Source organism: Streptomyces sp. NPDC048383, from assembly GCF_040651775.1.
Classification (GTDB): domain Bacteria; phylum Actinomycetota; class Actinomycetes; order Streptomycetales; family Streptomycetaceae; genus Streptomyces.
Genome location: NZ_JBEZKS010000019.1, coordinates 56,409 through 111,153 on the forward strand (window position 1 = coordinate 56,409; position 54,745 = coordinate 111,153).

The 54,745-nt window shown below is 68.6% G+C and carries 58 protein-coding genes and 8 pseudogenes (2 of these 66 only partly in view); 27 read left to right on the plus strand and 39 right to left on the minus strand.

The features are described from left to right. A protein-coding gene (locus AB0D46_RS15850) for a serine/threonine-protein kinase (RefSeq protein WP_362877896.1) crosses the window boundary here: on the plus strand, positions 1-646 show its end. 1,058 nt of this gene lie to the left of the window's left edge; only the last 646 of its 1,704 coding nucleotides appear in the window; its start codon lies beyond the left edge, outside the window; the stop codon is at positions 644-646. Next, positions 643-2,223: a serine/threonine-protein kinase gene (locus AB0D46_RS15855; RefSeq protein ID WP_362877897.1), complete on the plus strand. Its 1,581-nt coding sequence runs from the start codon at positions 643-645 to the stop codon at positions 2,221-2,223. Before AB0D46_RS15850 ends, AB0D46_RS15855 begins: the two co-directional genes overlap by 4 nt. Positions 2,224-2,365: 142 nt before the next feature. Here AB0D46_RS15855 and AB0D46_RS15860 read toward each other — a convergent pair. The 3 genes and pseudogenes from AB0D46_RS15860 to AB0D46_RS15870 all read right to left on the minus strand — a co-directional run. Further along, a pseudogene (locus AB0D46_RS15860) lies at positions 2,366-2,910 on the minus strand (IS5 family transposase); the annotation flags it as partial. Next, positions 2,889-3,380: a hypothetical protein gene (locus AB0D46_RS15865; RefSeq protein WP_362877898.1), complete on the minus strand. Its 492-nt coding sequence runs from the start codon at positions 3,378-3,380 to the stop codon at positions 2,889-2,891. The pseudogene AB0D46_RS15860 and the gene AB0D46_RS15865, both read right to left, overlap by 22 nt. A 195-nt stretch (positions 3,381-3,575) precedes the next feature. After that, positions 3,576-4,114, minus strand: a pseudogene (locus AB0D46_RS15870) (hypothetical protein). Positions 4,115-4,350: 236 nt separating this feature from the next. On the opposite strand from AB0D46_RS15870, the gene AB0D46_RS15875 reads away from it, so the two are divergent. The 5 genes from AB0D46_RS15875 (at position 4,351) to AB0D46_RS15895 (ending at position 8,293) form a co-directional block, all read left to right on the plus strand. After that, on the plus strand, positions 4,351-4,629 hold the full coding sequence (locus tag AB0D46_RS15875; protein WP_362877899.1) for a hypothetical protein: 279 nt from the start codon (positions 4,351-4,353) through the stop codon (positions 4,627-4,629). Beyond that, positions 4,620-5,687 carry a hypothetical protein gene (locus AB0D46_RS15880; protein WP_362877900.1) on the plus strand — a complete coding sequence of 356 codons (1,068 nt, stop codon included), beginning with the start codon at positions 4,620-4,622 and terminating at the stop codon, positions 5,685-5,687. The genes AB0D46_RS15875 and AB0D46_RS15880 overlap by 10 nt, the downstream gene beginning before the upstream one ends. Positions 5,688-5,798: 111 nt before the next feature. Beyond that, positions 5,799-6,182 (plus strand): hypothetical protein, encoded by a 384-nt coding sequence (locus AB0D46_RS15885; RefSeq protein WP_362877901.1) that lies wholly within the window; start codon positions 5,799-5,801, stop codon positions 6,180-6,182. A gap of 260 nt (positions 6,183-6,442) precedes the next feature. Beyond that, a complete protein-coding gene (locus AB0D46_RS15890; protein ID WP_362877902.1) occupies positions 6,443-7,369 on the plus strand; it encodes an aminoglycoside phosphotransferase family protein in 927 nt (308 codons plus the stop codon). 558 nt (positions 7,370-7,927) lie between these two features. After that, entirely contained in the window at positions 7,928-8,293 is a 366-nt protein-coding gene (locus AB0D46_RS15895; protein ID WP_362877903.1) for a hypothetical protein, read from the plus strand. A gap of 41 nt (positions 8,294-8,334) precedes the next feature. On the opposite strand, the pseudogene AB0D46_RS15900 reads toward AB0D46_RS15895, so the two are convergent. Together AB0D46_RS15900 and AB0D46_RS15905 are read right to left on the minus strand one after the other, a co-directional pair. Next, positions 8,335-8,562: pseudogene (locus AB0D46_RS15900) on the minus strand (transposase); the annotation flags it as partial. Positions 8,563-10,007: 1,445 nt separating this feature from the next. After that, positions 10,008-10,331 carry a hypothetical protein gene (locus AB0D46_RS15905; RefSeq protein ID WP_362877904.1) on the minus strand — a complete coding sequence of 108 codons (324 nt, stop codon included), beginning with the start codon at positions 10,329-10,331 and terminating at the stop codon, positions 10,008-10,010. Between the two features lie 485 nt (positions 10,332-10,816). On the opposite strand from AB0D46_RS15905, the gene AB0D46_RS15910 reads away from it, so the two are divergent. From AB0D46_RS15910 to AB0D46_RS15920, 3 genes are read left to right on the plus strand one after another with little or no spacing between them, the layout of a single operon-like run. Continuing rightward, positions 10,817-11,278: a hypothetical protein gene (locus tag AB0D46_RS15910; protein WP_362877905.1), complete on the plus strand. Its 462-nt coding sequence runs from the start codon at positions 10,817-10,819 to the stop codon at positions 11,276-11,278. Continuing rightward, positions 11,275-11,460 (plus strand): hypothetical protein, encoded by a 186-nt coding sequence (locus tag AB0D46_RS15915; RefSeq protein WP_362877906.1) that lies wholly within the window; start codon positions 11,275-11,277, stop codon positions 11,458-11,460. The genes AB0D46_RS15910 and AB0D46_RS15915 overlap by 4 nt, the downstream gene beginning before the upstream one ends. Before the next feature lie 23 nt (positions 11,461-11,483). Continuing rightward, entirely contained in the window at positions 11,484-11,762 is a 279-nt protein-coding gene (locus tag AB0D46_RS15920) for a hypothetical protein (protein WP_362877907.1), read from the plus strand. A gap of 23 nt (positions 11,763-11,785) precedes the next feature. Here AB0D46_RS15920 and AB0D46_RS15925 read toward each other — a convergent pair whose 3' ends face one another. Then, positions 11,786-12,376, minus strand: coding sequence for a transposase (locus AB0D46_RS15925; RefSeq protein ID WP_362877908.1), 591 nt, complete (start codon positions 12,374-12,376; stop codon positions 11,786-11,788). A 710-nt stretch (positions 12,377-13,086) separates the two neighbouring features. Here AB0D46_RS15925 and AB0D46_RS15930 point away from each other — a divergent pair. Then, entirely contained in the window at positions 13,087-13,521 is a 435-nt protein-coding gene (locus AB0D46_RS15930) for a hypothetical protein (RefSeq protein WP_362877909.1), read from the plus strand. A 54-nt stretch (positions 13,522-13,575) separates the two neighbouring features. On the opposite strand, the pseudogene AB0D46_RS15935 reads toward AB0D46_RS15930, so the two are convergent. Continuing rightward, a pseudogene (locus tag AB0D46_RS15935) lies at positions 13,576-13,788 on the minus strand (transposase); the annotation flags it as partial. Positions 13,789-14,078: 290 nt separating this feature from the next. On the opposite strand from AB0D46_RS15935, the gene AB0D46_RS15940 reads away from it, so the two are divergent. Beyond that, positions 14,079-14,471 carry a cold shock domain-containing protein gene (locus AB0D46_RS15940; protein ID WP_362877960.1) on the plus strand — a complete coding sequence of 131 codons (393 nt, stop codon included), beginning with the start codon at positions 14,079-14,081 and terminating at the stop codon, positions 14,469-14,471. 461 nt (positions 14,472-14,932) lie between these two features. On the opposite strand, the gene AB0D46_RS15945 is transcribed toward AB0D46_RS15940, so the two are convergent. Together AB0D46_RS15945 and AB0D46_RS15950 are read right to left on the minus strand one after the other, a co-directional pair. Continuing rightward, the gene (locus tag AB0D46_RS15945) at positions 14,933-15,262 is read right to left on the minus strand and encodes an STAS domain-containing protein (protein ID WP_362877910.1); all 330 of its coding nucleotides are present in this window, start codon (positions 15,260-15,262) and stop codon (positions 14,933-14,935) included. A 585-nt stretch (positions 15,263-15,847) separates the two neighbouring features. After that, positions 15,848-16,282 carry a hypothetical protein gene (locus AB0D46_RS15950; protein ID WP_362877911.1) on the minus strand — a complete coding sequence of 145 codons (435 nt, stop codon included), beginning with the start codon at positions 16,280-16,282 and terminating at the stop codon, positions 15,848-15,850. A 214-nt stretch (positions 16,283-16,496) separates the two neighbouring features. On the opposite strand from AB0D46_RS15950, the gene AB0D46_RS15955 reads away from it, so the two are divergent. The 3 genes from AB0D46_RS15955 (at position 16,497) to AB0D46_RS15965 (ending at position 17,770) form a co-directional block, all read left to right on the plus strand. Continuing rightward, positions 16,497-16,718, plus strand: a complete 222-nt coding sequence (locus tag AB0D46_RS15955; protein ID WP_362877912.1) for a hypothetical protein — start codon at positions 16,497-16,499, stop codon at positions 16,716-16,718. A gap of 388 nt (positions 16,719-17,106) precedes the next feature. Next, positions 17,107-17,391 carry a hypothetical protein gene (locus AB0D46_RS15960; RefSeq protein WP_362877913.1) on the plus strand — a complete coding sequence of 95 codons (285 nt, stop codon included), beginning with the start codon at positions 17,107-17,109 and terminating at the stop codon, positions 17,389-17,391. Between the two features lie 43 nt (positions 17,392-17,434). Continuing rightward, a complete protein-coding gene (locus AB0D46_RS15965; protein WP_362877914.1) occupies positions 17,435-17,770 on the plus strand; it encodes a TfoX/Sxy family protein in 336 nt (111 codons plus the stop codon). 324 nt (positions 17,771-18,094) lie between these two features. Here the strand turns inward: AB0D46_RS15965 and AB0D46_RS15970 are convergent, their stop codons facing one another. The 4 genes from AB0D46_RS15970 to AB0D46_RS15985 all read right to left on the minus strand — a co-directional run bounded on the left by AB0D46_RS15970 (position 18,095) and on the right by AB0D46_RS15985 (position 20,155). Then, entirely contained in the window at positions 18,095-18,403 is a 309-nt protein-coding gene (locus tag AB0D46_RS15970; RefSeq protein ID WP_362877915.1) for a hypothetical protein, read from the minus strand. Positions 18,404-18,412: 9 nt separating this feature from the next. Continuing rightward, positions 18,413-18,562 (minus strand): hypothetical protein, encoded by a 150-nt coding sequence (locus tag AB0D46_RS15975; protein ID WP_362877916.1) that lies wholly within the window; start codon positions 18,560-18,562, stop codon positions 18,413-18,415. A 493-nt stretch (positions 18,563-19,055) separates the two neighbouring features. Continuing rightward, positions 19,056-19,190 carry a hypothetical protein gene (locus tag AB0D46_RS15980; protein ID WP_362877917.1) on the minus strand — a complete coding sequence of 45 codons (135 nt, stop codon included), beginning with the start codon at positions 19,188-19,190 and terminating at the stop codon, positions 19,056-19,058. 473 nt (positions 19,191-19,663) lie between these two features. Continuing rightward, the gene (locus tag AB0D46_RS15985; protein WP_362877918.1) at positions 19,664-20,155 is read right to left on the minus strand and encodes a lamin tail domain-containing protein; all 492 of its coding nucleotides are present in this window, start codon (positions 20,153-20,155) and stop codon (positions 19,664-19,666) included. 589 nt (positions 20,156-20,744) lie between these two features. Between AB0D46_RS15985 and AB0D46_RS15990 the strand changes: the two genes are divergently transcribed. The 3 genes and pseudogenes from AB0D46_RS15990 to AB0D46_RS16000 all read left to right on the plus strand — a co-directional run bounded on the left by AB0D46_RS15990 (position 20,745) and on the right by AB0D46_RS16000 (position 21,939). Further along, entirely contained in the window at positions 20,745-21,275 is a 531-nt protein-coding gene (locus AB0D46_RS15990) for a GNAT family protein (protein WP_362877919.1), read from the plus strand. A 187-nt stretch (positions 21,276-21,462) separates the two neighbouring features. After that, positions 21,463-21,519 (plus strand): annotated as a pseudogene (locus tag AB0D46_RS15995) (hypothetical protein); the annotation flags it as partial. An 84-nt stretch (positions 21,520-21,603) separates the two neighbouring features. Next, on the plus strand, positions 21,604-21,939 hold the full coding sequence (locus AB0D46_RS16000) for a transposase family protein (RefSeq protein WP_362877920.1): 336 nt from the start codon (positions 21,604-21,606) through the stop codon (positions 21,937-21,939). A 171-nt stretch (positions 21,940-22,110) separates the two neighbouring features. Here AB0D46_RS16000 and AB0D46_RS16005 read toward each other — a convergent pair. Both AB0D46_RS16005 and AB0D46_RS16010 read right to left on the minus strand, forming a co-directional pair. Next, positions 22,111-22,748, minus strand: a pseudogene (locus AB0D46_RS16005) (helix-turn-helix transcriptional regulator); the annotation flags it as partial. Between the two features lie 504 nt (positions 22,749-23,252). Continuing rightward, positions 23,253-24,320 carry an ABC transporter permease gene (locus AB0D46_RS16010; RefSeq protein WP_362877921.1) on the minus strand — a complete coding sequence of 356 codons (1,068 nt, stop codon included), beginning with the start codon at positions 24,318-24,320 and terminating at the stop codon, positions 23,253-23,255. 79 nt (positions 24,321-24,399) lie between these two features. Here AB0D46_RS16010 and AB0D46_RS16015 point away from each other — a divergent pair, with 79 nt between their 5' ends. Both AB0D46_RS16015 and AB0D46_RS16020 read left to right on the plus strand, forming a co-directional pair. Beyond that, a complete protein-coding gene (locus AB0D46_RS16015; protein WP_362877922.1) occupies positions 24,400-24,870 on the plus strand; it encodes a MarR family transcriptional regulator in 471 nt (156 codons plus the stop codon). A 1,195-nt stretch (positions 24,871-26,065) separates the two neighbouring features. Then, entirely contained in the window at positions 26,066-26,803 is a 738-nt protein-coding gene (locus tag AB0D46_RS16020; RefSeq protein WP_362877961.1) for an ATP-grasp domain-containing protein, read from the plus strand. Positions 26,804-26,921: 118 nt separating this feature from the next. On the opposite strand, the gene AB0D46_RS16025 is transcribed toward AB0D46_RS16020, so the two are convergent. The 3 genes from AB0D46_RS16025 to AB0D46_RS16035 are packed head-to-tail and all read right to left on the minus strand — an operon-like array spanning position 26,922 to position 28,581. Next, positions 26,922-27,647: a restriction endonuclease gene (locus AB0D46_RS16025; RefSeq protein ID WP_362877923.1), complete on the minus strand. Its 726-nt coding sequence runs from the start codon at positions 27,645-27,647 to the stop codon at positions 26,922-26,924. A 38-nt stretch (positions 27,648-27,685) separates the two neighbouring features. After that, the gene (locus tag AB0D46_RS16030; protein ID WP_362877924.1) at positions 27,686-28,366 is read right to left on the minus strand and encodes a restriction endonuclease; all 681 of its coding nucleotides are present in this window, start codon (positions 28,364-28,366) and stop codon (positions 27,686-27,688) included. Beyond that, the gene (locus tag AB0D46_RS16035; protein WP_362877925.1) at positions 28,366-28,581 is read right to left on the minus strand and encodes a hypothetical protein; all 216 of its coding nucleotides are present in this window, start codon (positions 28,579-28,581) and stop codon (positions 28,366-28,368) included. Before AB0D46_RS16035 ends, AB0D46_RS16030 begins: the two co-directional genes overlap by 1 nt. A gap of 527 nt (positions 28,582-29,108) precedes the next feature. Here AB0D46_RS16035 and AB0D46_RS16040 point away from each other — a divergent pair. Both AB0D46_RS16040 and AB0D46_RS16045 read left to right on the plus strand, forming a co-directional pair. After that, positions 29,109-29,675: a hypothetical protein gene (locus AB0D46_RS16040; protein ID WP_362877926.1), complete on the plus strand. Its 567-nt coding sequence runs from the start codon at positions 29,109-29,111 to the stop codon at positions 29,673-29,675. Between the two features lie 17 nt (positions 29,676-29,692). Further along, positions 29,693-30,229 (plus strand): hypothetical protein, encoded by a 537-nt coding sequence (locus AB0D46_RS16045; protein WP_362877927.1) that lies wholly within the window; start codon positions 29,693-29,695, stop codon positions 30,227-30,229. A gap of 162 nt (positions 30,230-30,391) precedes the next feature. On the opposite strand, the gene AB0D46_RS16050 is transcribed toward AB0D46_RS16045, so the two are convergent. After that, positions 30,392-30,766, minus strand: a complete 375-nt coding sequence (locus tag AB0D46_RS16050; protein WP_362877928.1) for a hypothetical protein — start codon at positions 30,764-30,766, stop codon at positions 30,392-30,394. A gap of 93 nt (positions 30,767-30,859) precedes the next feature. On the opposite strand from AB0D46_RS16050, the gene AB0D46_RS16055 reads away from it, so the two are divergent. Both AB0D46_RS16055 and AB0D46_RS16060 read left to right on the plus strand, forming a co-directional pair. Further along, positions 30,860-31,387, plus strand: coding sequence for an RICIN domain-containing protein (locus AB0D46_RS16055; protein WP_362877929.1), 528 nt, complete (start codon positions 30,860-30,862; stop codon positions 31,385-31,387). Positions 31,388-31,603: 216 nt separating this feature from the next. Next, on the plus strand, positions 31,604-32,677 hold the full coding sequence (locus AB0D46_RS16060) for a DUF4034 domain-containing protein (RefSeq protein WP_362877930.1): 1,074 nt from the start codon (positions 31,604-31,606) through the stop codon (positions 32,675-32,677). Between the two features lie 345 nt (positions 32,678-33,022). Here the strand turns inward: AB0D46_RS16060 and AB0D46_RS16065 are convergent, their stop codons facing one another. The 4 genes from AB0D46_RS16065 to AB0D46_RS16080 form a co-directional block, all read right to left on the minus strand. Then, positions 33,023-33,418 carry a hypothetical protein gene (locus AB0D46_RS16065; protein ID WP_362877931.1) on the minus strand — a complete coding sequence of 132 codons (396 nt, stop codon included), beginning with the start codon at positions 33,416-33,418 and terminating at the stop codon, positions 33,023-33,025. A 555-nt stretch (positions 33,419-33,973) separates the two neighbouring features. Next, positions 33,974-34,204, minus strand: a complete 231-nt coding sequence (locus AB0D46_RS16070) for a DUF5133 domain-containing protein (protein WP_281207236.1) — start codon at positions 34,202-34,204, stop codon at positions 33,974-33,976. Between the two features lie 561 nt (positions 34,205-34,765). Continuing rightward, positions 34,766-35,206 (minus strand): hypothetical protein, encoded by a 441-nt coding sequence (locus AB0D46_RS16075; protein ID WP_319196796.1) that lies wholly within the window; start codon positions 35,204-35,206, stop codon positions 34,766-34,768. A gap of 113 nt (positions 35,207-35,319) precedes the next feature. Beyond that, complete coding sequence (locus AB0D46_RS16080; protein WP_362877932.1) at positions 35,320-35,481, minus strand: hypothetical protein; 162 nt, start codon at positions 35,479-35,481, stop codon at positions 35,320-35,322. Positions 35,482-35,812: 331 nt separating this feature from the next. Here AB0D46_RS16080 and AB0D46_RS16085 point away from each other — a divergent pair. Then, positions 35,813-36,384, plus strand: a pseudogene (locus AB0D46_RS16085) (transposase); the annotation flags it as partial. Between the two features lie 226 nt (positions 36,385-36,610). Here AB0D46_RS16085 and AB0D46_RS16090 read toward each other — a convergent pair. The 4 genes from AB0D46_RS16090 to AB0D46_RS16105 form a co-directional block, all read right to left on the minus strand. Then, a complete protein-coding gene (locus AB0D46_RS16090; protein WP_362877933.1) occupies positions 36,611-37,327 on the minus strand; it encodes a DUF6585 family protein in 717 nt (238 codons plus the stop codon). Between the two features lie 42 nt (positions 37,328-37,369). Further along, positions 37,370-38,320, minus strand: a complete 951-nt coding sequence (locus AB0D46_RS16095) for a hypothetical protein (protein WP_362877934.1) — start codon at positions 38,318-38,320, stop codon at positions 37,370-37,372. A 165-nt stretch (positions 38,321-38,485) separates the two neighbouring features. Continuing rightward, positions 38,486-39,604: an alpha/beta hydrolase-fold protein gene (locus AB0D46_RS16100; protein ID WP_362877935.1), complete on the minus strand. Its 1,119-nt coding sequence runs from the start codon at positions 39,602-39,604 to the stop codon at positions 38,486-38,488. A 177-nt stretch (positions 39,605-39,781) separates the two neighbouring features. Continuing rightward, positions 39,782-42,232 carry a helix-turn-helix domain-containing protein gene (locus tag AB0D46_RS16105; RefSeq protein ID WP_362877936.1) on the minus strand — a complete coding sequence of 817 codons (2,451 nt, stop codon included), beginning with the start codon at positions 42,230-42,232 and terminating at the stop codon, positions 39,782-39,784. A gap of 155 nt (positions 42,233-42,387) precedes the next feature. On the opposite strand from AB0D46_RS16105, the gene AB0D46_RS16110 reads away from it, so the two are divergent. Then, a complete protein-coding gene (locus tag AB0D46_RS16110) occupies positions 42,388-42,615 on the plus strand; it encodes a hypothetical protein (RefSeq protein WP_362877937.1) in 228 nt (75 codons plus the stop codon). Positions 42,616-43,055: 440 nt separating this feature from the next. Next, positions 43,056-43,337, plus strand: a complete 282-nt coding sequence (locus AB0D46_RS16115) for a hypothetical protein (protein WP_362877938.1) — start codon at positions 43,056-43,058, stop codon at positions 43,335-43,337. Between the two features lie 15 nt (positions 43,338-43,352). Here the strand turns inward: AB0D46_RS16115 and AB0D46_RS16120 are convergent. From AB0D46_RS16120 to AB0D46_RS16175, 12 genes and pseudogenes are all read right to left on the minus strand, one after another. Then, positions 43,353-43,460: pseudogene (locus AB0D46_RS16120) on the minus strand (IS5/IS1182 family transposase); the annotation flags it as partial. Between the two features lie 53 nt (positions 43,461-43,513). Continuing rightward, on the minus strand, positions 43,514-44,485 hold the full coding sequence (locus tag AB0D46_RS16125; protein WP_362877939.1) for a GlxA family transcriptional regulator: 972 nt from the start codon (positions 44,483-44,485) through the stop codon (positions 43,514-43,516). Positions 44,486-44,499: 14 nt separating this feature from the next. Then, positions 44,500-45,147: an HD domain-containing protein gene (locus AB0D46_RS16130; protein WP_362877962.1), complete on the minus strand. Its 648-nt coding sequence runs from the start codon at positions 45,145-45,147 to the stop codon at positions 44,500-44,502. Positions 45,148-45,381: 234 nt separating this feature from the next. Next, a complete protein-coding gene (locus AB0D46_RS16135; RefSeq protein ID WP_362877940.1) occupies positions 45,382-45,579 on the minus strand; it encodes a hypothetical protein in 198 nt (65 codons plus the stop codon). Positions 45,580-45,674: 95 nt separating this feature from the next. Continuing rightward, positions 45,675-46,490 (minus strand): ABC transporter ATP-binding protein, encoded by an 816-nt coding sequence (locus tag AB0D46_RS16140; RefSeq protein WP_362877941.1) that lies wholly within the window; start codon positions 46,488-46,490, stop codon positions 45,675-45,677. Next, positions 46,490-47,587, minus strand: coding sequence for an iron chelate uptake ABC transporter family permease subunit (locus tag AB0D46_RS16145; RefSeq protein ID WP_362877942.1), 1,098 nt, complete (start codon positions 47,585-47,587; stop codon positions 46,490-46,492). The genes AB0D46_RS16140 and AB0D46_RS16145 overlap by 1 nt, the downstream gene beginning before the upstream one ends. A 13-nt stretch (positions 47,588-47,600) precedes the next feature. Beyond that, positions 47,601-48,605, minus strand: a complete 1,005-nt coding sequence (locus AB0D46_RS16150) for an ABC transporter substrate-binding protein (protein ID WP_362877943.1) — start codon at positions 48,603-48,605, stop codon at positions 47,601-47,603. A gap of 219 nt (positions 48,606-48,824) precedes the next feature. Beyond that, positions 48,825-49,808, minus strand: coding sequence for a cysteine synthase family protein (locus tag AB0D46_RS16155; protein ID WP_362877945.1), 984 nt, complete (start codon positions 49,806-49,808; stop codon positions 48,825-48,827). Beyond that, positions 49,805-50,947 (minus strand): histidinol-phosphate transaminase, encoded by a 1,143-nt coding sequence (gene hisC / locus AB0D46_RS16160; RefSeq protein WP_362877946.1) that lies wholly within the window; start codon positions 50,945-50,947, stop codon positions 49,805-49,807. Before hisC ends, AB0D46_RS16155 begins: the two co-directional genes overlap by 4 nt. After that, positions 50,944-52,386: an MATE family efflux transporter gene (locus AB0D46_RS16165; RefSeq protein ID WP_362877947.1), complete on the minus strand. Its 1,443-nt coding sequence runs from the start codon at positions 52,384-52,386 to the stop codon at positions 50,944-50,946. Before AB0D46_RS16165 ends, hisC begins: the two co-directional genes overlap by 4 nt. Continuing rightward, the gene (locus AB0D46_RS16170; RefSeq protein ID WP_362877948.1) at positions 52,383-53,333 is read right to left on the minus strand and encodes an ornithine cyclodeaminase; all 951 of its coding nucleotides are present in this window, start codon (positions 53,331-53,333) and stop codon (positions 52,383-52,385) included. Before AB0D46_RS16170 ends, AB0D46_RS16165 begins: the two co-directional genes overlap by 4 nt. Positions 53,334-53,410: 77 nt before the next feature. Beyond that, positions 53,411-54,745, minus strand: the 3' portion of a protein-coding gene (locus AB0D46_RS16175; protein WP_362877949.1) for an alanine racemase. The gene runs 63 nt beyond the window's last position; only the last 1,335 of its 1,398 coding nucleotides appear in the window; the start codon falls outside the window, past its right edge — the gene reads right to left on this strand; its stop codon occupies positions 53,411-53,413.

Here is a 54,745-nt window from a genome sequence, read left to right on the forward strand (position 1 = left end):
CTGGTGGCTGGCCGGGGCGGCCGCGGTAGTGGTGGTGGCCATGGTGACGGCCTTGAACTTCCTGCCCCCGGACGGCAACGGTGGAGGAAGGGACGGCGGCCGGACGAGCGCGTCCCCGGGCAAGTCGGACGCCGAGGCGCCGAGCGGGAGTGAAACCGTCCCGACCCCCGGGACGACACCTCTGTCGAAGGCCCCCGACAAGTACACGCAGCGGGTGCCGTCGTGCAAGGAGGCCAAGGGCAAGGTCGAGGTACCGGCGGGCTACGGAGATCCGACCGGCAACCTCGAGGCCGCGGGTGAAATGCCACAGGAATCGAACCAGTGCTTCTGGAGCAATCGGTACGGAGACAGGGTCATCGTCTCTTGGAACCGTCACCTCTCGGACGGCGGCAAGACCGGAGCGGAGCTGGCGAAGGAAAAGTACGAGAGCGGCTACGCCTCCGCCCACGGGTCGTACGAGCGTGTTGACGTCGGCGTCGGTGAGGAGGCGCACTGGCAGCGGAGCATGGCTAATCTGTACGCCCGGGACATCAACATGAGGCTCAACGTCATCGTGGAGAGCACGCGCTACTCCAGTGACGAGGCCAGGGACATCGCCCAGGCTGCAGGGAAGTCGGCCCTGAAGCTGGCGGAGTCCGCACGATGAGGCCGCTGGGGACGGCCGGTCCGGCCACCGCTGGGCCCTACCGTCTCCTCGCCGAGCTGGGCAGGGGTGGGATGGGACGGGTGCTGCTCGGCTCCGCACCGGACGGACGGCTCGTCGCCGTCAAGCAGGTACACACACGGTTCGCCGCGGACGCCGGGTTCAGGGCCCGCTTCCGGCGCGAGGTCACCGCCTCGCGCCGGGTGTCCGGCGCGTACACGGCAGCCGTGATGGATGCCGACGCGGATGCCCCAACACCGTGGCTCGCCTCGGTCTTCATCAACGGGCCCTCGCTGGGCGCGGCCGTGGAGAAGGCGGGCCTGCTTCCCGAAGAGTCCGTACGCCGCCTCGCCGCCGGACTGGCCACCGCATTGACCGAGATCCACCGGACGGGACTGATCCACCGCGACCTCAAGCCCGAGAACGTCCTGCTCGCCGAGGACGGCGTACGTGTCATCGACTTCGGCATCGCGCGCGTCGCCGAGGGCATGGAGGCGACCGAGCTGACGCAGACCGGCTGGGTGATCGGCTCGCCCGCGTTCATGTCACCGGAACAGGCCGAAGGCCGCGAACTGACTCCGGCCAGCGACGTGTTCTCGCTCGGCGCGGTCCTGGCGATGGCCGCGACGGGCGACAGCCCCTTCACGGGTACGTCGATGGCGGGGACCCTCTACAACGTCGTGCACCTCGAGCCCGACCTGTCCGCCCTGACGCCGGGGCTGCGCATGGTCGTCGGGCCGTGCCTGGCCAAGGACCCGGCGGCCCGTCCCACCCCGCAGCAGCTCCTCACACTTCTCGGACCGGTCGCGGCCGCCGACCGATCTTGGCCTCTCGCCGTGCACCAGACGATCGCCGCCCAGCGGGCCGACATCGACCGGCTGCTGGGCGACACAGATCGAACGCTTGTGCCCGCCCTCGCCTCGCCCCTTCCTGCCGACGGGGGAACGACCGCGCCGAGACGGACGCCCGCCCCCACGGCGCCCCTGCCCCCGCCCGGTCGGCGCACCGGAAAGATCATCGCTCTGGTCGGGGGCGGTGTGCTCGCCGTCGTCGGCATCGGAACCGGCGTGTACGCGCTGAAGAGCGACGGCGAACCAGTCGCGCTGCGTTATGCGAAGGCGCCGATCTGCTCCGAGGTCGCCGCGCAACTACCGCTGCCTGCCCGCTCGGAGGAGCTTGACTACTACGGCGAGGGCAGCGGCGCCTCGACCAGCTGCGCTTGGGGAAAGATATCCAGCGACGCCACGAAGGTCAGGATCGCCGGCTTGGTCGACGAGGTCCACGCGTTCGTCGGCTGGGAACTGAAGCGCGGCGACAACGAAGCCGAGCAACAGCGCAAGGATTTCCGAGAGAAAGCCGCCAAGGAAACCCGGGCGACAGATCTCGGCTTCGGCGACGAGGCGTACTGGAGCGCCCCGTACGTGACTTATCCCCATCCCGGAGAACACTGCAGCCTGAACGTCCGCGACGGCAACCTCGTGGTCCGCGTGGCTCTGGGCGGGGAGGAACACCCCGCGTCGACATGCAAGTCGGAGGCCAAGGAGATCGCCCGCGCCGCCATCGCGGCCATGCCCCGCTAAGGTCTGCGCCGGGCTCAGGTGCGGCCCAACGCCGGGATGGCGGCCGGGGTGGCCGCGAAGCGCGGGCCGTCAGGGTTCTCGAAGTCGACAATTTCGGCAACGGCCAGAACTGGGTCCGCCGCACGCCGGTTTACTGATCGTTTCAGAATGAGGTTCGGAGTCGGCGTAAGCAGATGATGCTGCAGGCGAGTCGGAGGAAGCCGAGGTGGAGGTCGGCTCGTATCTCGTAGCGGATCCGGAGTCGTTTGAACTGGTGGAGCCAGGCGAAGGTTCACTCGACGACCCAACGAGTCCTGCCCAGGCCGGAGCCGTGGACCGGGCCACGTCGGGCGATCTTGGGCGTGATCCCACGGGCCCGGATCAAGCGCCGGTACTTGTCGAAGTCGTAGCCGCGGTCGGCGAAGAGTCGATGGGGCCGGTGGCGTGGCCGTCCGCGAACCCCGCGAATGTGGGGTATCGCGTCCAGGAGAGGCATGAGCTGCGTGACGCCGTGCCTGTTTCCGCTGGTCAGGGAGACGACGAGTGGGATTCCGTGACGATCGACGATGAGGTGGTGCTTGCTGCCGGGGCGAGCACGGTCGACCGGCGAAGGTCCGGTGTGAGCCCCCCTTTGAGGGCCCTGACGTGCGAGGCGGCGATAGCCGCATCGTCCATGTCGAGCAGCCCTACGGCCCGCAGCTCGGCCACAGCTCGCGCATCCACGCGGTGTCCAGCGGGTCCGGGTGGGCACGCGTGATCTCTGCGGTGGCGAAAACCAAGGCGGCCCGGACCACGGGGTCCTGCTCCTTCGCGAACCAGGTGGTGAAGTCGTTGCGGATCCTACGGTCGGGATCGGCCGCGGTGGCGAGAGCGTAGGAGGCGCCGACGCGCACCGCGGGGTCGGAGTCGTCGAGGAGATGCGCCAGCACACGGGAGCCGGCGGTAATCGCGGCTCGGGCGCCGGCCACCGACCAACCCGCCGGGTAGCCGGTTATCTCCACGCCGTAGTAGTCGTAGCCGCCGAGGAACTCCTGCCCGGGGCCGGAGCGGTGCAGGAGCAATTCATCGCGAGAGGCGACACCGAAGTAGCGGGCGCGGGCCGGGCCGACGAGACCGTAGAGGGCCTCGGCGCGGTGCGAATGGTGCGGGTCGCCGGCGATCCGGATCAGGGACGGCACGACGAGAGCGACAGCGGCCCGGCTGTCGTCGGCACACAGGCCAAGCAGCACATCCAGGGCATCACGTGCGCACCCCTCTCCACTGCGCAACAGGCGCACGGCCTCCCGGACCCTCTTCCCGCCAGGGAAGCTCCCCCAAGGAAGGCCGTCGAAGAAGGCTTCGTCGCAAGTAGTGCTCAGATCCAGCCCTACGAGTCAGCCGCCGTGGAGGCCCCACCCGTCGAGGCCACCGTAGATGTGGGCTTCGAGGCATTGCGGGGCGTCAAGGCCAACGGCCTCACCCCGGTACACGGCGATGAGGGAGTCCTCGCCCCGCCACCAGTTGTCGGTCACTCCCCCGCACTTCGGGTACAGGCTCGAAGCCACCGAGGTCTAGGGCCTCGACCGCCTTGCCCTTGATCCTTGTGACGGTTCTGGCCCAGCGGCGGGCGTGGTCGGCGAGCGCCAGGGATTCCACCCAGCCGTCCGTGTCGGCGTGCAGGGGTGTCCACTTGGTAGGCGTCGATGCCGAACGCCCCGTCGGGGCCGATCTTGAATCCGTGGGCCATGGAGACCCGACACTGGCCCGCCTCGAAGGACCAGCCCTGCCCGGCCATCCGCTCGGGGCAGCCGGCGTCCAGGGTGCGGGGGCCGCCGTCGTAGAGCGGGGCCGGCGGCAAGGCGAGGCCGCCCCAGCGGTCCTGGAAGGCGGTGGCCCGGTCGGCTTCCGCAGCGGGGATCCCGTGCTTGATCATCGCGTCGCGGCGTCGCCGGATGTCCTGCCGCGGGACTACTTGCACCGCAGCGATGTGCGGGACCGCAAGGGCAGAGTCCTTCGGCCCGCTGCTCCGCCAACACGGCTGGCCGCGGTGCACGCTATGCAGGAGCCCGCCTTCTACAGCGCACTATTCAGCGCTGACCGACTCGCCGATGGATTCATTCCATGGCCGGGCCGCACCCCCTTCGAAGTGGCCGGTTGCAAGACCCGCCGTTGGAGGCCCTCGAGTACACCGACGTGGCCAAGCGCCTGCTCGACGGTTGGTCGAAGGAGGACCCGCTGCTGGCAGTGAACTTCAACGCCTTGGCTCGAGAAGCGGGCCATGCGCGGTTCAATGGCCACTGGATGCCCGCCCTGCGCCCGCTGATGGAGCAAGCGGCGGCCTCCCTCGGTGTGAAACCCCGTTGGGGGCGGGGTGCCACGGCGGTGCCGCGCGCGGACGGCGCCGGGGAGGTGGCATGGACCGAGGGGGTGACGGGCACATGTCGCTGAATTTCCTCGTGGAGCGGGTCCGGACAGCCTGCGTTCTCGTGGTCGCCCTGCTGACCGGAATGCGGGCGAGCGAGTTGATGGAGATACCCCTCGACGCCTGCGTTCCGCCGCAGGAGCTGGGACCCGGCCGCATGCGCTACCGGCTACGGACCAAGCTGATCAAGGGACAAGGGCCCGACGGCGTCTGGGACGAGTGGGTCACCGTCCTCCAGGCTCACAGCGCCGTCCAACTAGCGGTCGCGCTGCACGAGCCCCGAGACACGTCCCCGCACGCGTTCGGCCGATTCACTTTCAGCAGACGATCCACGAGCCTGCGCGCCTGGGTCAACGGCCCCGAAGGCCAACGTCTAGGGCTTGCTCCGATCCCGGACGACCCGATAAACCCCCAGGTCACCCGCCGCACCCTGGCGATGGAACTCGCCCATCGCCCAGGCGGACTCCTGGCCGCGAAGATCCATCCCAAGCACGTGACCGTGGTGACCACCGAGGGCTACGCGGACCGGCCTGGAGGCGCCCAAGCCGAGTTCCTCGCCGACGTCGCCGCGGAGGAACAGGTCCGCAACAAGGACCTGACCCTGGCGGCCTTCCGCGACTTACAAAACGGGATCATGCCCACGGGGACCGGCGCTCGGGACCTGATCGAGTTCTTCGCCTCCGTCGACGAGAAGCTGCGGGAGATGGAAGCAGCCGCGCCAGGCGTCAAACCCGGTGACCAGGAAGTCATCAACCTGGTTTCCAGACGTGCGAAGACCCTCCATCTGGGGAACGCCAACTACTGCTGGTTCGCCGACCCGTCCAAGGCACTGTGCTTGATCCTCGCCGGGACACCTGGCGCGGACAAACCGCTTGCCGGCATGTGTGACTCCGTCCGCTGCCCACAAGCCACCCACCACCAGAGCCACCGTCCCGTCTGGGCCGACAGCGCCGAGAACAAGAAGATCTTCATCGGCAACATCAGCCGCGGCCAGCCGACGGAGAAGGCCCGCCTGCAAGCCGACCTGGACCGCGACCTGCGCGTCCTGGCCGAGATCGACGCCGCAAACGGAAGGGCGCTCTGACATGGGACGCATCAGCGAAGAGACCCGCAGCCAGAAAGAAGAAGCGATCCGCTCCGCGATCGACTACTCCGGGGCGAACTCCCTCCCAGCGGCAAATGCGACCTCAGCGCCTTGGCCGCCGAGGCCGGAGTGACCCGCACCGCGTTCCACCCGAAGAAGAACCGCGACGGCACCACCCGCCCAGGCCCCTACCAACACCTGGCTGAAGAGTTCGAACGACGCCTGAATCTCCTCCAGGACGCCGGGACCAGCGTCGACCCCAGAGCCGCGCAGATCCAACGGCTCAAGGCAGCGAACAGCGCGCTCGAGGACCGCCTTGCGAAACAGAACACCGAGATTGCCGAGCTCAAGGAGTTCAGGCAGCTGGCACTGTCCCGGATCGCCGCCCAGCACCTCGAGATCGAACGCCTACGGTCTGAGTCAGCTGCTGGCGGGAAGATCGCCACCCTGGTCAAGCGGAGGCCGGCCACGGGCACGAGCGGATCCTGCAGCTGATCAGCACTCCGTCACGGGAGCAGTCCCCGCCGAGCGTCAACAGTGTTCTGGGGTGGTGTCGTTCCTGGAACTCCAGCCGTGGCGGGCGCGGGCGTGGGGATGCCGTCGTCGGACGGCATCCCGCTATTGAGCAGGCAAAACGCTGCGACCGGGGGCCACCGCATGATCTTCTTGTCTTTACACATCGAGGATCATTTGTGGGGGCAACCGTGCCTCGGTTGACCCCACCGGCAAGATCACCATCTGCGGCTGGAGCATTCATGACCGACCTGCGGCAAGCCCACGATGCCACTCGCGAGATCGCGGCAGCGGCCCTGGGGCACGACCCCGGCCCCATGACCACCGCCGAGAGCAGCTCCCACCACGTCTACGTCAGCTCGGACGTCGTCGTGAAGATCATCGACGCCGATGGCCACGCGCGGCTGAACCGGGAGATCGCACTCGCGCCCCACCTGCCCGCCGGCCTCGCGGCCCCTCTGCTCGGCAGTGGGCTCCACCGGCTGGGGACCTATGACGTCCGCTACGCCTGCTACACCCGCGTGCCAGGGACGGCTCCCGGCATGGGCATGCCCGGCATAGACGGTGTGACCGCGCGCGCGTTGGCGGAGGACGCGGTCCAGCGGCTCGACCGACTGCACAGCTGGATACCCGCAGCCCCCATCGACCAGATGCTGAGAGAACCACTCGACCACGGCGGGTTCACGAGCCAGGCTGCGCTCTTCTCCGAGGTGGAGAACCTCGCTGCCCTGGACCGGCACAAGACCATCCCTCGCCGTCTCATCGACGGCCTGGCAGCGATCGCAGAGCGCGCGCCGCAACAAGCGCAAGCAGTCGTCCCGGTTCACGCGGACTGCCACTGGGACAACTGGCTCGTCCATGATCGGCGCGTGACGGCCCTTCTGGACTTCGAGTGGGCCCGCTTCGGCGAGCCTGCCGACGACTGGTTCTTCCTGGCCCGGTTCAGCGGTCCGCACACGCAGACCGTTCTCGACGTCATCTCCCAGGAGACGATGACCCCCCTGGAAACCCTCCGAGCAGAATGCGAGGTTCGCGAGGCGACCTACCTCGCCTCCGACCTCTGCATCGCGCTCAAACACCCCGATACCTCTTCGCGGATGGCCGCGGAGAGGCTCCACGCACTCGAGGAGCTCGTCGTTGAGCGCTACTGGTGGTGCCACACACAGTGATGCCACCAAGCCTCGTGCTGCGGCAGGTACTTGGCCAATACCGGTGGCGCTCATCCAGAGCTCAGTGACTCTTATCACCTGATACGCTCCCGGCACGCCTTCTAAGCGACATCACGCGCCGAGTGAGCGCGACACGGGCTGAGGCTTCTCCCGTCGCCCAAAGAGACGTGACTTGCGAGGGACACGGACTTTGCGGAAAGAAACTAGGAATCATGGGGGCTGGTTCCTGTGGGGTACGACTTCGGCCTCCTGCACACGTGCAGCCTGCGTGCCGCCGCGACCGCCGCGCGCATCCGCTCGGCGTTCCCGCACGTCCTGGACACACACTGAGGACGGATCGGAGAACTCGTCGCGCTCACCCAGCTCCTCCAGGTCGTCTCGCGCGTCATGGCGACATCTCCGAGGCGATCACGGCCCGCGCGGAGCAGATCATCGGCCAGCCCGTTTCCCCGGAGCGTGAGGGAGTCCCGAAGTGTCTGCCCTGAGTGAGAGGCGTGACGCTGTCGCGGAGGCTGCAATCCAATCGACGCGGCTCGGCCTGTTCCGGAGAATCAACGCATGAGCCTCAATGTGGATACCTACGTATACGAAGCCAACGGCGAGTGGATCCTTCTGGAAGACCCCGACGACGACTACAGCAAAACCATGGCCGGATTCGAGAAATCGCGCAGCAAGCTGTGGGGCTCTGAAGCGGTTCGGGCACTGGGGGCTCGCTTTCTTCCCCAGCTCGACGGCGGCAACCTCCAGGTCGAGCCAGGGGAGATCGACGACTTCCTGGCCGAGTGCGAAGCCATACGCCCGCACCTCGATCACCTTGGTGAAGTCAGCGGCTATGGCACGGAGTACGTCACCCGACGCTTCGACAACATCGTTGCCGCTTCCGTACGAGCCAAAGCCGAGGGCGGCGGTGTCATCGTCTGGTGAGCTTGATCTTCACGCCTTGAGCGTCGCGGAGCCGGCATCCACCAGGATCTACCGGGTCTGCCGATCGCCTTGAGGGTCTCAGGACGCTTGACGGTCTTGCCAACCTCGTAGCGGGGTGCGGGACGGCGGTTCTTGCTTCCGGGCGGCCATCCGGGACTGGCGCCACGAGGTTGGGGAACACGGGCGGGGCAGAGGAGGTGAACCCGGGCCGGGATGAGGCGCTCGGGCTTGGTCGGCTTCTCCCAGGGGCGGAGGTCGGCGGCGAGCGGCCACCGGCTGCAAGTGGCAGGCCCTGCCATGAGACTTTCCTCTCTGGCGGACGGCTTACCACTTTATGGCCCGCTGGGCCGCACCGAAGTGATCCGCCAGATCCGCGACCAGCTCCGCAAGCGCGTCCGCCGGGACATGGGCCTACCACTCGAGGACGCGCCGCAGGAACCGGACTTCGGATTCGGCATGACCTGAGCAAGGCCGCCCTGATTCTCACAACTGGCAGTGCGGTGGCTGACCGATCCTGTTCTCGCAAGACTGTTGCCACCTGAGGTTCACCGGGTCCCGGCCCGGCAGCCGGCCGGGGGTGCGCCCCCCCGGCAGGCGATCCTGCTCGCCCTCTCGCTGCGCTCCATGGCAAGCAGCGTGGGCCTACCACTCGGCCACCAAACGCACCCGCCGTCGGGGCGCGCGAGCGTGAACATTCATAGCGTGGCTGAGACCGGATCGGGCTGAGCGAATTCGTGAAGTCCGGGAATCGAAGTCTGCTTTCGCTGGGGCGCGCCTTCTGTGGCTGAGGTCGAATCAGGCTTAGCGGATCGGTTCCGGTGGAAGGGGTGTACTGGGTGGCGCCAGGCTTCAAGTGGGTGAGGGGCCGGTCCACTGGCACCAGCAAGGGCTCTGCGCGAAGACATTGGGTAGGGACGTCGGCAGAGCGCGCCACGACGTGGCCCCTCTGGACGCCGGCCACAGCGAGCGGACTGTTTTCGTGGCCGGCGCTGAGCCGGTCGCAGTGGGAACGGGCCCGAGGCCACCGGTCACCGGCGCCTGCTTTCTTAGAGGGAGTGCGCAGCATTTTTGCTGGTCAAGCGAATGCTTGCGTGGATATGCGTCAGCCCTGCACTGACATATCTCTTGACGATAGGTCAGTAGGTCCCGACGTATCCATGCTCGTTCGTTGCAGTCCTGCCACCAAACCGCGTGTCAGCGAAGCCTGGGGTGACGGTGTTTTGTCGCAGTACTACGACAAAACACCCCGTCAGGACTCGGAGCCGGCAGCAACCCGGGGACAGAGCCGGCAGACCCATCCGCTACGACGCAGGGTAGATGGGCGGCGGCGGGTGACGTGTCCCGCGGTGCAGCGAATGAGGTGAGGAGCGTGTACGCCGAGCCAGAGGGGTTCGAGGAGAGCGGCACCATCGGCTGCCAAGCGTTCCAGAAAGGCGTCCGCAGCAGCGGCGGGGTCCTTGCGTGCGCAGGTTCGGCACATGCCCTGGCCCTGTTGGATGTTGGACGGGCGCGGTGTGCACAGGTGGCCCGCGGGGCAGCGGACCCGGTGCGGGATGCTGTTGCCAAGCCAGGCGGGTTCGAGAAGTTGGGCGCCGGTGGCGGCGAGTCGGGTGCGGAATGCGGCTTCCGCGCGTAAGGAGTGTGCGGGGCGGCGGGGCTGATACACGGTTCTTCCCGGACGATGCAGGGCTGGCGAGCGGATGCGGAACACCCGTCATTTCACCTGAATCAGCACGCCGAGCGCTACGGCTGCTCGGCGGCACCCGGATCGGACAGCCACGGGCTCGTCACGCAGGTCCCTCCCGCCCCACTCCACAGGGGGCGCGGCGCGCATCGCTGCCAGGCGCAGCTCTCGACGGGCAGTGTCGGCATCGTCCGGCAGGACCGTCCGGGCGGCGGCTCCGTCAATGAGGTCGAGGAGCGGCGTGGTCTCGCCGGGAGTGATCAGCCATCTGTGGATGTATGCGCCGAGCACATGGGGCGCCCGCTCGCAGTGCTCCGTCCGGACGAGTTCCCGGATCGTCCCGATGCCGTCCATGGGCGTCTCCCAGACGGGGCTTGGTCCATGCCTGCCTGGTCGTCCTCCCCACCGACAAGGCCCTCGCAGCCACCGGTGAGGAAATCGGTTGGTGAGCTGTGTCCGCATTGTGGCGTCGTGGGAGTTCACGTGGTGAGTGAACCGGTGACTGGAGGGCCGTTGCCTGAACGCGGGATATGCGCCAGTACGGCGCTGACGTTTCTCCGACTTCCGTTGTAGTACCGGCACGGTGTTCGTCGCAGCTCTGCAACGTCCACTTTTTGCTCAAGGCGAACCAGGACGATGAGGGGCCATCGATGAGTGCAGGCAACACCCTTGCAGTTCCCATTCCCCCACCGCGGCCGGTCAAGCGGCGCCGCCCCCTCCCGTCACCCGCCCCTTCGGAACGCATCATCGCGGGGCACAAGTTGGAGGTTCCCCCCGGGCACGGAGCGCACGTTTACCCGTTGGCGACGGCGACAGGCTTCATCGGTAGGACGTACAGCATGGACTCCCTTGCCTTCATGCGTTGGGCATCCCAGCGGTACGCGGACCCCGGTCTTCGTTTTGTCCTCAATGTTCTCGTCGCCTGCATCGGCCTTCAGGAAGTCGGCGGCGTGATCGAAAAGACCCAGCAGGAGATCGGTAAGGAGCTCGGCGGATACAGCCGTTCGCACATCTCCTGGGCCTTGTGTGTTCTCGTCGAGGATGGCGCTCTTCGTCGGGTCCGTCGCGGTGTGTATCAGCTCGCGCCGTCGGCGGCCCTGCGCGGAGGCATGAGGACTTTGGAGCGGGGGACGGACAGGGCGGCCGGCAAGGTGAAGGGCGAACGCGTCGACCAGTTGGACCTGCTCAAGCAGATCCTGGAGGACCCGGACGCCCCCGCCGCGTTCAAATCCATGGCTCAGGCCGATGCACAGCTGCCCCAAGGACCGCGGCCTGGCACGAAGGGGAAGGCAAAGGAATGACGACCTCGGCCACTCCCCCGCCGCCGTACCCGAGCACGCTGTACAACCCCTATGCGGGCCTCACGTTCGTGCCCAGGCTTCCGCCCACCGCGTACGCCCTGCCTCTGTTCATGCTCGCCCAACAGCAGCCTGGCGGCCACGTCCGAGCCACCCACGACGAACTCGCCACCGACCCGCCCTGAACCGCGGCGTCATCAGCCGCGCCATGCCCTACCTCGTCGCCGCCCGCCTCATCCTCGTCATCGGCCGAGGCCGCTTCAAGATCCACCCCATGCTCGCCCTGCACCCCACCCCACAGGAACGCAAGACAGCACTGGCCGCACTCGCACCCGAAGACCGACTCGACGTCGGCCACTTCGAGGACGAGTACGAACTCCGCCTGACGCACTACCTGGAAGAGAAGGCCCGCAAGAAGATCGAGCAGGCCAAGGCTCCGACGACACGAGCCTGCGCACCGTGGAGCAGGGGCTTCATCGATGGATGAAGCCCGAGACTCGCGCCGTGCTACTACTGATCTTTCCGTAAGTTCGGTGGGTGTGTTGGGTGGATGGTCAAACCGGTATGGGCGAGGAACGACCATGGCAGTCGCGGGTTGGTGTTGATGCGGTGGATGCCTTGCTCGGTGGCGTCGGCGACGTCGGCGAGGTGGTCTCCGGCGAGGTTGGCCAGTTCACGCTTCTTGAGCGAGGACCACAACAGCTCCACCGGGTGCAGCTCGGGAGCGTAGGCGGGTAATCGCTCCAGGGTCAGCCAGTCCTGCTCGGCAACCCACGCCCGCATCGCCCGGCTCCAATGGGCGGACAGGCCGTCCGGGACCAGGACCACCTGCTCGCCGCGGTAGAACACCTTCATGTGCTCCAGGACCTCGATGAGGGCGGCGGTGTCGTAGCTGCCGGGCTTGAGGTGGAAGCACAGGCGGGCCCCGCGATCGGGGTCGGTGGAGTGGTAACCCAAGACCCCGGCGATCGACGCACGCTTCCAGTTCAGGCGGTGCCGCAGTAGCGGAGTCCGCCCTCGGGGCCAGTAGGTACGGCGGATCTGAGGGAGCAGGGAGACGCCTGATTCGTCGAGGAAGACGATCCAGGCACGTATGTTCACGGCCCCCTTTTGATCCGCGGCCACTCGTGCGCGATCCAGCGGGCGATCTCCGACTCATCCCATCCACCGCCCGCCGCTCGGGCCGCTCGGGCCGCTCGGGCCGCTCGGGCCGCTCGGGCCGCTCGGGCCGCTCGGGCCGCTCGGGCCGCTGCAGACTCCATCCGAGCCGGCCGGTCAGCAACCGCCACACCGACGCCCTCGACAACGCCACCCCCGTTGCCCTGGCCGCCCGGGCCGCCGAGGCCTAGGCTGCGGAAGAACGCCTGTTCCCTGTCGACCATCGGCTGCTCACCATGACCGGGGGACACTACCTGTGACTCACAAACCAGGACGAAGGGTCGGCCGACGACCCGCTCCCTCTGCAGCACGTACGGCTCGACCGTGCCGCTCACCTCACCCTTGATCATGTCGACGAACGCGAGCAGACCGGTGTCCGTCAGTCGCACTCCATCGCCGCGTGGGACCATGCGGAAGAACATCTGCAATTCGGCATACGTGCTGCCCCGCAGCGCAACCACTTCGGCAAGCTACTCCCCCGCAGCCAGCGGGGTCAGCAACGCTTGCTGGATGCCCTTGTGTGAGACAGCCACCGCCTTGGCCACCACGAGTGGGTCACTGGAGGTGACGGCCAGATCGCGCAGGCTCTGTACCTCCGCAACTAGGACTTGTCCGGCCGATCACCGTCGTGGGCTGTCGGGCATGATGCCCGGGTGAGCATCATCGTGAAGTTCTTCGTGGCGCCGGACGACACGTCAGCGGATCTGGCCCTCCAGACTGGGCCGGGACGGGCATTCGAGTCGCTCTCCCTAGGCAACTTCGATCCCGAGGAGGCCGTGATCGAGTGGGAATGCCTTCTGGCCGGCAGCAGCTTCGAGGAACTCGTCGAAGCCGGTGAGCCTCGCATCGTCGCCGGCCAGGACAACGACGGATGCGTCGTCCTCGCGATCTCGCCTCGCCTGTCCACTGCACTCGCGGACGCCACGCACTCCAGGCTGCGTGACGTCGCTGCCTCGTGGGCCCAACTGCGTGCGGAGGATGGTGAGGTCATCGACACGGAGATCGCCCACGCGATCGTAGGTGATCTGGCTGCTCTCGTCAGCAGCGCCCGGCGTCAAAACCAGAGCGTTTACTGCTGGGTCGCGTAGGAGTTCATGTTCGGAGCCAGATCGCGACGGCCGCCGCGGTGGCGGTGCCGAGGCCACAGCGGCGTAGAGCCCTCCGTGACCACGGCGGTGTTCACCTACCAGCGACAGCTCAACAATCGATCTCACCGGCCCGTCACTGCACAGAACCGCGTCGGTCGGCTCGAGCAGCGCATCCGAACGAGCGGTGAGACGGGAGTGGAACTCGCCCCGGAATCCTGACAGTTCCTCCAGCGACTCCTGCCGGGCATCACGATGCGGCAGACTCATCCTCACGGCCTTTGTGCTGGACATGTGTGTTCCTTGGTCTGAGTACATGATCCAGACGAAGGCCGCTTCCGTGTACGGCGGTTACCGAACCGACTGATCAAGTACGACGTACCGTTCGACGTCGGACGTTAAAGATCAGGCTAGTACGGCGCCTGCCGGCTGCAACCGCGCTGGATCCCACTGCTTCACGCCCCTGCACACGCCCTCCCGACTGGCCGAGATGGGGCGGACAGTGTCGGCTTCCGACTCCAAGCCAAGCGGAGGGGTGATGTGTGTTGCCGAGCGGTGTGGTGAAGTGGTTCGACTGTGACCGGGGGGTCGGTCTCATCAGTCAGCAAGGCGCTGGGCCTGACGTTCAGGCAGAAGCCTCAGCGGTCCATGGAAGCGATAACCGTCTGCGCCAGGGGGAGAAAGTGCTGTTCGACATCACCCTGGACAGTGCGGGGCTGCGGGCCGACAACATTCACCGTCTCAGGGCAGGGAGGGACGGCGCGGTCCCAGCCGGCTCAGCGGAGCCGTCTGACGGCCAAGCCCTCGGTGTGGCCCCTCCCGACCAAGCGCAGCGCGCCGCACTCGCCCAACCTCGACATCGAGTGGGCCCGGTAGGGGCTGACGGCGTGCGAGCCCGGCCGGTTGCGGCCCGGCCGACTTACCGAGCGTTAGACCACACCCCACACGAATAGCGCTGACCGAGGGACGGGGGGCAGGTCGGCGGCAGGGTGGAGGGGCGATCCCCGCTCTGCGGGTGATCGTCTGTCCGCCGGACTCGCCGAGCGCGGCGCCGGGTGCGCTGCGACAGTGAGATTCTCGGCCGCGTCCTCGGCCCGGACGACCTTCGGTCGGCCCAGCGCACCGCTACCCACCACCTCGCCGGGGCCCGGGCCCGACTGGGCCGCCCCCTGCTGGCCCGGCAACCAAGAAACGTGCGGTGTGATCCGGGCCCCTCACTCACCATCAGCAACCGGGGTGGCCGGTGGCCCTCAAGCAGGTCCTCCCGCCCGGACGGTCGGTCGCACGTCCAGCCCTCAGCTTTCGACGGTACGGACGGGCACTGACAAGCGGGCCCCGGCGGCTGGTCCCGCGCCCGTCGCCCCTGGCCGCGCGATGGGCGATGGCCGTGGCCTCGGCCGGCGTTTGACCCTGGCTAGAGGACGCGGGCGGCCTCGATGCCCTCGGCCGTCAGGAACAGGGTGCGGGCCGAGGTGACGTCCAGGAGCCGGGCGAGCTGGGCGGGCAGGGGGCCGGCCAGGACCAGGCGGTCGGTAGCCCGCAGGCGCAGCATCAGGTTCAGCATCGAGGAGTCGGCAAAAGCGACCTGGGTGACGTCCAGGACGATCCGTCGTACGCCGGGGTCGTCCGTGGCCGCCGTGCAGGCCGCCTTCAGGGGGCCGAGGATGTCCTGATCGAACTCGCCCGTGCACGCGATGACGCGCACGCCGTCCTCATCAGGCAGTACGTCCACCTGCTGCTCCATCAGCATCTCCCCAGTCTCGCCCACCGGGCTCCGCACGGCACCCGTCCCCCGCGGCCAACGTACCCGCGCCCCAACGGCGGCGGGCTCGAACAACCCATGATCCAAAACACAGGAACTGCCCGGACCTCCTCAACCGGCAGCCGCAGAGCGTCCCGCCCCGAACCCGGCCACGTCCTGGTGAACGTCACCGGTCGGGCTGTCCCCGGCCGGCCAAGGTCGTGACCATGTCGGGGCCGCGCACGTTGTCGTCGTGTCGCGGGTCTCCCCTCCCCCCACCCCGCGGACTCCCGGCGGTGGCCGGACACCCACCGCCGGGACCTGTCCGCGAGGCCCGGCACACGGCAGCAACCCCCAGGCCCGGAGAGCATGCAGGACCTGGACCGGCTGCTCACCGACAGCTCCGCCGCCTACTTCGCCCTTCGGCGTCACTGGACGGGCACTGACACACAGACCACTACAGGGAGGTGCCGGGCCGTCGGCGGCGGGGCTTCGACACACACGGAGGTTGGCCGCTCTCTCGGCGCCTGAGCAGTTCGGGTTTCGCCGCGGCGGCGTGCCTCGAAACCGGTTATCGGATCGGTGGTCTCATGCGTCCCAGAGGTTTTCCAGTGCGATCGCGGTCTGCGCGCCGGCCCGGGCCCGGGCCTCGATCTGCTGACACAGGGCATCCAGGGCAGCCGGATCCTCGGCGACATCGGCCTCCACGACCGCCCAGCCGGGCAGGCCGTCCAGGCCCGGCAGGCGGACCACCCGGTGATCGGTACGACCGGTGATCAGGACCGCCAGCAAAGTAAGATACTCGCGCTGCAGGTCCGCATCGAAGCCCGCGTCCTGCCTGCCGTCCTGGCCGTCGGGGCCCGCCAAGAGGGCGGAATGCCCCTCCGCCAGCAGGACGCACGTGGCATCGGCAGCCCGGACCACTGCCTCGAACCCTCTCGCACCGATCCGGTCCCGTAACCCTGCCAGATAGGTGTCGAGCAGATCCGGGCCCTCGCGGCCGCGCTCTTCGCCTGCGTCCATGACTACCTCCGTGCCCAACCGCCCATGACCCTACGCGTCACTACAACGACCAGACCGGGTATCGGCCAGCGGCGGCAGATACCAGTGGTTGCCTGACGAGCGCGAGCTGTGCGACCGGGCGCGCACCTCGGTGCCGGCCGTTGATGCGACGGCTGTTCTGCGCGGGGCCGCAGTGGTAACCGTGGCCGCGGCACGGCATTGTCCCGGCGTGGATATGGACGACGAAGATTTCCTCGGCGTACTCCTGGACGCCGTGACCGAGACCCGCCTGAGGCTGCTGACCAGCGACGAAGCCAGAGCGGTCACGATGCGGCTCGGCGCCCCCGAGGAGGAGGTGCGCTCCGAAGAGGTCCGCGTCGCCGCAGGCGAGATGCGTTTCCGCCTCAGCTCACGCCTCGCCCTGCCCGCCGACACCGCCGGGACCTCACCCGTCTGACCGCAGAACCCACGACCGTGCGCGCCGCGGCCCCGGCCAGAGGGCGCGGGCGGCCTCGATGCCGTCGGCAGCCAGGAACAGGGTGCGGGCCGAGGTGACGGCCAAGAGCCGGGCAAGCTGCGTGCTGGTGGGCCCGCACGATCGTCGAGTCGACGCAGACGGCGGATACCGAACCGAGTGTTCAAGTACGACGCACCGTTCGAGCAGCAGCTTCTACCGGCGGCGGAACACCGCAGCTGAGTAGAGGACGCCGGCCTCCCGCCGCAACGCGCCTCAGTCCCCGCGATCCGGGCAACCTCCGCGAGCGGCACACCGCCGCGGAGTCGGTGGCCCGCCCGTATACGACAGCGATCCGTGGTGGGTGCGTCAGGAGTATCAGCCTGTATCCGTGGCCGGACAGCTGCGAGTACTGGGCAAGGAGAAGAGGGCGCCCGGTGCGGGGACGATGTGGCGGACTGTGGTGCCGCCCGAGCAGCGGGCATTGATCGGCAGCCTCATCGACAGTGCCGAGGAGCAGCTCGTCCAACTGCGCGGCATGTGGAGCGGGCCGACGGCCGAGGTCGCCCGGCAGTTGCTGCGCGGCCTCGGTCACAGTGCCGGCCTGGTCCAGTCTGCCTGCAAAGCGGACCGCGGTAGGGGTCTGTACGGTGAACGAAACGGCTCCGCCCAGTGACCCCGATGCCCCCTCCCCAGACACCGGTAGGAGCAGTCCGACCATGGCATACGACCCGAATCTGGCCGACCGCATCCGGCAGGCGCTGTCCGGCAGTGCTGACTCCCGGGAGGTGAAAATGTTCGGCGGCCTCTCCTTCATGATCAATGGGAAGCTGGCAGCCACTGCCCATGCTCACGGCCAGTTGATGGTCCGCTGCGACCCGGACCGAGCTACAGAACTGCTGGCACGGCAAGGCGCCCACTGGCCCGAGATGCGAGGCAAACCGATGAGTCGAGGATGGGTAGTTGTTGATGCCTCTGCCCTCGCACCCGAGAGAGCCTTCCGCTCCTGGATCCAGGAAGCACTCAACTACAACAAGAACGCGCCTTCAAAATGACCGGCCCCCCGCCCCGCGCGGGGGCCCGCACTCCGCCTACCACCAGGCATGGACCAGCCACGACCGACAACTCAGGTGTCCCATGACGGGGTTGGCTGCGGGGCTCCTCTGCGGATTCCATGCCGCTGTTCGGCCAAAGATCCCTTGCCGCGTGCAGCAGGTCATCCTGCGGTCGCGGCCGGGTCACCACCGAACCGGGGCGCATCCTCCACGGCCGCGTCCGGGCGCAGGCGCACCTACCAGACGAGATGCCGGTGAACGCCGCGCCGGTCGACAGACACCGCATGCAGCCAGCGGGTCAAGTGGACCTTGCCCTGAGTGTGGTCAATAAGTCGCGAAGGCGGACAGCAGTGTGTCTGCCCGGACCTCCAGTTCGGTCGTCATGGGTCCGTTCACGCTCACGGAGACCTCCTCGCCGCCTACCGAGCGGGCAAGCCGAACCTCGACCCCGTGCGTGTCGCCGATCAAGGGGTACACGTACCAACCGCCGGCCTGCTCCTCGTCGGTCTTCACAATCGCCCGTGCCACGGTCTCCCAGTCGGTGGCCTCGAAGTCATAGCCCACGTAGTGCGACAGCAACTCCAGGAACGGCCTCAAGCTGCGTTCCAAGATCCATCCATCAACTTCGGCCATAACTTCTCCTCAGCGCTCGGCACAGGGCAGGGCCAGTAGCTCGATGCCGTCGATCTGCAAGGCGTCGAAGGCGATGAAGAACGCCGGGCTCGTCGCGGCGAGCGCGGTGGCGGTGCGGCCACGGGCGGCGGCCCGGCGCTGACGGGCTTCGAAGGACAACCGGTCGACTGCGGTGTCCCAACGGCGAGCTCGCCATCGAGGACAAAGCCGTCCGGCAACTGGGCAGCAGCCGTCACCAGTTCGGGGAATCGGTCCTGGCCAGGGAGCTGCGCCAGGTCTGCAGCAGCAGCCGGCCGCCGGGGCTGACCTGCACGAACCGTCCGCTCGGGCGCGGCAGCCATGGGGGCGATGGGGCGGCCCGAGGAGGGGTCCTGCGAGACCTGGTCCAGGTCTTCGACGGGCTCGTGGTCGTCGGCGGCGTGCGTTCGTAGGCGGGAGTGGGCATGTGGTCGGCGGCGCACGGTGTCCTCGGACCCTCCGGCCTGCGGGCAGGGTCGGCGGTCGTCCGTCCGTCCGTCCGTACGCAAATCTGCGCACGGACCGGAGCCACCGTGAAGGGAAACCCCTTGACCGCGGTCTGACGATCGCCGTCGACGACCGGTGTCCGTTTTCGCCTTGGCTGGGCCCACTTGTAGTGGGGGGCAGTGCAGGTTCAGCGGTTGGTGGTGATCCACCGTACGAGGGCTGCGTTGGTGGTGTCGTCGAGTGCGGACAGGGTGTGGATGGCTTCCAGGTCGCCGGGGAGTGGTGGGATGCCGGCGGTGGTCAGTGCCGCTTGGAGGTCCAAGCGGCGCCGGTCCAAGGGCGGCAGGCGCCAGGCGAGGCGGGGATCGGACGCAGGCCAGTGGGCGCGAGGATGCTCGTCGCCACGGTGAGGCAGTTGCCAGTCCGTGTCACCTGGGCGGCTGTGCGGCGGGGCGTCGCAGGCCGTGGGCGCGACGGTGTCTGCGCCCGGGAAGCGGTAAGCGTCGAGGTCCAGCTGAGGGACCGTGACTCCGGACGGGGAATACTGCCAGAACTCCACAAAGAACCTCCCGGGGGGCGCACGGATGTGCCGCTGCTGCTTCCAATGAGCTCGGGGCGCCGCCTGTAGTTGGCCGCCCACACGTGCCGCAGACGTGGAGTGCAGGCTGACAGGTTCGGCAGGTCAGGCGCCCGGGGCGATCGGGGCTGGGGCGCGTCGCGGCGGGTTGCCGCGGCACGCCGTTCCTGTGCCGGCTGGCAGGTCACTGTCGCCGACGGTGTGGCTGCCGGCCTGGGTCAGCCGCGGTGGTTGTCGTGGTGTCCGTGGTGGCCGCGGCGGCCCCAGGTCTCGGTGTCGATGACGTTGCCGCGGTCGTCGCGGAGGGTGGCGGTGTCGCGCTCGTCCCAGATCTGGTGTCGGCGGTCCTGGTAAACGTCACGGTCGGTGTCGCGGCCCTGGCCGGTGTGGACCTTGACGCTGGAGCGGCCGTCCAGACGGAGGTGGTCGAAGCGGTAGCGGTTGCCCTCGCGGTCGGAGAGGGTGAAGCCGCGCAGGTTGACGGCGTGGCGGCCGGTGTTCTTCACCTCGACCCATTCGCGGTTGAGGGCGCGGTTGTCGTGGCCGCGGCTGTCGTCCTGGATGTCGCCGATGACGATCGAGGAGTGCTGGCCGCGGTGGCCGCGCCGGTCGTCGTCGTGGGCGGCGGCCGGGATGGCGGCCGCGCCGATCAGTCCGCCGGCGGCCAGGACCGAGGCGAGGAGACGGCGAGTGGCGGGAGAAGCAGACATGCAGATGACTCCTTACAACAGGTAGCCCCGCCCGGCCTCGTGCAAACCGGGCGGGGGTTCCCGGCGTCCTTGCCGAGGAGCCACACTCTGGCCCGCGGCCGCCATCAACCGCCACAACTCAGAACTCACGTTGCCCAATGCGGACATGTCCGTAACTCTCCCTTGCAGGATGCAAGCGTCAAGATCCGGTTGACGCGGACGAGGCGGGGGCGGGGGCCACCCGTCCAATGTCGGAGCAAGGATGTTTAGGCCACATAAGCAGTTCATTCGCGCCAGGCCGTGTGCTGTGCGCCGAATGAGTGCAGGGCTCTGTAACAGGCGCTCCTGCCGCTTCTTCGCACTCAGTCACGCACCGCCGCTCTGATTCGTCCACCGAGTGATTCTGACGCCCATCTGGTGGTGCACGAAGGGGACCGGGCCGTCAGGGGCTTACGGCTCGGTCCGCGATTGATGGTGGGTGTAGCTCCGTCTCGGGGGCAGCTGATCTGGGGTGTTGCGACGAACGTTGACCAGCCCGGGTGTTGTGGTGGCGGTGCTCGATCGGGATATTCGCTGGTCGCCGCTCGTTGATGGTGGTCATACTGCCGCGATGGATCCAGTGACTCTCGAGACCGACCGTCTGCTGCTGCGGGCCTTCACACCTGCCGACGTGGATGCGGTGTACGAAGCCTGCCAGGACGAAGACATCCAGCTCTACACCCCGGTGCCGGTGCCGTACCGTCGTGCGGACGCGGAGAAGCTCGTCGGCGAGGAGCTGCCCGCCCAGTGGTCCGAGGACAAGGACTACACCCTCGGCGCGTTCCGCAAGGACACCGGCGCCCTGGTCGGCTCGTACTGCCTGACCCTCATCAGCCGCGGCGTCTGGGAGCTCGGTTACTGGGCGGTCAAAGATCAGCGCGGACGCGGGTACTCGGTTGAGGCCGCTGGGGCCCTGTGCGACTGGGGCTGGGCCACGCTCGACGTGCACCGCATCGAGTGGTGGGCCATGGCCGGGAACACCCGTTCGCGTGCCGTCGCCGAGAAGCTCGGCTTCACCGTCGAAGGGATACTGCGCAATCGCAGCATCGCCAACGATGGCAAGCCACACGACTGGTGGGTGGGCGGACTTCTGAGGCCCTGATGCTCGGGCCGATGCTTCGCCGGCTGCGTTTGCCCTTCTGCAGGGAAGTTCCCAGCCCGGACAATTCCAGCTGAAGAGCCACACCCATTGATCATGGACGGGCAGCCGTGACGGTGCCGAGCGGCAGCGGGAGGCCGGTGCCGGCCCGAAGCACGACCTGGTCTTCACCGACCGCCCGCTCGTCACACTGGTCCACCTACGCACCGGACTCCCGCACGCCGCGCTCGCCGAGCTGTACGGCAGCGCCCGCTCCAAGATCTCCCGCGCCTTCGGGGAGATCCGCCCGCTGCTGGCCATGCGTGGCTTCGCAGTGCCCGACCCCTCCGGCGTGCGACTTCGGACCCTGGCGGACGTGTTCGCCTACGCCGAGGCCGCGGGGGTCCGGTTGCGGATCGACGGCGCCGAGACCCAGGTTCGCCGCCCGAAGGCAGGCAGGCCCGGACGGCGGGCCTTCGTCTCCGGCAAGAAGAAGCAGAACACCATCAAGACCACCACCATCAGCGACGACCAGGGCCGTCTGCTGTGGTCGGACGCGGACCGCCCAGGCCGCATGCACGACCAGACCGCGATGCGCACCGAGGGTATCGCCGAGCAGTCCCGGCTCCACGAAGGTGACGGCCGAAGTCGACGAGGGGTACCGGGGGCTGGCCAACGAGTTCCCTGACCAAATCAGCGCCCCTCCGAAGAAGTCGAAGGGCGACGCGCCGCTCGGCGAGCAGTATGCCTGGCGGGAGATGCGCCGACGGCAGTCCTCGCAGCGGATCTGCGTCGAGCACGCCAACGCCGAATTGCGGCAGTGGTGCCCGCTCCAGCTCTACACCGGCCCCTCCGCCGGGAAGTGGAGGATGGAGAACTGTCCCGAGATGCCCGGGTGGGCTCCCACGTCGTGCGGGAGGACCTGCACGGTGATGTGCGGCTGGCGGCGAGGTGGTTCAGGTGCTCAAGCTGTTCGCGCGTGATCTCGGGGTTGCCGACAATGCGGCGCAGTGCCGATTCGTCCAGCACGATCCATAAGCGCAAAGGGCGTGCCGGGTGGTGGGCGCGGTGCTGTCGGCGCAGCCGTACTTCAAGGCGCGTGGCGATCTGTTCAGGGGTGGCCAGCGGGATCGTTTCCTCGATGACGGCTCGGGCGTAGGCGGGGGTTTGCAGCAGGCCGGGGATGACCAGGGGCTCGTAGGAGCGGATCGAGGAGGCTTCCGCCTCCAGGCCGACGTAGACGGCATACGGGATGTCGCCGCAGGCGACCCACCAGCCCTGCCGGTTCGATTCCGTGGCCATCCGCATCAACGAGTCGACGACCTGCGGGTCGGTGACGCCGTATAGGCCGCACAGGTCCCGCACATCACGGGGCTTGATGGCGCGGCGGTCGTTCTCCAGGTGACTGATCTTGGGCTGCGAAATCAACAGTTGCTCGGCCACCTGCGTATTCGTCAGGCCACGGGCCAGGCACAGCCGGCGCAGCTCCGCGCCCAGCCGACGTCTTCTGACAGTGGGGTTTGCGTTCGCCGCCGCGGGCGGTCCACCTCCGGCTCGGGACCATCTACCAGCCGTGGACAAACCACGGCCGGGCCCGGGCGAACGCACCCTGCGGTACCGAACCCTGCTGGCGAGTGTCACGTGGCGCAAACCGGTCTGCGTGCACAGCGTGAGCAGAATTCACCCAGACGCCGCGCCCTTCCGCCTACCTGCCACAACAGAGCAGCAGTTCAACGCTAGCCGGACAGAGAAACTGCAGGTACTTCCGGTGGCATCCGCCTCATCACGCGCGGCCTGCGGCCTCCGCCCGCGGAATCCGGCCATGCGCTGCGCACGGTGAGGCCGAAGTGGGTGACGCACGCCCGGCGCGCCCCACCGATCGGCATGAAGGATGGGAGGATCCTTGGCGGCGCGCATCCCGGAACACTTCGAGGCCGACCCAGCAAGCCCCGCGAACTTCGGCAGATCGCGGGGCCGGCGAGGTCAGGCGGCGGGCACCCCTCAGGCGGTGCGCAGCCGGGGCTTGGGAGCGCTGCTGCGGGTATCGCGCAGGTAGAGCAGGGCCACGCAGGCGATGATCCACGCGGCCAGCACGGCGAGGCCGGACCATAGGCCATCATCGTGGAAGTAGGACATCCCCTGGAGAGCGCGCACCCCCGCGCCGACGGGCAGCACGCCGGACAGCGGATGCAGCCAGTCGGGCAGGTAGAAGGGGGGCATGACGCCGCCGCTGGTGGCGTTGCCGAAGATCAGCAGGATCACCGAGGCGATGGCGGCGCCCGCGGATCCGGTCCATTTCACGATCGCCATGGTCGCGCCTCCCGCTGCCATGGCCATCAGGGCGGTGACCGCGGCCGTGCCGGCGAAGGAGCCGGGGAGGGCGCCGAAACCGGTGTCGCCGGCGAGGAGGGCGACGATGATGCCGCCGAGGGCGCCGAAGAGGGTCAGGCTGGCGATGCGCTGGCGAAAGCGCAGAACGGGCGCGGCCTGGTAGGTCATCATGCCGAAGAGGTAGCCGGCCAGGACCAGGCCGAAGGCCGCGTAGAAGACCGACAGGCCGCGGGTGTCGCCGGCGGACACCGGCAGGATGTCCTCGCCGGCCGGGGGCGGGCCGTCCTGCGCTGCGGCTTGGGTGAAGGCGGCGGTCAGGGTGCCGGTCACGGAGGGGCCGTTGGCGCCGGCGTAGAGCAGCTTGCCGCTGCCCTGGCCGTGGTCGGGGAGGTGGGCGGCGTAGACCTCGCGGTGCTCGACCGCCTCGCGGGCCGCAGCTTCGTCGCCGTAGGGCCGGACCTCGAAGCCGCCGGGCAGGGCCCGCTCCAGGGCGGCTTCCAGGCGGTGCGCCTCGGTGGCGGTGCCGACGGCCGCGATGGGGAGGTCGTGCGGGCGGGGAGCGTGGAAGGCGGCGAGGTAGACGCTCACGAAGATCGTCCCGATGGCGAGCACCACGGCGACGGGCAGCAGGACGCCCTTCAGGCCGGAGCGAGGATGCGGTTCGGGGGCGGGGTCGGGTATGTCCCTGGGGTTGGCCGGTAGGGCGTCAGCGAGGTGGAGGGAGGTGGGGGGTGGCATGAAGGGAACCGTCCACGAGTTGTAAGGTGCCTGATAACCGAAGCAGTAAAACATAAGTTGCCTTACAAGTGGGGTCCATGTGAGCGAGCAGCCCGTCCACACCGGCTATCTGGCCTGGCACTTCGCCCAAGCCATGGCCAGCCGCCTGGAGAGAGAACTGCGCACTCTCGACCTGAACCTCGCGCAGTACAACGCCCTCCAGCGGGCCGATCGCCAGCCGGGGATCTCCAGCGCCGACGCCGCCCGTCACGCCGGCGTCACCGCCCAGTCCATGGGCTCTGCCGTGGCCAGCCTCACCGACCGCGGGCTGCTCACCCGCTCGCCCCACCCCACCAACCGCCGCATCCTGTGCCTGCACAGCACTCCCGACGGCTCCCGCCTCCTGGGGCGGGCACGAGATGTGGTCCGCCGGGTCAATGAGGAGGCACTGGCGGTTTTGGAGCCCCAGGAACGGGCCTCGGTGCATCACCTCCTCCACCGTCTGGTCGCCCATCTCAACCCTGGCGCCCTGCCCCCCACCGCCGGTCCCACGGCAACGCCCGACCCGTGAGACCAGCCGCCGTACCCACCGGCGGCGTCCGCGCGGGGGGACCGAGGGCCGCCCCGGGCGCACGCGCGGGGGCGGCCCGGTTCTCGTCATACTTCAGCGCTACGCAGCAGAGCAGCTCTGCAGGGTGACGCCGACCACGGCCGCTCATCCCTAACGTCGGTTGAGACGCCCTCCCGACACCTCAGACCATGGACGCCACTCCCGGCCTGCCACCGCCGTACCCAGTGACGGCCGGCCTCACTCGATACAGGTGAACGTGAACGACGAGGCACCCGCAGACCGGCTCCGAGAAGTGAGCGCCCTCCGAATGGGTGCGCGCTCCTTGTTGCAGGACCTGCTGAGGCTCGGTCCGACCCGCTGCCGCCCCTGCGTCGGCCCCGTCGGCTCGACCGGCGCCCCCACAGATGCGTTGGTGTCGTTCAGGAGTGACCCCAGCGCCTGGCGCCCTCACGGTCGCGTTCCCCGACGGCGGTTGGCCGATGCCCGGGGCCAGCGCCGCTTGGGACTCAAGGCCCCTGGATGTTGGCTCACCGGACGTCAGCTGATCACCGTCGAGGTGAAGCCGGCGGCCGCGCTCTTTTTCGAGGTCTCGCAGGACCGGGTAACGGGTAGCGATCCGTCGGCTTCAGGCCCCATTAGGTGTCGATTCGCGAAGGAGGCTTGCCCACGACCCCTGACCTGCGGTTATGGAAGATCATCGACTTTGGGGGACCCACCTCCGGTCACCCTTCCGGTCCCCCGCCTAGAGCACCTCTCCAAGGAACTGTGGAGCCCCCTCCGGTGCAACCCCCGAACGGCGCGCCGCCGGCGAGGCTTGCCCGGACCCGTCGGCGCATCGGTGAGTCGACCGGCGAACTCACCGGTTTCCTAGTCACCACTACAGAACCGGTGGGTTTCATTACCGCAGGTCAGGGCTCGTTGAGGACCTGAATCTCACCGATCGCCAGACTCATGCTGCTCTCGCGGGTGGTTGTCCTCTGACAGGCGGTCTTGACCGTTTGCCAAGTGGTCTTGGTCGAGGCCGGGCTTTTGCCACTTGATCTGGAACTACGCCCTGCTGCTCCCTGGCCCGCCCGGGGTCTGCGGCGGAGGAATCTCGGCTGCGGTGGTGGGCGTGGTGGGACTAGCGTGGCGGTTTTGCGGAGCGCGGGAGGGATTTGCGGTGCTGGTCATGCCTGGGCGGCGGACGTCGACGATGGAACTGCTGGCTGTCGAGGCGGCGGGCCGAGGGATGCCGGTCAGGGCCGCGGAGGAGTCCGGCCTGGCAGGCCCCGCGCACTGGTACGGCGGGCCGGTCGCGGGCGCGCGGCTGGCAGGTCAGCTCGGCTTCGCGTTGCTCGAGCCGGCGGACGGCTGGCTCGCCGAGCTGCCGGAGGAGTTCACCGGCCGCCGGGTCCGGGCGGGGACCATCGCGGACGCATGGGCGCTCGACCAGCCGACGTTCGTCAAGCCGCCGCGTGACAAGTCGTTCCCGGCCGATGTCTACAGCGACGGCTCCCGGCTGTCCTCCGCCCTGGACCCGGCGACCCCTGTGCTGATGTCCGACGTGGTGACCTTCGCGGCCGAGTACCGGCTGTTCCTACTGGACGGCCGGATCGCTGCGGCGAGCCGGTACGCGGTGTTCGGCCGGCTCGATCCCCGCCCGCTCGGTACGGACCGTGCGGACCGGGCCACCGCGGCGGAGATCTCGGAGTTCGCCGACCGGCTGGCCGCCGCAGCCGGGCACACGCTGCCGAATGCCGTCGTCGTGGACATCGGGAAACTGCTCGACCCGTACCGCCCGGGCCACCGCTGGGCCGTGGTGGAGGCCAACATGGCGTGGTTCTCGCACGCCTACGCCGCCGAACCGGCGCGGGTGCTTGACGTGGTCCTGCGGGCGGCGGGCCCGCGCGAGCACATGCGGCCGCAAGATCTGGCGTTCGTACGGCACTGATCCGCACCGCGTGCGCGAACGGGGGGCTCAGGCGCTCTCCGACAGGGACGTACCCCCGCTCCTTCCTGATGAGCTTGGGGGATGCGGCCCTCCGGGGAGCGGTGCGGGGGCCTGTGGGTCACTGGGTCGTGCTCGGGATGCCCAAAACGTCGTACAGGTGCCGGCCGTGAGCCCATTGCTTCAGTTCTGGACGGCCCATGAGGATGAGGTCGTGGTGCGCGGCGAAGTCGATCGCGGGCTGGGTGACGCCGTTGAGTCCGATCATGATTGGGACATCGGCTCCATGGTGGAGGCGGGCCGTTCCGTTGAACTTCTGCAGGTGGCCCGAGCCGACCGGCGCCTTGTGCTGCTTGCATTGCAAGATCAGGAGCCGGTCGTCGTGGTCGCGGGCGCTGACGTCCACACCGAGGTCGCCACCGCCTCCCACCCGCCGTGAGCCGCAAAACCCGTCACGGGCCAGAAGGTCGGCGCACGCCTGCTCGAAGCCCGTCGCGCTCATCGCGGCGAGCTGCTTCATCTTGAAGGTCAGCACATCAGGGTCCACCGCATCGTCGGGCGCCGCGGAGACGTACTCCTCGTCCTCGTGGCCGATGTAGGCGTAGGTGCCGGCGCCGAACAGGAAGGCCAGCAGTTTGGCGAGGAGGATGAGCGTAGTCAGTGCACCGGCGGTGATGAATCCGGTCCACCAGGGGTGATCGGCGATCAGGCCCCACAAGTCCACGGTGATCCACCGGCTGACGTCTTGCGTGAGCCACTCCCACAGCATTTTGCCGGTGGCCAGCGCGAGAACGGCGTACAACAGGAACTTCAGCAGCGGGTCGAGGGAGCCGTCTTCGTCGAACACCGCACCTCCGGATGCGTTGGCGATGGCAGGTGCGTCGGTCAGGCAGCCCGCCTGAAACGGCCGCGGCGGGCGCGTGCGGACAGTCCGAGGAGCTCGTGCAGCGCGGTGCCGGTCTCCGCCCAACGCCGGAGGTCGTCCCGGTCGACCCAGTGGACGCCGTGCTGGTCACCCCAGGCCATGGCGTCACGGGTGAAGGTGCCGTTGGTGACGACGACGGCGTAGTCGGCTCGATGCGCCGGGCCGGCCGTCCCCTTCACGGCGTACATCACCGACGACGTCACCTTGGCGCCCACGCGTGTGTGCTTGGCCTGCAGGACGATACGGCCGCGGTGGATGTGGTCACCGATCACGTCAGCGGACTGATCACCGCCACCACCTACCCGGCGCGCCGGCCAGCTGTCACGCACCAACAGATCCCGCAGCGCGTACTCGAACTGGCGGTCGTCCATGGCATCGAACTCCGCCAGAGTGATCCGCAGCGCAGCCAGCCGCTCAGCGTCCCGCCGTCGACCGGCCGCGGCACGTGCGACCCTCCATGCGCCGGCGGTTCCCGCCAGCAGGACGAGAGCCAAAAGGAACGGCCAAGTCTCTTTGAGTGCCCCGACCGTCGCGGCGGCAGTCCGCACGGCCAGAACCAGGACGGCCAGTGCCACGACAGCGGCCGAGAGGGCCTCGGCCGGACCGCGCGGGCGACGAAGGCGCAGCCGCTTGCGTCCCATCAGCGGTCGGCCGGAGCGGAGATGGCCGGCTGCGGCTGCGCGGGCGGCGTCGTATGGCTGGTCGCCTCTCCGAACCCGACCACCTGCCCCCATAACCACACGCCGGCCGCAAGGCCGGCGATCATCCAGCCGCTCATCCGTTTCGCGCTTCCCGGCCTCGGATTACGGCGGATGTGTCCGCGTACCCGGTGGAACCCGTCCGGCACCTTAGACATGGCGTCCCCTCCCCTCGGCGAGCCGCAAACACAGCCCGTCCCTCACATGGTGTAGCAGCGCGCACTGACAGAAGCTGATGGATCATCACGAAATCGGGTCGAGCCGGGACACCATCCAGCCAGACCCGGCACACCGTCCAGCGGCCCCATCGCCCTGGACGTCTTGGCCGCCGACCTGGGCAGACATGATTGCGGGCACCTGCGCGAACTCCGCTGCCCAACCGACCCAAGATCCTGCGTGCCTCACCCCGCGGGCGCCCTCACCTGCTGAGAACGCTCGCGACCGACTCAGGCATGCCGCGACGGTGAATGGCGAAAAGCAGCAGAGCGCACGCCGTGCTGTTGTGCGCCGGTGGCGCCCCCCTGGGCTGCTGTTCCTCACGGGCGATCACCCGTGGCGCCCATACCGTGTCCGATACCGCGGGGAGCCGGTGACGTGCGACATCTCCCCCCACCGAAAGACAAACTGCCCTCGGCGACCTGGCGAAACGATCGTTCACTCCGACCGGTGCCCTACCGTGAATCGGATGAAGCGTCTCATCGCGGCGTTAACCTCCGCGACCGCCCTGCTCCTGGCGACTCCACCCCCAGCGGCGGCCGCCGTGAACCCGGCGCCCTGCATCGCGAAGTCCGGCTCGGAGGCGACGGAGACTCGGGAGGACTCGTCCGTCGACGACGGGGAGATTCGGTACACGGCGTCCTCGAAGTACGGCGACGCGATCCAGTACGCCGTCAAGGCCTGGCAGTACTCGCGCTCGAAGATCAAGGTCCTGCCGGACTCGGCGACGACCGTGAACGATCTTCACTTCTCGGACTACAGCGAGAACCGGAACACATCGGCGAACTGGACGCGAAACGCGGCGATCGGCGCGACGGACCACATCAGATTCAACACGGCCCGGATGGGCCAGTGGAGCAGGACGACACAGCGGTGGATCGCCGTGCACGAGCTGGGGCACGCCCTCGGCTTATGTCACAAGAGCAACGGTGGAGCCAGCTACGTGAAGTCGGTCATGTGGACCGATCCGATCGAAGCCGGCTTCGCTGATCCTCAGGACGTCGACAAGGCCAACTACCGGAAGTTGTGGGGCTGATGCGCGCAAGGGTATGGGTGATCGGCGGGCTCGCCGCTGCCGTGACGATCGGCGCGGGAAGCTGGTACGTGGTCTCGGCGCAGGGCGACGGTGAGGTACACGCGGTGTGTGACCTCGACACGTCGACCGATGCGAAGCTGGCGGCGGCCGCGTACGGCATCGCGATCGTGGAGCCGTTGGCGGCCGGGGAGTTCAGGGCCGGGGATGGGGGCAGTGCCACCCTTGTCTCGCACGTGAAGGTAGTCGAGGCGGTGAAGGGCTCGTACCCGGCGGCGCTGCGCCTCACGCAGGCCTTGGAGGACGGTGCCAGGCCCGGGGCTCACAAGGTTCGTGACGGGGCCCGGAACGTGCTGCTGGAGCCCGGCAGGCAGTACGTGAGCGTGATCCTGGCGGGGGACACGATGGCGAACCCCGGCACCGAGGCGTGGTCGTCGTACACGCAGCCGGTGAAGCGCGGAAGGGACGGCGAGGTGTCGTACTGGAAGCAGGCCACGGCGGCCAGCCCGGACAGTGCCCAGCGGTCCCCGTGCGTGGACACCTACGTGTCGCAATAGCCGCCAGCCCCTCCTCCCTGTCAGGAGGATCGCCACCGGTGTCCGGCCCCGGGCCGCCGCGCCACTCGCCTGCCCCGCCGCGATCTTCCAACACGGGGATTGGGCCGGGGTGCGCACTCGGCAGTTCTCACCGCAGGCCCTTCAAGGCCACGGCAGATGCGCTCAACACGCCGGCCTGCGCCAGGCGTAGGCCAGCTCGAACAGCGACCGGTACGGTTCGCGCACCGCCAGCCCGAGGGGCCCCCGCCGGACCAGACCCCACGCCGCCAGCGCGGAGAACACCTCCGGCCCCGCGGTGAGCAGTCGCTCGTCGCCGGCGCCCACGGTGGCCAGTAGCCGCAGCGCGTGCCGGTCCCGGCCCCCGGATCGCGGCCGCTCGCGGTCGAGGCGCCCGAGCACCTCCTCGGTCACCGCGTCGGCAACGGCTCCGGGCGCATCGGCGGGGGCTCCGGGCGCATCGGCGGGGGTGCCGGCGAGGAACTCGCGGGCGGCAAGGGCGGCCGGCAACGGGTACCCGCCCGCGAGGCGCACCGCCAACGCCACCGCTTCCTCGACCTCCAGACCGGCCGCCCTGACGAGGTCCTCGATGCCCTCGGCCGGCCACGGCTTCAGCGGTACGACGGAGGGCGAGTGCCGGTGAACGAGGGCTACCAGACCGCCCGTTGCGCCCGCTCGGCCGGTCCGGCCGCCAACCCGATCGGCGGCAACGGCTACTACCAGGTGCTCGTCGAGATCTACTGCAGCGTGCCGCCGCCCCCGGGCTCCGGCCAGATCACCGGGGTCCACTCCGGCAAGTGCGTCGACGTCAAGGGCGGCAGCCTCAAGGACGGCGCCCCCATCCAGCTGTACCAGTGCAACGGCACCGATGCCCAGGCCTGGCGGCTGGAGAGCGACGGCACCGTGCGCGCCCTCGGCCGCTGCATGGACGTCCAGTACGCCAAAACGGAGAACGGTTCCCACATCGGGCTCAACACCTGCCACCAGGGTCTGAACCAGAAGTGGGAACTCCTGCCGGACGGCCTGCTGCGCAGCGTCCACTCGGGCAAGTGCCTGGACGCCCTCGGCTGGGCCACCGGCAACGGCACCCGCCTCGGCATCTGGGACTGCGCCCCGCAGCACACCAACCAGCAGTGGCGCGGCGCCCCCCTGGGCACCTGATCCCCACGCACCACCACCCGTCCCGCCTCCGTACGGCCCCCGGTACCCGGCCCCGTACGGAGGCGGGACGCGACAACGGCCTATCGAGCCCCGCGCGCTGCCCCCCATGGCCCGCGGACGTCGAAGAGGATCAGGTGGCTCCAGGACCGAAAACGAGTCCGGTACTTTGCCGCAGCGTGCGCTTACCGTGACCCTGACCAGGGATGATGACCCGTTGTGCTCACCAACATCATCTCTGCCGTCGGTCTGGCCACCCTTCTCTGGGCGCTCGTCCACACCACCCGCCTCGTCGTCCGCAACCGTAGGGCTCGGCACTTCGACGCCTCCGCCTACGGCCTCGTCCCCCGCGAGCAGCTCGACGGCCGGCGCTCCGGCCCGCCCCGGGACGAGCCCGCGCTGCGCCTCGCCGTCGACGCCGCCCTCAACGGCGAGTGGGAACCCGCGGCCGGACTCCTCGCGGACACCGCTGAACACCAGGACTGGGCGGAGCGCTGGCGGCTCGTCGAGGTGTTCGCGGATGTGGCCGTGGAGGATGAGCGCTGGCTGCGCGTCTGGCGTGCCAAGCGGCCGCAGGACGCCGACGCCGTCGTCGTACACGCCCACGCCCTGCTGCTCCGTGCCTGGGCGGCGCGCGGCGAGAAGGACATCAAGCAGACCTCCGCTGCGCAGGTCGCCATGTTCGGCGAGCTGCTGCCGACCGCCATGTACGCCGCCCACGAGGCGGCCAGGCTGGCACCCGGCGACCCCTCACCGTGGGTCACGATGATCGCCGCCGCGCGCGGCCTGGGCCTCTCCCACGACGAGTTCCGTCAGCTGTGGAGCGAGCTCACGAGCCGTGCGCCGCAGCACTACGACGCGCATTGGCAGGCCCTCCAGTACTGGTGCGCGAAGTGGTACGGCTCCCACCAGCTGATGTTCAAGTTCGCCAAGCAGGCGGCGACGTCGGCTCCGGCCGGGAGCCTGACGTCGGGCATCTACCTGCATGCCGTGCACGAGGCAGCCCTCCAGGACGGCGAGGCGGCCTACCGCACCTGGGCCACCAAGCCCATGCTCGCTCGTATTCGGGCCGACCTGGCGCAGGCCGACCCGGAGGACCGGCGGCTTCCCGCGATACGACACCTGTACGCCGCCGTGCTCGTGAAGACGGGCCGGTACGCGGAGGCTCTGACGCAGTTCCGGCTCATCGGCGGGTGGTGCGGAGCGGCACCCTGGACCGACGCACAGGATGCCGTGGCAGCGTTCGACCACGCCCGCGGCCTGGCGGCCCTCCACTCGGGCCGCCCCCAGTAGTGCCTCGGCGACAGCGGTACCACGGTGTGGTGCTCATGCGTCCGGCAGACAGAGCCGGACCTCGGGGAAGGTGAGGCCTTGCTCGTTGGTCACCGCGCCACCGCTGCTGCGGGCGACGGGTTCGGGGCGGCGTGCCAGGGCAGGAGGGCGCGAGCGACGGCGGCGAGAAGGGCAGCGGCCGGCGGGCTGACGGCGGAGGTGCCGGAAGCACTGTCCTGCGTGCCGCACTCCGGGAGACGGCACGTATTCTCCCGGGATGCGCATAGGAAGATCGTTCGCTCTACTCGGGGCAACAGCCCTGCTGGTCGGTGCCTGCACAGCGCCCGACGCCGTGGAAGTCGCACGTCAGCCGCAACCCGGCATCGCCGAGCTCAGCACCGGCGAGCTCCAGAGCCGGTGGTGGAGCTGGGCGGCCTCCAGCCCGGAGGACTCCAATCCGGTGACCGACCCCGACGGCAGCTTCTGCGCACAGAACCAGCCCACCGACGCCTGGTTCCTCGCGGGCACCTTCGGCGGCAGGGCCGAGCGGCGCTGCTCGATCCCGGCGGAACGCCCGGTGGTCTTCCCGTTGCTCAACTTCACCGGGACGAAGGCCGAGTGCTCGGCTCGGCTGGCCGAGGCGAAGGGCACCGTCAGGCTCGGCACGGCCGAGGTCGCCGTGGAACGGATCGAGCCCACCCCCATCCGGATCACCGGGGTCGAGGGCAACCCCGTGACCGGGCAGGCGGGTTCGCTAGCCACTCACGGCTGCGGACTGTGGCCGGCTGGGGCCGGTCCCCGCGGGGACGGCCTCCCTGACCATCGAGGGCTCTGCGGGATCGTTCTCCCTCTCCGTGATCTACAACCTCCAGGTCGCGTAAGCGGCGGGGGCCCGCGAACACCACTCCCGGCGATCGGCTCCGGCCGGCGGGCGGCCCTCGCGGACGAATGGCCCGTGAGCGGCCCGTGAGCGGCCCCGCCGCGACGGCTACGGGCACGGAGTCACCCCGGAGTTCGGCGAGCAGCAAGAAGGCCCCGGTCTCCATGAAGGAGACCGGGGCCTTGATCGAGCGCTGGGCAGGCCTTGCACCTGCATTCCCCCACGGGAAGTGGGATGTCTTTCCTTGGACCACCAACGCCGGACCCGACAACCCTTGTTCAGGGTAGCGAGCTCAAGATCCAGTCTACCGCAGGGCGGACCGGGGCCGGCACCCGCTCCGCCGACGAAGTGGCCCCTCCCAACACCGAACCCGACCGGGAATCCCACAACGGCCCGCTCTCATGAGGGCAGGCGTGGGAGCCGGGGACTCCAACGGGTCAGTGAGGAGCGAGCACGGAGTCGTCGAGGATGCCCGCCCCCGGCAGCTGATGACGCGCGGCGATCAGAGCCGCGTGGATGTCCCCGGTGCCGGTGGCCACGCACAGGGCCCGTTCGACGGCCTCGATCTCCCGGCGCACGGGCGAGCCCTCCTCCGCGGCATCGAGCACGGCCAGCGCCCAGTAGCGGTCGACGAGTCCGGGAAGTACGGCCGGGTGAGCCATCAACATGAGCAGTAACCTTTCGCCGGCGGTTCATCAGGTCGCCACCGCCTACCCGGCCGATCACCGTTGAACCCCCAGCGCCCGGACGCCCGGTCACCCGACAACGTCCCCACCCGGTTTCCATCACCGGCGGCGCTCCCGGCAGCACCGATGACCTCACGGTGGTTGCCGCGATCCTGCATGCCTGGCGTGACGGCGCGTCCATCGCCGAACCGCGAAGTGAGTGGACGTTGCTCGCGGATACCCCGTTGGACGCGGCACCTCCTGGAAGGGTGGTGTCGACCGCTTGGCGGCTGACCCTGGAACGCTCGCCGTTGATCGTCGCGGGTTCTCGGCACCGACCTCCTCCTGCGGCTACCCCCCCCCCGGGAAGAGGAGTCATCCTCCGGAATGCCCGCACACGGTGCCCGGCCTCTGCCAAGGGGCCGGTCGACGGTTCTCACGTCCCCGGTCGCACCTGAGGTACCCGCTGAGGGCGAGCGTCACGGCAGCGGTTCGGCCGGGCTTCGCAGCGTCGGGTGGTCCGGTGGGCGGCGTCTCGACCGAGTGTGTGCGGGTGGTCCCCGGTCAGCGGCGGCCGGCTGCCAGGGTGACGAGGAACTGGCCGCCGCCCGGCTCGATGGCGGCGGTCACCGGCATGCCCGGTACCAGTCGGGAGAACCGGTCCACCAGCCAATCCGCCGCCTCCTGGGCGTCCTTCCTGGTCGGGCAACGGCCCACCATCTCACGACCCCCCTTTCGCTCCAGCCTGTCGGCAACGGCGATCAGCGGCGCGGGTTCGACCACGTACAGGCGCTCCGGCCAAGCGATGACCGCCTTGACCGCGCCCTTGCGGGTATTGCACCCGCGGTGCGCGAGCCGCTCGGCGACCTTGGCCTTCCGGTCCGTGGTCCGGCTGTCGACACTGGGCCCCCGCGGGTCGTTCACCGACTCGTCGGGATCGACCGGTTCGTCGCACACCCAGCACCGCCAGCCGTCGCGCTCGGCCACATCATCAAGGAGACTCATCCGAGCAACCTAGCTTGCCCCGGCCGCCACCCACGCACCAGGGCACCCATCAAAGCGGACCAAGCCCAACAAAAAGCCCGGCTCATCGGGCAGTTTCTGTGTGCGCCCTCAGGTCAGCGCAGGCCGTCCGTGTCGTCGGTCTCTTCGCCGACTAGGAGTGGCTGATGGTCGTCCTCCGGGGGCTCGCCATAGATGACCGCGGAGACCGCCGTGTCGTATGCCTCGTTGAGGCCGTTCCCGCTTGTGCCGAGTATGTTTTCCCAGTCAATTCCCATACCTACGATCCTATCTGCACCGCCCGACAGTCTCCACGATGCGGGACACTGCGGCTGCACGGCCTGGAGCTACATCTGATCGACGGATCCATGGGCCCGTGGCCAGCCGAAGGTCAACCAGGACAATGTGCTTCTCGACGCCGCTGTCACGCCGTCCGCGCCGGCACCATCGACCTGCGCGCCGTGCACGGTTCACCGGTGGGGCGCATTGATGGCGTCCATCCCGTACGTGCGGGAATCAGCGGTCCATCACCGCCTTCCGAAACCGCCGGACCCCGTCTGTCCCGTACGTGCGGGAATCAGCGGAACATCCTGGCGGACGAACAAAGCCGTCGCGGCCACCGCGCTCGAGGCCGCAGAGTCCCAGCACACCGCCGTTGCCGGGGAGAAGGTCGCCGCCGCGGTGGTGGCGAAACTGGCGAAGGCGGTGATGGCCATCGATGAGGAGATCGCCGAAACCGATGCCCTGATCGAGGGCCGGTTTTACGACCACCCACACGCGAGGTCATCCTGAGCATGCCCGGAGTCGACCCCGTCCTGGGCGCGGAGTTCATCGCGCACACCGGTAGCGACATGAGCATTCTCGGCACACCCGACCGTCTCGCCGGTGTCGCCGGCCTGGCCCCCGTCCCCAAGGATTCCGGCCGCATCAGCGGCAACATGCGCCGACCACGACGCTACTGCCGACGCCTCATGCGCGTCATCTACATGTCCGCTATGGTCGCCGCCGGATGCTGTCCCGTCCCGAAGACGTTCTACGAGCGCAAACGAACCGAAGGAAAGAGCCACAAGCAGGCGGTCATCGCTCTCGCGCGCCGTCGCTTGAACGTCCTATGGGCCTTCATACGCGACGGCCGCACCTTCGAGACAGCCGCACCATCAAGCTCCCTCTCGCTGGGCTGAAACGCTCACTGCAAGTCACCAGCCGGGCTTGACAACTCCATTGGGAATCGTTTGGTAGCCCATGACCATGGGTTTCAGGGCGAGGCTGTCGTGGAAGAACGGTGCACGAACCGCTCATGCAAAGCCTTCAGTTCACCAGCCCACAATCGGGCATCCCCACGTTCTCCACCCATGGCCTGACCAACGACCGACCTGCCCAACCGTCACGGCAAGCACCTTTGCAGTACTAGCCCTTGACGGGGCTCAGGGTGCGGCAGAGTCGCAGGAAGAGTTCGACGTTGGGGATCTGACACAGCTGCGCGTAGTCCGGGCCCTTGCGATGGGGGTCTGCACGGATTCCGCGCTCGGGGTTGAAGAACACCGCGCCGTCTCGGACCTTGATCACGGTGATGTCCGACCAGGGCGTCTCCGCCCGCCCGCGGCGGGTCTGACCGGTGATCCCGGCCCGGCCGGCCTCGTACGGTCCGAAGTTCACGCTCTCGCCGCGTTCGAGGCGGGCAAGGACTTCCGGCAGTTGTGTCTGCGCCACGGCATTCTGGATGTGGGGCCCCCAGTCGAGGGGATAAGGAAACGGGGCGCCGTGCGTCAATTCGGTGATACCCGCCGTCTCCCTTTCCTTCCGCAGCAGGGGAAAGCCGCCAATACCTATGGCCAGAGCAGCTCCCGCGGGATCAATGAGCACGTACTTGGCGTCGGCCTGACCGCCATTGATGGTTCGGAGGTACTGCACGACCCGCATGCTCTTCCAGTCATAGGCAACCTGTATACCGGTCGGCGCGGTCACGACCACCCCGCCCGCGTAGATGTACAGACGCCACTCCCGCCACCTGCGCGCCGTCCACCCCTGCTTCGTAGCGAACGTCTGCCGCCACTGACCCAGACCATGATTCGTCGCGAGCTCGGCTGCGACAGCGGACGGCTGCTCCGTGAAGAACTCTTCCACTCCCATACTTCTCTCCCTCATCTCCCATCCACCAACGGCGTGTCAGACCCTGTGGCGGGCCGTGTTGTAGAGCTTGGCGGTCAGCGCGGCGACCTCGTCCTGCGAGGCGCCCTGGCCACCGGTCATTGGCTGCGCCAACTGGAGCACGTTGGCCCCGGCGACGGTGGAGTAATCGGACCAGGCGCAGACCGGGATCTGGTAGTCCCGGTCAACGCTCTTCGCGCTTCCGTCGCCCTTGGCCCGGGTGACCTTCACATCCTGGCATTTCATCAGCGCGCCTTCGAAGCCGGCGGGCTTCACCACTCTGGCCTTTCCGACGAGCCGCATCTCGACCCCCTGCCTCTTCCCGTCGCCCTTTGGGCCCTTCTTGTCGACGTTGGCGAAGTAGTGGTCGAGCGCCATGGCGGGGTCGGCGATTTCGCCGTAGAGGCCATCGAAGATGAGCCGCCTGCCGCCCACGGTCGCCGGGTCCTCGGGGTCGGTGCTGGGTGCGTTGTAGATGCCGGACATGGCTCGGGCGTTGTTCACTCCGAGAACCTGGGCCCCCTTCTTCTGCTCGGCATTCAGCTCGCCGGGGGCGCTGCCCGGACTCGACTTCTCGTAGGCGTCCACCGACTCCGGGGCGATGAGCTTGTAGCCCTTGGTACTGCCCGAGATTCCACTGGTGCCCACGCCCGCACCGGGACCGTGACCGTCGCCCTCGCCCTCGCCCTGGCCGCCGAGCGCGAAGTAGGCGCCGCCCGCGATCACGGCCAGGGCGACGACCATTCCGATGATGATCAGGCCCGTCTTCTTCTCTGGAGTCGGCGGCGGGGGCCCGAACCCACCCGGGGCGCCGTCGTACGGGGGCTGCCGGCCGTAGGGGTCGGGTTGCTGGGGCAGGCTCCAGCTCTGCCCGCCGTACTGCTGCCCGGAGGGGCCGGGCTGGCCGTACGGTCCGGGCTGGGGCTGCGGCGATTGCTGACCGTACGGTCCGGGCTGGTCGTGGCTCATACGTGCTGTCCCCTGTCCTCACTCGCCCACAGTCGACCTGCGACTTCCGGAGCTGCTGCGTTCGTCGAAATGGTGTGAAAGCTGTCCCAGGACCCTTCGGCGTGCGTCATGCTGATCAAGGTGTCCCCCTCCGCTCGCCAGTACGGTGATCTTCGACCCGGACGGTCAGCCCGCCGCGGCGAAGGCGGCTTCGAGGCGCGGGACGTAGTCGGCGAAGGCTGGGGCCCAGCAGCCGTAGTTGTGGCCGCCGTTGCAGCTCGGGGCCAGGGACGCGCCGTTGCCGTAGTTGACGAGGCGGCTGGGAATACCCAGCTGGTCCAGGCGGGCCTTGACGGTGTTGGAGGCCGCAGCGGTGTTGACGTCGATGAGGTCGTTGTTGCCGGTGTAGAGCGTGATGCCGGTGTTGGAGAGTTTGGCGAGGTTGACCGGCGCGGCCGGATCGACCGCCTTCCAGACGCGGTCGGCGTCGAAGACCGGGTACGGGGAGCCGAAGATCGCGTCGCTGTCCACATAGGGTCCGTGGCCGGGGCAGTCGCCAGAGTTGGATCCGGAGCCGGACGAGGTGCTCGCCGCGCACCAAGCGCCCGCGAGGTTGAGCTCGGTTGCCAGGACGGCCCCGCGGACCTCCCACATGCCGAAGTCGATGCCCCCCGACAGGGCGGCCGTGTGGCCGAACAGGTCGGGTCGGGCCTGGGCGTAGTGCAGGGAGCCGTAGCCGCCCATGGACAGTCCGACGACGGCGCGGTGGGCGCGGTCGGCGCGCGTACGGAGATTGGCGTCGATGAACGGGACGACCTGGGTGAGGTGGAAGGTCTCCCAGTTCGCCTTCCCCTCGGCGGTGTTCTGCATCAGCCAGTCCGCGTACCAGCCCTTCATTCCCCCGTCCGGCACCACGGTGATCATCGACTCCGAGTGCAGCGCCGGCGCGGCGGCGACATCGTTCACGTTGCCGCCGCCGCCGTGCAGGAAGTACGTGACCGGCCACTGGCGGCCGGGGTCGGCCTCGTATGCGGTGGGCAGCAGGATGCGGATCCTGTGCTTCCCGGAGAGCTGCGGGGTGGTGACGGTGAGGGTGAAGTCAGTGGGGCTGTTCACCTGCGTGTCCTCGGGGACCAGCGTCAGACCGTAGCCGTTGTTGAAGGCGGGGACTTCGGCGGGAACCGAGGGGCTGGAGACGGTGACCGCCGGCGTGGTGCTCGGTGCTGCGGCGTGAGCGGCGCCGATGCCTGTCAGGGCGGTGAGCACGAGGGCCGCGCTCAGTGGGGTGAGGCGCCGGGATGTCATGGGAAGACCCTTCGTCGAGGAGGCTCGCGGCGCGGTGAGCCGCCGCGAGCCGGACATCCCGATGTTGCTCTCCCGAACCGCCCGGTCAACAGGCCAAGCCACCGGCCATTGGTGACCGGCGTCCGGGAAGCCCCGGTCCGTGCCGGTCCCGAGGCTCCCGCATCCACGTTCCCGTCGTCACGAAGTGCTGGTCGAAGGGGGTGGGAACGTGGCCGGTGCGAAGTCCCGGTGCCGGCGGCGGAACGTGCGTCCGAGGTGGTGCTGCAGCCGGACGTGGCGGAACTGGTACACGGCTCCGGTCTGGCGCAGCGCCCCCCGGTGGTAGGCATCGTCCAGGAACGCGGCGGGGTCCCAGGGGAGTCGGCCGACCAGGGGCAGCCAGACACGTGCCAGCACGATCCAATGCCCCCAAGCCGTGAAGGCGAGTACATAGGAGGCCGCGCCGCCCAGGCCACCGACCGCGCCGATGAACAGGCTGTCCTGGACTCCCCAGTTGAGTGGTCCCACGGTGCCCTGAAGCAGATGGACGATCAGGTACCCGCCGAAGGCGATGGCCAGGGTGAACGCCGGAGCCAGGATGAGGAACTGCCGGCCTGCCGTCGTCCGGTTCGAGGACAGCAAACTGAGCGGCGTGGCCGCCGCGGTGACGTCCACGGGTACTTCGAGTGCCGCCATGAGCCCGAAGACGAGACCGGCGGCCGAGCCGAAGGTCAGCCCGAGGACCAGCATGTTGATCAGGGTGCCTTCGACTGTGCGCGGGTCGGTGACGGATGTCCCCGCGGCCAGCGCGCGTCCGAGGGTGAGAGCGCAGGCGCATCCGATGCCCATGAAGGTTCCGCCGATCAGACCCTGTGCGAACCGAGCGGTGAAGGTGCGCAGGGGCCGGCGGCCCAAGCTCCCGTGCGCGGCGCGCAATGTCAGCCGGATGCGGGCCGGTTCGAACGCCGCTCCGCCGCCGGACCTGTCCGCCATCGCGTAGACGACTCCGAAGGCGAGGCCTGCGGCGGGTCCCATGAGACTTCCTTGCAGAAGGAGTTCGCCGATGGAGAGCGGGGTGAGCAGTAGTCCGCCCAGCCATTGGGCCAGGGTGATGTTCACGGCGGTGGCCAGGACGAAGACCATCGTGCGCGTCGAACGGGACAGCGAATCGCCGAGTTGCCACCACGCGAGGTCTTGGCGCTCGCGGTCGAGGCGGACCAGGTGGTGGGCGAGGTAGCCGAGCCAGCGTTCGGCCCGAGCCGGGTCCGCGTACGGCGCCCTGGGCTGTCGACCGGCAGCGTCCCGTTCCGGGGCGCGGCGTCGGTAGACCGCAGGCACGAAACCCGCCAGCAGGTGTTCGTCCAGGCTCTTTACGGACGGGAACCGGGTGGCGTCCAGGAGTTCGGCGGGGTCCCGGTCGGGCGCCTCGCTGTACAGCGTGCGGGCGAGGATGACCATGAGTGGGGTGGTCAGCACCGCGGCGAGGTTCGTGTGTGCCGGGCTCTGGCGCGTGCGCAGTTCCGTGAGGACCGCGTCCCATGTCGAGCGGGGCACATCAGTGCGGTTGGCGGCGCTCGCGTCGGACGGGACGGCGCGGGAGGTGCGGGGCAGGTAATCGGCGAGGTCCTCCAGGGTGAGGTCGGTGAGCTCGATGCCCCCCGCCCAGACGAGCGGCGCGTGCGCCGCCCGGACCGCTTCGGCGTACTCGTCGCGCCGACTGGTGAGGACGAGGGGTGAGGACGTCGCGTTGAGCGCGTCCAGGGCCTCGCGCCGCAAGCCTTCGGCTATCTCGTCGAATCCGTCCAGGACCGGCAGGATGAGGTCGGCGTCGACCAGCGCGGCGGCCAGAGTCGCCCCGCCGGAGCTGCGGCGGTCCAGGTGCGGGTGGTCGCGCAGCAGTCGGCCGATCAGCCAGTCCCGCAGTGCGGTCGTCGACGGGTCCCAGGAGCCGATGCTGAAGAGGACCGGCACACGGCGGTGCGGGGCCGGGGTTTCCAGGAGGTCCAGGACGAGCCTGATCGTGAGGATGGACTTGCCCGAGCCGGCCCGGCCGAGGATCACCAGTCGGCCGGAAGGGATCCGGAGGTAGACCTCGGCCATGCTCCGCAGGTCGCCGTCCAGATCCACCTCTCGCGCAGTCTCACCCGGCCCGAGGCGCTGGATGTTCTCCGCCAGGTCTGTCAGAACGGCGGGCGCCGGCTCCCACCGGACGGGCAGGGGGAACGGGTCGTGGACGCGGCGTTGCGCCTCCTCGCGGCGCCAGCGGCGCCGGACCTCCGTCGCCAATTCTTGCGCGGCGTCGGCGAGCGCGTCATGGACGGGCGGCCACGCGGGTGGGACGGGCGCGGGTGCCGGAAGTCCGGGGCCGTGGGCACCTGCGTCGTGGGCACCGGCGTCGTGGGCACCGGCGTCGTGGCTTGCCGTGGAGGAGCCGGTGAGAGAAGCCGCCAGGCGCAGGCGGTTTCCTTCTTCCAGGCCGAGCGCGTCCGCCAGCAGATTCACCGTTCCCATCCGGTGGTTCGTGGATCCGCCGCTCTCCAGGCGGCGAATGGTGCGCACGCTGACCCCGGACCGTTCGGCCACCTCCTCCTGCGTCAGGTTCGCTTCATCGCGCAGCTTGCGTAACAGCGTGCCGAGCTCCTCTGCCATCCAGCATCTCCCCTGATCCACCAGTACGAACGGCGGCGAGCCTACCCGTGGCCGCCGGTCACGGATGGCCGGGTGCCTGACCTGTACGGACACCACGGCCGGGGTCACTGTCGGAGTCGGTGCCGCCCCCTGCTGGCGGAAGGTAAGGAGCCGACGTGGCCAACCGCTTCTGGTGCGGAGAGTGCAACTACAAGACGCCCTGGGCCGCCAGGCCCGAGGGGCTGCGCCGTCAGATCGAGCACTACGCCCGCAAGCACCCGGGCACTTCCCCGGCCGGCCACATCGAGACCCGAAGGCGCGCCCCGGGCAGGCGCAATGGATGCCTGCTACTGGCGGCCGGCGCCCTCGTCCTGCTCACCCTGGTGGCGGCGTGGCGCCATTGACCGCCTGTGCGAACCGGCAAAGGAGCTGTAGCACGCCGACTTGCACCGGACGTTGCGAGGCGGCGGACCTGACAGTGCCCGGGCGTCAGCCCCAAAGTCTCTGTCCCCGTCGTCGGCCGCGAGCGTTTCGAAGGCCGCCGTGGACTTCGGCGGCTGCCGCCGGGTGCCGTTGCGAGAGAGCGCGGCCGACGTCTCCGCTTCCGGGAGGCCGCGCGGAGAGCGTGATGAGCATCAGATACCCGTCATTGCAGAAAGGTTCGCTCATGTCACACCCACCCGCCACCCCCCGCCGCGACGGCCCTTCCGGTCCTGCTGCACGGCGACGTCCCGGCACCGCTACGGCAGCCGGCGGACTCGGTATCGCGTACGGGCTGGTGGTGGGGTGTGCTGGAGTGGCCGGAATGGTCTGGGGACTGAGTTCATTCGGGGAGGTGGGGTGGTTGGTCTTCCTCAGCGCGTTCGTCATACCTTTCGGCGTGGCCCTGGTGCGCAACGGGGCCAAGCTGCTGTCGGGTGACCCCGAGGCAGGTCCTCGGCTGAGCCAGTTGCTCGTGGTGCCGGCGGGCCTGTCCGGTGTGGCCATCGGGAGCATCGTGGCTCAAGCCGACTTGGCCACCGGCGGGGCGCAGAACCAGCTGGCGGGCTTCATCACGGCCTTCCTGGTCTCGGCCGCAGCGATCGCGCTGACCGAGGCGCGTTCCACGAAGGCATACCTCGGCTAGGCCGTTTCCTTCGGATCATCTCGCTGACCGGATGAAGATGGCTGCGAGGCGGAGTCCGGCGAGGTAGATGGTGGCGGTCTTGTCGTAGCGGGTGGCCAGGCCGCGCCATTGCTTCAGCTTGTTGGTGCAGTGCTCGAGTTGGCGGGGTTTGCCACCTCAAGCGCTCAGTGCCCTGCTCACGTTCGGTTGGTGGTTGCGGTGGTGCGAAAGCGTGCCCGATAGGCGGTCGGGGTGATGCCCAGGGTGTAGTGGAAGATGCGGCGCATGGTTTCCGAGGAGCCGAGGCCAGACTCCTGAGCAACCGTCTCGACGGAGTCATTGCCCGCTTCGAGGAGGGCTTGGGCGGCCTCCAGCCGTATGGATTCCAGATACTGTCCGGGCGTCATCCCGATCTCGCCGCGGAAGAGTCTGCCGAGATGACGGACGCTGACGCCAACGTCACCGGCCAGGGACTTCAGGCTGTGCGGGGCAGCCGGGTCAGCTCCGACTCTGTCCATCACCCGCCGGACCACCGGGTGCTTCGCCTCACGCGGGGCCTGACGGGCACTGAACTGGGACTGCCCTCCGGGACGGGCCATGAAGACGACCAACTCACGTGCGGTGTCCCGTGCGACGTCTGCACCGTGATCGTCCTCGACCAAGGACAAGGCGAGGTCGATGCCCGCAGTGACACCAGCGGAGGTGATGACGTTGCCGTCCTTGACGAAGATCGGGTCCGTCTCGACGCTCACTTGGGGATATGCGGACGCGAGCTCTGCGGCGAGCTGCCAGTGTGTGGCGGCGCGCCGCCCGTTCAGTGTGCCCGTCTGCGCCAGGACGAAGGCTCCGGCACACACTGAGGTAATCCGGCGTGCGCGGCAGGCGAGTTCCGCGACCAGGGCGAGCAGCCCCTGTTCGGTGACAGCCTGTCGCCAGTCCCGTCGACCGGGGACGACGAGCGTATCCAACCGCGCGGGCAGACTCAGCAACGCACCGTCGACGCCGACCCGCACGCCCGACGAGGTGCGCACGTCGGTGCCGGTCGGGGAGACGATTCGTACGTCGTAGCGGGCACCAAAGGCGTTGGCCGTGGTGAAGACTTCGACGGGGCCGGTGACGTCCAGCAGCTGCACGCCGTCGAACGCGACCACTACGACCACCTGGTCCATCGGCTTGCGGGTGGCTACTCGGCCCACGGGGAGTCCAGGATCGTGCGTACGAAGTCCCCGCGCTCGAAGCCGGGCACGTAGTGCGCGAGCACGTCGGCCTTGACGTTGCCGAACGTGGTCTCCGGCTTGGGCCGGATGCCGTCGGTGAAGGACTGCAGGATCCGCTCCTTGAAGTTTGGGCGGGGATGCAGAGTGACGACCGCGGCGCGGTCCGCCTCATCCACGTCGTGGTAGCCGATGCCGAGGACGTCGTACTCAACGCCCGCCGTCAGCAGCGCCACCTCCGGTTCCATGAACTCGGGGATGCCCGGGGTGGTGTGCAGAGCGATGGCGGTCCACACCCGGCGGATGCTGTCCTGCGGCACCTGGTGCGTCTGCAGGAATCGGCGGGCGGCGTCGGCGCTGTCCACTTCGAAGCGCCGCCCGCTGCGGCGGAACGGCTCGCCGAGGCCGAGGTCGTGGAACATTGCCGCGATGTAGAGGAGTTCGGGGTCGAAGCTGCGTTCCCGGTTGCGTCCCTGGAGGCTGCCGAAGAAGTAGACACGGCGTGAGTGGTCGTAGATCAAATCACTCGTGCTGTCCCGTACGAGCTCAGTCGCCTCGCGCGCGAGCTTCGAGTCCGGCACGCTCACCCCGGCCGGCGCGGAGAAGTCGCCAGTCACTGCAATCACCTGGTCCTTTCGGCGTACCGGTCCCTCCGGCAGCACCTCCAGTCTCCGAGCCACCAGATCGCCGCGCCATGGCTGTGAGGCCATACAACCCACAGATACAGACACGTCAAGGGTGAGGCGCGTCAGATGCGATGCGACGTCACGCTCAGGCCGCCACCCCGAGAAGTCACCTTGTGCAGAGCGCGATTCGGCCACAACGGCGTCAAGTGGCGGGCTGCCCGCCGACTACCCGCCCTGGACCTTGGAGACGGTGTCCGCACCTTTGAGGGACTGCGAGTCCACGATCAAGGTGACGGGCCAGGGGCATCGCCCCTGGCCGGTGCGGATCTGTCGGCGAAGCTGGTCACGGATGAAGCCGACGACTCCTGCCCGATTCCAGCGCCAGAAGTGGTAGTGGACGGTCTCAGGCTGCCCCTGGAGCAAAGCCGCATTGTGGCACGGCGTCCTGCTGTGCAAGACGTCAGCCCGCGCTTCACATGCGGTACGGTCGGCCCCGTCGCCGACTCAGCCGATGAGCCCTATTGGGGCCTGAGGTGCATCGCAAGCGTGGCAGGCGTTCGCGTGGCGGTGGCAGCCAGGTAGGTGATGCGGAGGGTGCCGGTGGTTTGTTCGCGGTCGACGAGGGCGTTGACACCGTAGACCGACTTGATGAGGTCCGAGGTCAACACGGCCTCCGGGGGGCCTGCGGCGGCCACCTGTCCGTGATCGAGTACGACGATGTGGTCGCAGTAGCGGGCGGCGAGGTTGAGGTCGTGCAGGGCGACCACGCAGGTGACGTCCAGTGATGTCATCAGGTCGAGGAGTTCGAGCTGGTGACGGATGTCGAGGTGGTTGGTGGGTTCGTCGAGGAGGATCTCCTGGGGCTCCTGGGCAAGGGCGCGGGCGAGTTGGGTGCGCTGCTTCTCTCCTCCGGAGAGGGTGTGCCAGCTCTGGTCCTGTTTGCCGGTGATGTCGGCCCGTTCCAACGCCGCATCGACGATTCGGCGATCATGCTCGGTCACGGCGTCGAAGCGACCGCGGAAGGGTGTGCGGCCGAGTTCCACGACTTGTCGGACGTTGACGTGGTGGTGAGCGGATACGTCCTGCTCGACGACGGCGAGCCGTCGCGCCAGTACCCGGCGGCCGAGGTCGCGCAGGCTGGTGTCGTCGTAGCGGATGGTTCCGGTGTCGGGGTGGCGCAGTCCGGCGAGCAGGCGTAGCAGTGTCGATTTGCCCGAGCCGTTGGGGCCGAGGAGGCCGACGGTCTTTCCGTCGTGTGCCGCCATCTCGATGTCGTCCAGCAGACGGTGGCCGTTGACGGACCAGGAAAGTTGGGTCGTGGTGATGCGGCCCATCAGGACTCCAGACGCTTCAGAACCAGTGCGAAGGCGGGCGCGCCAAGCAGTGCGGTGATGACGCCGGCGGGCAGTTCGTGGGGCGAGAACGCCGTCCGGGCGAACACGTCCACCCAGATCAGGAAGACGGCACCGACGATCGCGGACAAGGGAAGCAGGGTGCGGTGCGTCGGACCTGCCAGGACGCGGACGGCATGCGGGATGAGCAGCCCGATGAAGCCGATCGCGCCGGAGGCCGCCACGGCGGCCGCCGTGATGACGGAGGTCAGCACCATCAGCCAGACGCGGGCTGCGGTGACGTTGATCCCCAGGGCGGCGGCGGAGTCCCATCCGAACGTGAAGGCGTCGAGGGCGGGTGCGAAGAACTGCACGGCGATCACCCCGATCAGGATGACTACGACGGTGACGGTCACCCCCTCCCATCGGGCGCCCCCGAGGGTGCCGAGCAGCCAGTACGTGAAGCCGCGGGTGGAGTTGGCGTCCCCGCCGACCATGAGAATGACCGACGTGATCGCCGCGAAGAACTGGGACACGAGCACGCCGGTCAGGACCACGCGGGAAGGGCTGGCGATGCGCCCCCCGCCGAGCAGGAGCAGGAGCAGGCCGAAGGAGACCAGGCCTCCGACGAAGGCGCCGGTCGAAAGGGAGACGCTTCCGCCGATGCCCAGCAGGAGCACGGCGACCGCGCCGGTGGAGGCGCCCGAGGAGACTCCCAGCAGGTAGGGGTCGGCCAGGGGATTGCGGGTGACCGCTTGGAGGACCGCGCCCGAGACCGCCAGGGCCATGCCGACGGCGGCGGCCAGCAGCACCCGCGGGAAGCGGGACTCCCAGATGAGAGCGTCCAGCAGCCCCGGGAGGGGCGGCGTGGGGGCGATGGCGCCCAGTCCGATGTGCCGCAGGATGGTGGAGACCACGTCCAGGGGCCGGATGTCGGCGCTCCCGAACAGCGACGCGGCGACGACCGATGCCAGGAGGCCGGCCACGGCCAGGAGGAAGAGCGCTGTCGTCGCGGTGCGCCGCCGGCGCTCGGGAATCCCTTCGCGGCTGATGGTCGGAGCTCCGGTGCGCGCGGTGGCCTTGTGTGAATTCGTCGTCATGGTGTTCGACCGGTCACCGAAGCTTGTTCAGGCCGTCGACCAGCGGGGGTACGGCGGACGCGCTGCCGTAGCTGGGGTCCATGTGGCTGCCGGGGATGGTGATGAACCGGTCGCCCTGGACGGCGGCGAGCTTGTTGGTGAGGGGGTCCTTCTTGAGGAGGTCGATCTTCTCCTTGGCGGTGTCGTTGGGTTCGCCACGGGTCATGTCGGCCAGGATGATGATGTCGGGATTGCGGGCGGCGACCTCGTCCCAGCTGACCTCGGCCCACTTGGTCTTCGCGTCGGCGAAGATGTTCTCGACACCGACGAGTTCCGAGATGTGCTGCGGAAGGCCGCCGGGGCCCGCTGCCCATGGAGTGCCTTCGTAGGTGGAGTAGAACCACATCACCTTCAGCGGGGTGTCCCGCTTCTTGACAGCGCCCACCGCCTTGTCGACCACGGCCTGCTGCTCGGCCGCGAGCTTGTCTCCGGCGGCGGGCACTCCCATGATCTTGCCCAGTCGGCGGTACTCCTCGTACAGCATCTCGAAGTTCGCGTCGGCCACGCTCTCGTGGAACGCGCAGTCGAACTCGGTCAGGTAGGTCGGCACGCCCAGATCGTGGAGCTGCTTGCGTTCGCCGGACTGCTCCTTGGTGAACATGCTCGCGAAGGAGCCGTAGACGAAGTCCGGCTGCGCTTCCAACAGCTTCTCGTGTTTGATCTCCTGTCCGGGTGCGGACAGGATCGGGATCTTCTCGTACTGGGCGGCGATCGCGTCCGGTGTCTTCTCGATCTCGTAGCCCGATCCGGCGATCCGGTCGGCCACACCCAGGTGGATGAGGATTTCGGCGGCGGTCTGGTTCAGGGTGACGACCTTCTTCGGAGGGGTCTTGAAGGTCACGTCGGTGCCGCAGTTCTGGAGGGTGAGCGGGTAGGTCGTCCTCGCGTGCGTCCCTGTCGCCGCTGCCTGGTCGCCGGCTTGGGAAGCCGGGTCCGCCGTGCATCCGGTAACCGCGAGCATCGCCAAAACTTTAGTCATTATGATTATCGTTTTCATCTTCATTGCAGAAAGGTACCAGTTCATTGATGGGGGCGGGAGGGTCCGTGCGGCTCAGGCGGACTGCCTGGGCGGGATCGGGTCGAAGAACACTTTGCAGGGGGACGCGTTTCATGGCGGCGGCCTCGAAACCCTGCGTACGGAACGTCAGTAAACCGAGCGGCCTCGTTTGGCGTTCCGGGCCGTCGGTTCGGGCGGGCGTTACCGAAGCATCGCGGCCAGCCGGCGGACGACCTGCTCGTCGAACAGGCCGTTGTCCGCCATCCAGTCGTCGTTGAACACGGTGTCCAGGTATTTGTCGCCGCCGTCGCAGACCAGCACCACGATGATGGTCCCCGGCACAGAGCCTTGCGCCCGCTCCAGGGCCCTGTACACCACGCCGCCCGCCGAACCGCCGATCAGGATGCCGAAGTTCCTGGCCAGATAGCGGCAGGTCTCGAAGGCCTGCGAGTCACTGACCTTGATTCCCTGGTCGAACAGCTCGTAGTCGACGACGCCGCCGATCTCAGAGCCCTGCGGTGTGCCGGTGCCGGACTGGTGGTAGGGCTCGCCCTTGCCGCCGAAGACGACGGACCCTACCGGTTCGACTCCGATGATCTTCAGGTCCGGGATGCGCTCCCGAAGGAAGCGGCCGGTGCCGCAGAGGGAACCACCGGTGCCGACGGCCCCGTACAGGTAGTGGATGTCGTCGCCCAGGTCGTCGTGCAGCTCCCGGGCGAGGGGCCGGTAGCCATTGGGGTTCCCCTGATTGCGGTGCTGGGCCGTCCAGTACGCGCCGTGCTCGGCCGCGAGGCGCTCGGCCACGGTGTCGCGTTCGGCGGTGGCGAGGCCTTCGGCGTCGCCCGCAACGTTGAGGATGTCGGCGCCGTAGGCGAGCATGCCGCGCAACTTGTCCGTGCTGGAGTGATTGTCCACCACTGCAGTGAACTTGTATCCGCGTTCGGCCGCGATGAGTGCCAGCCCGAGTCCGGTGTTGCCGGAGGTGGATTCGACCAACCATCCGCCGGGGGTCAGCAGCCCCGCTTCCTCCGCCTCGTCGACCATGTTCCTGGCCATCCGGATCTTGGCGGTGCCGGTGGGGTTGTATTGCTCCATCTTCAGCAGGACGGTTGCCCCGCCGTTCGTGATGGGCAGCTTGATCAGGGGTGTTCGCCCTATCAAGTCGGAGATCTTGCTCTTGATCACGGCTTCTCCTTCACGCAGATCTCCGTCAGAGCCCGTACGAAGACGTCGTTGTCCCCGGGGGTCGACAGTGAGGCGCGGATGTAGGTCTCGTATCCCGGCTCGCGCCACGCCTTGACGATGATTCCGACACGTTGCAGTTCGTGGGCGACCTCGTCGGAACGGCGGCCGGTGTCGATGAACAGGAAGTTGGTCCAGGACGGCACAACGCCCAGTCCCGCGTCGCGCAACCGTTCCGTGACCCTGGCGATCTCCAGAGCGGTGCGGCGGACCGTGTCCGCCAGGTGCGCGTGGTCGCCCAGCGCGGCGATGGCGGTCTCCTGGGCCGGGTGATTGACGTTGTACGGAGTGCGGACCCGGTCCAGTGCCCGGATCAGGGCGGAGTCGGAGGCGATGCCGTACCCCACCCGGACGCCCGCCAGACCATAGGCCTTGGAGAAGGTGCGGAGTACGATCCACGGCCTGTCAAGAGCGCGCAGAGCCTCCAGCCCGTCGGGGTACTCCGGGTCGGGCCGGGCGAACTCGCCGTACGCCTCGTCGAGCACCAGCAGGGCCGAGTCCGGGATGTCGGCAACAACGCACTCCAGTTGGCCGGCGTTGAGCATCGCGCCGGTGGGGTTGCAGGGGTTGGCGAGAAAGACCAGCTTCGGGCCCGCGGCCAGCGCCTCACGCCAGGCGGCCACGTCGAACCCGAACTCGGCGGTGACCGGGACCTTCTGGACGCGGGCGCCCATCACTCGGGGGAAGGTCTCGTGCAGGCTGAATCCGGGCGCCTGGGTGACCACCAGGTCGCCGGGATCGAGTACGGCCCGGCACAGCAGCTCCAGGATGTTCTCCGAGCCGTTGCCGAGCACGACGCGCTCGGCCGGCACGTCCAGACTCCTACCGATGGCCTCGGCCAGTCGCCTCCCGGTGGGGTCGGGGTAGCGGGACACGCCATCGGCCAGGGCCTTGCGCACGGCTTCGGCGACCACTGGAGAGGCTCCGAACGGACTTTCGTTATTGGAAAGTTTGATGACGCGGTCCGAGCCACTGAGGACGGCCACCTCGGCCGGGTCGGCGCCGGGATCGTAGCTGGGCAGGCCCGCTACCTCCTTGCGTATCAGGGAGGCCGAAGCAGCGGTTGCGAGGACTGGGCTCATGAGGACTCCGATTGCGGGACGGGCGAGCCGGATGTCGCCCGGTGAAGCCGGTCCGCGCGACGCAGGAAGGCGGCCAGCAGGATGGCGGCGGTGGCCGCGAGGCCGACGGTCTGTCCGATCCAGACACCCTCGACGCCCCAGTCGGCGGCGACTCCCAGCAGGTAGCCCGCGGGCAGGCCGATCAGCCAATACCCGACGAGGGAGATCCGGAAGGGGCCGGCGGTGTCACCGATGCCCCGCAGGATGCCGTTGCCGATGTTCTGGATCGCGTCGAAGACCTGCATGAGAGCGGCGATCAACAGTCCAGTAGCGGTCAGCGCGATGATGTCCGCGTTTCCGGCGTGCTCCGCCGAGAGGAACAGGGACACGATCGGGTTCGGGATCGCCAGGTACACGACGGCGATCACCAGCGTCGCGATCACGCCCCAGGCGGTGCCGAGCAGCCCCATTCGGCCTGCTGTGACGTAGTCGTTGCCGCCGCCGGCCTCGCTGATGTGGATCGAGGCCGCGTGGGACAGTCCGGCCGAGATCATGAAGACGATGTAGACGATCTGGTTGAGCACCGTCTGCGCGGCGAGGGCCTCGACGCCCAGGGAGCCGATGATCAGGGTGAGCACGCTGAAGAATCCGGCCTCCGAGGCATAGGTGCCTGAGATCGGCAGGCCCAGGCGCCACACGGACCGGACCGCGTCCCCGTTCCAGCGCCGTGCGTCGGGCGAGGTGAGGTACGGGCGCAGGACGCTGTCGCGCATGATCAGAGCGACGAAAGCCACGAAGGACAGCAGGAACACCGTCACGGTGGCGATCGCGACACCGACGAAACCGAAGGCGGGCAGGCCGAACGTGCCGTGGATCAGCATGTAGTTCAGGGCGATGGTCGCTCCGACCGACGCCAGGGTGATGGCCAGCAGCGGGCCGGGCCGCTTGAGGCCGGTGGTGAAGTGCCGCAGGTTCTGGAACCACAGGCAGGGCAGCATGCCCGGCGCCAAGACCATCAGGAACTCCTCCGCCTTGTCGACCACCGCCGGGTCCTGGCCCAGGAGGACGAGCAGCGGGCCGATGAGTAGGAGTGCCGCGCAGAATGCCACGCCGCAGAGGGTCGCCCAGAAGAAGCCTGCGAACAGCAGAGCGCCGATCCGTTCCTTGTCGTGCCGCGCTCTTGCCTCGGCCACCAGATTGCTGACCCCGGTCACCAGGCCCGTCCCGGTGGTGCGCAACTGGTTGAAAAGCGCGATGGCCAGGCCTGCGGCGGCAATCTCGACCGCGCCGAGCCTGCCCAGCATGATGATGTCCACCGTGGTCAGCGCGACGTAGGCGAAATTGGTCAAGATCAACGGGAACGCGAGTTTGAGCAGGACCCGCGAGTTCTTGAGCCACCATCCAGCGCCGGTCTCGGTCGAACCGGTGCCGGCGGTCGTGGCGTTCATGTCGGTGCTCACCAGAAGTCGACCTTTTCCCCGCGCCCGTCCGCCAGCGCGAGGTCGGCTATGTAGCGGCCCAGCGCGGCGTCGGTGACCGCCATGCCGCTGTTGTAGGCGAAGACCACGTCGTCCGGACGGCGTCGGGCGGGCGCCCGGCCGACCAGGATGTCGGGCAGCTGGGCGTCCACCGCCGGCAGGCTGCCGTCCGCACTCCGCAGGTCGTCGCAGGTGGCATGCATCTGGGCGGTGTCGGTGGCGATCCGGTAGTCCGCGCCGTGGCACACGTCGGCGTGCACGCCGTATCCGAGCAGTACGGCGACCGAGCCCGGCTTCATCCAGTCGCGCCGAACCTCCTCCGTGGCAGTCAGGCCGGCGGCGCCGACCACAATGTCCGCCTCTCGGGCGGCCTCCCGCAGATCCTCGACGATCTCGACCTCGCGGCCGTCGACGCTGTCCTGGACGGCGCGCAGACCTTCGGGGTAGGTGCCGAACACCTGCAACCGCTCCAGTTTCGGAAGGGCCGCGACCAACATCGGCAAGGTCGCCTGCCCCTGCACGCCGGTGCCGACGACCAGCGCGGTTCGCGCCTCGGGGCAGGCGGCGCGGGCGAACAGCGCAGTGGTGGCCGAGGACCGCAGCGGTCCGAGCTTCACCACGTCCATCAGCACGATGGGCGCACCGGTGGTGTCGTCGACAAGGAAGACGAACGAGTGGAACCGGTAACCGTCCCGGTTGCGGCGCGGGTCGAACTCATAGACGGCCTTGAAGCAGACCGTGCCGCTACCGGCGTCCCTGGCCACCATGGAATAGCTCAGCGAGTGGTGGTCGGGATCGTCGATGATCGTCTTGACCGGATTGTTCGAGCCACCTTCGCGCAAGGCGCGGTAGGCCTGCTCGACGACCGCGATCACCTGCCGGCGGTCGAGGTTCAGCCCTTCCTGCTGCGCTTGGGGCAGCAGCCACAACCGCCCGGGTGGGGCACAGCTCGGTGACATGCGGGTCTTCTCCCTTGTAGATGGTCGTATCGGATTCGTTCGAGGTCTCATTGGATGCCGTCGAGTTGCCAGCGCGGCGGGGCCCCGTCGTCGCCAAGCCGAATCACGGCCTTCAGCGGCAGGGCGGCGTCATGGAACGGTGATTCGTTGGAGTCCATCTGGTAGCCGGCGGTGTTGAGATAGACCAGGTGGTCACCGCGCCGTACCTGCCGTGGGAAACCGATCTTCCGCCAGGTCACGATGTCGTTCTCCAGGCAGGTCGAGCCCCCGACGCAGGCCGGGAACGTCTCGTCGGCGGCGGGCTGGGCCGACATGAGCAGCGGGTCAGGGAGGTAGTCACTGTTGAACCACTGCTCGGAGAGACTGAAACTGCTCCCTGTGACGGTGACGATCGCGTACCCGTCGCTGTCCCGCCGGTCGTCGACCTGCTGCACCCGGTACATGGTGAATCCAGCCTGGTCCAACAGGGCCCGCCCGGGCTCGACCATGAACCGGATACCGTTGCGTTCCGCCTTCGCCGACAGGCGCTCACCACAGTCGACCGGGTGCGCCATGATCGCGCGCAGCGCCTGGGCAGCGGGCTGCCCGCCATACGGATAGAAGTCCTTGAAGTCCTTGGTCGCGTGGTAGTGAGCGGGCTCGTTCTGCGCAAGAAACTCGTTCCAAAGCCGCGGCTCGACATAGCGGATCGGCAACCCTCCCCCGATATTGACCAGGTCGGTGGAGAGCGAACCGCGTCGCCTGGCGTTGAGACAGTGCCCGATCATCTCGTTCGCCGCCGTCGCGCGTTCCGCGCTTGAGTAACCATTGAGATGGAAGGAGAATCCCCGGAGGCTGATGTGATCCTCGAGTTCCGCGCACAGACCGACGGCGGTCTCACGCTCGGCGGCGGACAGCCCGAAGCGGCTTGCGGGTTGGCCGGCTGTCCGGGACCTGAGCAGCACACTCGCATGCCGCCGCGCGAGCCGCGCGGTTGCCGCAAGGCGACGGAGTTCGCTGATCGAGTCGACGGCGACCAGGCAGCCATGCTGCACGGCGAGAGCGTGCAGCGTGTCGTCCTTCTCCGGGCCGGAGACCCCGATCCGGTGCCCGGGCACTCCGCCGGCCAGAGCCTTGACCAGTTCAGGGGTACTGGCGACATCGACTCCGACACCGAGGGTAGCTGCCGACCTGACGTAACAGTCGGCCTTGTTCGCCTTCTTGGCGAACAGGATGTCGGCAGTGACACCCGCCTCGGTGAACGCCTGCCGAAGTTTGACGACGTTCTCCTCGAAGATCTCGGGCAGCACGACGTGCAGTGGTGACCCCAGGCCGTCCAGGAGGTCGGCCAGCAGGACGCGGTGGTTCGCGAGGAGAGTGGAGACAGTGGGATGCCGTAGTGC

Excerpts from the sequence above, each read along its gene's own strand:
- AB0D46_RS16080 (WP_362877932.1), bottom strand. The coding sequence starts at position 35,481 with ATGGGAATTGACTGGGAAAACATACTCGGCACAAGCGGGAACGGCCTC.
- AB0D46_RS16010 (WP_362877921.1), bottom strand. The coding sequence starts at position 24,320 with ATGCCACCCCCCACCTCCCTCCACCTCGCTGACGCCCTACCGGCCAAC.
- AB0D46_RS16030 (WP_362877924.1), bottom strand. The coding sequence starts at position 28,366 with ATGGGACGCAAGCGGCTGCGCCTTCGTCGCCCGCGCGGTCCGGCCGAG.
- AB0D46_RS15880 (WP_362877900.1), top strand. The coding sequence starts at position 4,620 with ATGTCGCTGAATTTCCTCGTGGAGCGGGTCCGGACAGCCTGCGTTCTC.
- AB0D46_RS15970 (WP_362877915.1), bottom strand. The coding sequence starts at position 18,403 with ATGGCCGAAGTTGATGGATGGATCTTGGAACGCAGCTTGAGGCCGTTC.
- AB0D46_RS16125 (WP_362877939.1), bottom strand. The coding sequence starts at position 44,485 with ATGGACCAGGTGGTCGTAGTGGTCGCGTTCGACGGCGTGCAGCTGCTG.
- AB0D46_RS16145 (WP_362877942.1), bottom strand. The coding sequence starts at position 47,587 with ATGACGACGAATTCACACAAGGCCACCGCGCGCACCGGAGCTCCGACC.
- AB0D46_RS16035 (WP_362877925.1), bottom strand. The coding sequence starts at position 28,581 with ATGTCTAAGGTGCCGGACGGGTTCCACCGGGTACGCGGACACATCCGC.
- AB0D46_RS15895 (WP_362877903.1), top strand. The coding sequence starts at position 7,928 with ATGAGCCTCAATGTGGATACCTACGTATACGAAGCCAACGGCGAGTGG.
- AB0D46_RS15890 (WP_362877902.1), top strand. The coding sequence starts at position 6,443 with ATGACCGACCTGCGGCAAGCCCACGATGCCACTCGCGAGATCGCGGCA.
- AB0D46_RS15905 (WP_362877904.1), bottom strand. The coding sequence starts at position 10,331 with ATGGACGGCATCGGGACGATCCGGGAACTCGTCCGGACGGAGCACTGC.
- AB0D46_RS15990 (WP_362877919.1), top strand. The coding sequence starts at position 20,745 with ATGGATCCAGTGACTCTCGAGACCGACCGTCTGCTGCTGCGGGCCTTC.
- hisC (WP_362877946.1), bottom strand. The coding sequence starts at position 50,947 with ATGAGCCCAGTCCTCGCAACCGCTGCTTCGGCCTCCCTGATACGCAAG.
- AB0D46_RS15910 (WP_362877905.1), top strand. The coding sequence starts at position 10,817 with ATGGACTCCCTTGCCTTCATGCGTTGGGCATCCCAGCGGTACGCGGAC.
- AB0D46_RS16150 (WP_362877943.1), bottom strand. The coding sequence starts at position 48,605 with ATGACTAAAGTTTTGGCGATGCTCGCGGTTACCGGATGCACGGCGGAC.
- AB0D46_RS15915 (WP_362877906.1), top strand. The coding sequence starts at position 11,275 with ATGACGACCTCGGCCACTCCCCCGCCGCCGTACCCGAGCACGCTGTAC.
- AB0D46_RS16095 (WP_362877934.1), bottom strand. The coding sequence starts at position 38,320 with ATGAGCCACGACCAGCCCGGACCGTACGGTCAGCAATCGCCGCAGCCC.
- AB0D46_RS15945 (WP_362877910.1), bottom strand. The coding sequence starts at position 15,262 with ATGGAGCAGCAGGTGGACGTACTGCCTGATGAGGACGGCGTGCGCGTC.
- AB0D46_RS16070 (WP_281207236.1), bottom strand. The coding sequence starts at position 34,204 with ATGTTGATGGCTCACCCGGCCGTACTTCCCGGACTCGTCGACCGCTAC.
- AB0D46_RS16140 (WP_362877941.1), bottom strand. The coding sequence starts at position 46,490 with ATGGGCCGCATCACCACGACCCAACTTTCCTGGTCCGTCAACGGCCAC.
- AB0D46_RS16040 (WP_362877926.1), top strand. The coding sequence starts at position 29,109 with ATGAAGCGTCTCATCGCGGCGTTAACCTCCGCGACCGCCCTGCTCCTG.
- AB0D46_RS15950 (WP_362877911.1), bottom strand. The coding sequence starts at position 16,282 with ATGGACGCAGGCGAAGAGCGCGGCCGCGAGGGCCCGGATCTGCTCGAC.
- AB0D46_RS15920 (WP_362877907.1), top strand. The coding sequence starts at position 11,484 with ATGCCCTACCTCGTCGCCGCCCGCCTCATCCTCGTCATCGGCCGAGGC.
- AB0D46_RS15855 (WP_362877897.1), top strand. The coding sequence starts at position 643 with ATGAGGCCGCTGGGGACGGCCGGTCCGGCCACCGCTGGGCCCTACCGT.
- AB0D46_RS16105 (WP_362877936.1), bottom strand. The coding sequence starts at position 42,232 with ATGGCAGAGGAGCTCGGCACGCTGTTACGCAAGCTGCGCGATGAAGCG.
- AB0D46_RS16020 (WP_362877961.1), top strand. The coding sequence starts at position 26,066 with ATGGAACTGCTGGCTGTCGAGGCGGCGGGCCGAGGGATGCCGGTCAGG.
- AB0D46_RS16075 (WP_319196796.1), bottom strand. The coding sequence starts at position 35,206 with ATGAGTCTCCTTGATGATGTGGCCGAGCGCGACGGCTGGCGGTGCTGG.
- AB0D46_RS15985 (WP_362877918.1), bottom strand. The coding sequence starts at position 20,155 with ATGTCTGCTTCTCCCGCCACTCGCCGTCTCCTCGCCTCGGTCCTGGCC.
- AB0D46_RS15955 (WP_362877912.1), top strand. The coding sequence starts at position 16,497 with ATGGACGACGAAGATTTCCTCGGCGTACTCCTGGACGCCGTGACCGAG.
- AB0D46_RS16100 (WP_362877935.1), bottom strand. The coding sequence starts at position 39,604 with ATGACATCCCGGCGCCTCACCCCACTGAGCGCGGCCCTCGTGCTCACC.
- AB0D46_RS15965 (WP_362877914.1), top strand. The coding sequence starts at position 17,435 with ATGGCATACGACCCGAATCTGGCCGACCGCATCCGGCAGGCGCTGTCC.